Raw genomic sequence first — 46,822 nt, forward strand, 5'->3', positions numbered from 1 at the left:
CAAGCGGTTTTGTGCAACTTTTTCCAAGAAAAAAGTTGCCCGCCGTAAAGGCGGAAGGGGCCAGTAGCGCCGCTACATCCCTTGGATCAGCCACACAAGCCCAAAGCCCCAACCCCCCAGAGAACCCAGAGAGCCCAAAACCAAAACCCTGCCCCCACTAATCCGTGAAGAGCCCCAAAAAAGGCTGGCGGTATGACTCACCCACATACGTCCCTTGCGCTGCGGAGTCCCCTCGCTACGGCGCGCCCTGAGGTCGCAATCGACGGCGTCTGAGCTACCGCGCACTTAGAAGCCAAAGCCAAAGCCAGAGCCAAAGCCGCCGAGTCAGTGTGGGTGCACGGTCAGGGCGACCAGTCGCATCACGATGGGGCGGACCATCAGTACACAGACGAACGCGACCGGCATCGCCAATTGATAAGCCTTCAGCACATTGCTCAAATAGTCCGGATTCACCCCCGCATTCGCTGCGGTGATGACGAAACACATCAACAACGCCATGATCGACGACATGTAGAACGCGAACACGTAAGGCGTGGCCGCCGGGCGAAGTCTGCGCCGAGGGCGGGGCTGGGACAGGTTGCTCATGCAAACTCCTGGATGAAGGGTGAGATCGCAGGTTAGCAACGTTGGGAACGCGTCCTGTAGACCTGCTACGCTAAGTTCTTTATAAATTAATTCTTACGAATCATCAGGCGCGCCATGGACCTGCTAAACGCCATCCGCAGCTTCGTCAAGGTTGTCGAGGCCGGCAGCATCGCCGGCGGTGCGCGTGTTCTGGGCGTGACTCCGGCAGCTGTCAGCCAGAATCTGGCGCGCCTGGAAAGCCACCTGCAGGTTCGCCTGCTCAGCCGCACCACGCGCAGTATGGCTCTGACCCCCGCTGGAAACCTGTACTACGAGCGGGTCCGCCAGGTCGAACGTGAACTGACTTTGGCTGAGCAAGCGGTGACCACGCCCGACAGTGAACCGCAAGGTCGCCTGTGCATTGCCTCGACGTCCGCCTTCGGGCGGCATGTGCTGGCGCCGCTGATACCTGAGTTCAACGCTCGCTATCCGCTGCTTTCGATAGAATTGGTAATGACTGACCGTCGGGTGAATCACGCTCGCGAAGATGTCGATGTCAGCCTGCGCATCGCCCCGCAGTTGGAGGACCAGCTGCTCGCGCGACAGATAGCCCGCATTCCATTCATCTGCTGTGCATCTCCCGGCTACCTGGCCAAGGCCGGGCTGCCCGCTACACCTGAGGCCTTGCGTGGTCATCGTTGTCTGGTGTTTCGCTATCCGGTCGACGGCCGCTATCTGCGCTGGGGCTTCGTCCGTGACGGTCTGCGCTTCGAGGCCGAGTTCGGTGCCGTGCTGATTAGTGACGACATCGATGCCCTAGCCCAAATGGCGCTCAATGATGGCGGGATTACTCGACTGGCAGAGTTCATCGTTCGACCGTATCTCGACTCGGGCGCACTGGTGCCGTTGTTCGAGTACAGCGACAGTGGTCAGGCCTATGCCCAGACAGAGCCGATGGACGTCTATCTGTGCCTGGCCGACCGATTCGCCATCACCCCCAAGGTGCGTGCATTCATGGAATACCTGCGCGAATCGCTCGGCGACAGCTGGCAAGTCCAGACGTGAAAAAACCGCCACGAGGGCGGTTTTCCATACAGCGGGTGGCGATCAGAAGCGGTAGGTGAGGGAAGCACCGATACCGTGAGCGCTGTTTTCGTACTTGGCCTGGTAGCTGCCTTTGGTGGCGCTGACCTGGTTGACCTTGGTGTCTTCTTCCCACAGATAAGAGTAAGCCACGTCGATGGTCATGTCGTCGTTCGGGCTCCAACCGGCACCCAGGCTGAAGACCTTGCGGTCGCCGGTCGGAATGCGTGGAGAACGGTCGGTGTTGTTGGTCGGGGACTGGTCCACGGTGAAGCCGGTGCGCAGTACCCACTCCTTGTTGACGCGGTAGGAGGCACCGATGGCGTGGGCCCAGGTATCGTGCCAGTTCTGTTCCTCGGTGATGGTCTCGAACGCCGAACCTTGCAGCGGTGCTGGGACATCGTTCTGCACGGTGATGTTTTCCAGACGGCTCCAGCGGGTCCAGGTGCTACCGGCATACAGGGTCCAGTGATCATCCAGTTCGTGGGTCACGGAAAGATCGACGGATTCAGGCGTCTTGATCTTCAGGGTGGCGTCGAACTTGCTGCCGTCGTAGGGACCGATCAGCGGGGTGCTGACGCGGGTCTTGCCTTCGAGCTTGTAATCGACCATCGAGTGATAGGTCAGGCCGATGCGAGTACGGTCGGTTGCCTGGACCAGGATACCGATGTTGTAGCCAACGGCGGTGTCGTCACCCTTGATTTTCACTTCGCCGTCGTTGCTGCCAGGGCTGAAGGGGGTGATCAGACTCGAACCCAACTCACCCTCGATGCGGTTGATGGTCGGGCCAAAGCCGATCGACACCTTGTCGTTGAAGGCATAGCTGACGGTCGGCTGGAAGGTGACGACCTGGACATGGCTCTTTTTACCCCAGTAGCGGGCGGCGTCGTCACTGCCGTAGTCGGTTACCAGGCCGAACGGTACGTAGACACCGAAGCCGACGCTCCAGTGATCGTCGAGCGGTTTGACGTAGTAGCCCATGGGCACGCCAACGGTTGGCACCATATCACCATCGGTTTCCCCCCCGAGGTTGCTGCCTGGCCCGGAAATATCGGTTTTTGCGATGACGGCTGCGCCGCCCACGGTGAACTGTTCGCGCTTCAGGCGGGACATGCCCGCAGGGTTGCCGAACACGGTGCTGGCATCTTCGGCAGAAGAAGAACGACCCGCGAAACCCGTACCCATGGCGCTGATGCTTTGCTCGTTGAGCGCAAAGCCACTGGCGAGCAGTTGGCTGGAAGCGACGGCAACGGCTACGCCGAGGGAGGTTTTGAGCATTGCTTTTTTCATTATTAGAACTCCTTGAGGTCTCCGGGGCGAAAAGCTACCAACAAATCACGCGCCGCGCTATAGGCTCAAACGCAGGAGATAGAGCGCTTTTGTAGGACAATCCGACCAAAATTCCTTTTTATCTCATCACAATGTAGGACCAGTCTTACGAGGCCTGTGGGATCTTTTGCGAGACGCAGGTCTGCCAGGCGACCGTGAAGTCGCGCAGGCGGCCTTGCGGATGGAACACCTGGCGCCAGATTCGTGCCAGCCCGAGTAAGTCGTCGGCCGCCGGCAATGGCGCAGCGTGCTCCTCGATGAGCATCCAGGCGATGGCGGTGGAGTAACGCAGATTGACGGCCAGTTCCAGGTAAGGGCCGCCGAGGAAGGCGTGCTGACTGGCCAGGCCGCGGACGAGGCTGGCAAGGTCTGGGTCGCGGGCCAGGTACTGGTCCCATAGGGCCTGGTGACGTTGCTCGCCGATCCGGTACAGGCCGTGCCCGCGCCGATCATGCAGTACCGAGCCCAGGGCCGACTGGCTGGCGGCAACGCCCAGCAACAAAGCTTCAGCGCTGGCGCAATGACGGTTGAGGTAGACCAGGGTTGGCCGGATCACATACTGACACAATTCCTTCGCGGCAATACTCATGATGCCCTCGAGCAGTAATGAGCCGACGGGCGCTGGAGCTTGGCAGCTAGTGAATGGTCAGGCCCGCCGGAAGCGGCTCGCACCGCTCGAGTTGAAGTGTAGTGTGATAATGCGGGTGTAAAAGGCTGTTTTTAAATCGATTGCGGCCCGTCGCCCCGCGCCATATGCCTTGTGGCAATTACGCCAAGAACCAATGGCTGTACGGGAGACGGCTGCATTCAGCGGCTGAATACCAAGGTATTCGCCACTCACGCGGTCAGTGACTGACGTGTACGGGCGATGACCGCCTGCAATGGCTCCGATCGGCTGTACTGTTCTGGGTACAGGCGCTCGGTGTGGCAGGCGACGCCGTGCTCGTCCACCAGGGTGAAACTGAAGCTGCCCTTGCGGGGAGCCACGATGAGGCATTTCAACGGCGAAAAGGCCTGGGAGAGGGTGCCAATGGCAGCCTGAATTTGATGATGAGTGTGCATGTTGTTGGATGTTCCTGCTTTAAACACGGGGATTAAGATCCGTGCATGATAGAAACGTTCCAGTGACGCCTTTATTAAGGGACGAACGAACCTGACCGGAACAGGGCAGCCAGAGAGGGCGCAATCAAATAGGGGCGCTTGGGCTGACTGGTAGGTACTTCAGAAGGCAGGCAATGCTCCGGGGCCAAGGTTCTAGGCTGCCGGGCTGGATCCTGATCAATCTGTCACGTGATTCGTGCTTGGGCAGCGGAAGGCTGGCGAGTGAATCATCGATTGGCCGGTCCTGGTTTCAGCGGCGGGCATCTCTGTGACGCGCACAGAAGAATGGGCAGCAAGGACTCGAATGGCCGGAATTGACTTTCAGCTGGGTACTAACGGAGCGCACCTTAGCGCAGATGCAGGTATTTGGCAAGCACTTTCACTTGTGCTTCGGGGAGCCGAACATTATGGCGTCAATCACCATGGCTGTGAAGGGGGTGAACGATCCGGGAACCGCCACGATGTGCTGATTCAGTGCATCATCGTCCGCCAACCAAGCCGGTTGTGCACATTTGCAGTGCGGGTTGTAACGGGTCGGCAACAAGGCCACAGACGCTCGCCAATGACTTGACTAGCGCCTTAAGTCAATGAAAAAAAACACTATTTTTTGCTGGTGAAAAAATCGTCAGTTTGACTGAGGCCCCCGTTTTACGGGGGTTTGAGAGCCCTTTAGAGGCGTTGTCCACCGACTTATCCACAGGAACTGTGGATTGTCCAAAGCGCTTGCTCTAGAACGGGCGTGCCAGCAATCTGCAGGACCATCCGACAATTGTCGGGCATCGACTGACTGTCCGGTCCGACGATCGGAAGCGTCAAGAAAAGATCATTTAAAATTTTTTCCATCCAATGGGAATCTGCGCGCCTGAAGACCGAAAAAAGAGTAGAGTGGCGCGCTTTTCGAATTGCCATGCTGCCTGGTCATGAAGTTTCGCGGTAAATCACTCGTCCCACCCGCTGCACCGTCGTCGGCGGCGCCTGCCAAACGTTTTTCCCTCAAAGTGGCCTTATGGTTGCTCGACAGTCCGCGCCTGGGGGACAAACCCCAGGTCAAGCATCTGGCCGGGCGCCTGCTCAAGCAGCCGGCGCGCCAGGGCGTGGTTGTGGCGCAGAGTCGCCTGGGACAGATGCTCTGTCGCGATTGCGGAAATTCCCGTGATCGGCGTATTGGCCACGAACTGCTGCGCCAGGCAGCCCGCGCCGGGGACCGGCGGGCCCAGTTGGAGTATGCGCGGGTGTGCCAGTCCAGCGAGCCGGAGCAGGCGCGGTACTGGCTGGAGCTGGCCGCGGGGCAGGGCTCGCAGGAGGCGCGTGGTTTGCTCAGGCTGTGGTTTCCTGAGGGGTGATGCGGCACAGGCAGCCCGTCCGTCAGGCTGATAAGCTGCACTGCATTTGTATCAGCATCGATCGGGGTAACCATGGCAGTGGATCTGACCAGCATCCTGCTGGGCATCGTAATGGCGGCGGTGCCATGCGTGGGCTGGGTCATCCAGCAACAGCGTCGCTATAGCCGCCGCGAGGGGGAGCACGCGTTGCTGGAGGAGCGCCTGCACAGCGCGCAGCTTGCCCAGGAAGGCCTGCAAGCCCAGCTCGAGGCCAATCGCGACGAGATCAGCGACCTCAGCGAAGCCAACACCGTCAAGCAGGCCCAGTTGGCCGCTCAAGGCCGCGAACTGGAGCTTTTGCAGATCGAGCGCGACAACGCCCGCGATGCCGCCCATGCCTGGAACCTCGAGCGTGCCAACCGCGAGGCCGAGTTGCGTCGGCTCGAGGTCCAGGCTGCCGGGCTGCAAGCCGAGCTGCGCGAGCAGCAGGAAAGTCACCAACAGCGCCTGGACGATCTGCAGGAGGCCCGCGATACGCTGCGTGCCCAGTTCGCCGACCTGGCCACGAAGATCTTCGACGAGCGCGAGCAACGCTTCGCCCAGACCAGCCAGCAGCACCTGGGGCAATTGCTCGACCCGCTGAAGGAGCGCATCCAGGCTTTCGAGAAGCGTGTGGAGGAGAGCTACCAGCAAGAAGCGCGCGAGCGTTTCTCCCTGGGCAAGGAGCTGGAACGTCTGCAGCAGCTCAATCTGCGCTTGTCCGACGAGGCCACCAACCTGACCCAAGCGCTCAAGGGGCAGAAAACCCAGGGTAACTGGGGCGAGCTGATTCTCGAGCGGGTACTGGAGCACGCGGGGCTTGAAAAAGGTCGTGAATACCAGACCCAGGTCAGCCTCAAAAGCGCCGATGGCGAACGCTTCCAGCCCGATGTGTTGATCATGCTGCCTGGCGACAAGCAGGTCGTGGTGGACGCTAAGGTCAGTCTCACCGCCTACCAACAGTTCGTCAGCAACAACGACGAAAACGCGCTAAAGCAACACGTGCAATCGTTGCGCAGCCATGTCAAAGGCTTGTCGAGCAAGGACTACAGCCGTCTCGAAGGTCTTCACAGCCTGGATTTCGTCCTGCTCTTCGTGCCTATCGAAGCGGCATTCTCGGCAGCCTTGCAGGCCGAGCCCAACCTGTTCCAGGAGGCCTTCGACCGACAGATCGTCATCGTCAGCCCGACCACGCTGCTGGCGACCCTGCGGGTCATCGACAGCCTCTGGAAACAGGAGCGTCAGGGCCAGAACGCGCGGGAGATCGCCGAGCGCGCAGGATGGCTCTACGACAAGTTCGTGCTGTTCATCCAGGATCTGGACGAGCTGGGCAGTCGTCTGCAGCAGGTGGACAAAGCCTATGCTTCGGCGCGCAACAAGCTCTGCGAGGGGCGTGGCAACCTCGTCAGCCGCAGCGAGCAGCTCAAGCTGCTCGGCGCGCGGGCGAGCAAGAGTCTGCCGGCCGACCTGCTGGAGCGGGCACTGTCCGACGAGGCGCTGGCCGGCGAGGCGGTTACTGAGCCAGGCTCAGATGACGGTTGAGCAGGGCGCGCAAGGCCGCCGGCTTGACCGGCTTTGCCAGGTAGTCGAGCCCGGCGGCATGGACCGAGGCAATGGTCTCGTTGCGCCCATCGGCGCTGATCACCACACCCGGAACCGGCTCGCCGAGGCGCGTGCGTAGCCAGCCCATCAGCTCGGTGCCGGTCTCGCCGTCGTCGAGGTGGTAGTCCACCAGCGCCAAATGCGGGCGCATGCCCTTGGTCAGCAACGCCTCGCATTCTTCCCGGTTGCGTGCCGTCCAGACCTGGCAGCCCCAGCGGCTGAGCAGGCTGTGCATGCCGATCAGAATGCTTTCTTCGTTATCCACGCAGAGCACCTGCAGCCCAGCCAGTGGTTGAGCGCTCTGTTCTACCGCGAGGGCCGGCGCCGGAGCGGCCTGATGGGCGATCGGCACGCTGACTCGGAACACCGTGCCGCGGCCTGGCCACGAGCGGACCTCCAGCGGATGACCCAGCACCCGGCACAGGCCGTCGGCGATCGCCAGGCCCAGGCCCAGGCCTTTTTCAGCGCGGGTCTGATGGCTGTCCAGGCGTTTGAACTCCTGGAAGATCACCTGCAGCTTGTCGTCGGCGATCCCCGGTCCGCGATCCCACACCTCCAGCCACAAACGCTGGCCCTGGCGGCGCACACCCAGCAGGATCGGTCCCTTGCCGTAACGGAGGGCATTGGTCAGGAAGTTCTGCAGCACCCGGCGCAGCAGCTTCATATCGCTGTCGATACGCAGGCGGCTGCCACGCAGACGGAACTCCAGTCCCTTCTCCGCCGCCAGCAGCTTGAACTCCGCCCCCAGGGTGTCGAACAGCTCGTTGAGGGCGAAGGGTTTGGCGTCGGGCGTGACCTTGCCGTTTTCCAGGCGAGAGATGTCGAGAAGGTCGCTGATCAGTTCCTCGGCCGAGCGCAACGAGCTGTCCATATGTTGCACCAGTTGCTGCGCCTCCTCATTCATGGCGCCCTCAGCCTGCTGAGACAGTGCGGCGGAGAACAGCCTCGCTGCATTGAGCGGTTGCATCAGGTCATGGCTGACCGCGGCCAGGAAGCGGCTCTTGGACTGGCTGACCGCCTCGGCCTGGCTCTTGGCTTCGCTCAGCGCCTGGTTCAACTGCGACAGCTCGTGGGTGCGCTCGGCCACCCTTTGCTCAAGGCTTTCATTGGCTTCGCGCAGCGCCTGTTCGGCTTCGCGGAACGGCGTGATGTCGGTGAAGCTCATGACGAAACCGCCACCGGGCATCGGGTTGCCGATCAGCTCGATCACCCGTCCGTTGGGGAACAGCCGCTCGGAGGAATGCGCCCGACCTTGGCGCATCCAGTGCAGGCGGCGAGCTACGTGGACCTGTGCTTCGCCAGGCCCGCACAGGCCGCGTTCGGCGTTATAGCGGATGATGTCGGCAATCGGTCGGCCGACGCTGATCAGCCCGTCGGGGTAGTTGAACAGTTCCAGGTAGCGACGGTTCCAGGCCACCAGGTGCAGATTCTGGTCGACCACGCTGATGCCCTGGTTGATGTTCTCGATGGCGCCTTGCAGCAAGGCGCGGTTGAATTGCAGCACCTCGCTGGCTTCGTCGGCGATACGCACGACATCTTCGAGCTGCATGTCGCGGCCTTCGATGGCTGCCTTGACTACCGCGCGCGTGGAGGACGTGCCGAGCACGCCGGCGAGCAGGCGCTCGGTATGTTCGATCCAGTCGCCGTCGGCGTTCTGGTTGGGGTTGAAGCCCTTGCCTTGGCGGTAGGCGAAGCGGATGAAGCTTTGCCGTGCGCGTTCTTCACCGACGAAGCGCGCGGCCAGGTTGAGCAGGTCGTCGATCTGCACCGCCAGCAACGGCTTGCTGCTCAGGCGGGCAGGCTGCTGGCCGATGAAACGCCCGGCCTGCCAGTGCTCGGAAACCCGCGTGCGCGACAGGATCGAGACCCAGGCGAACAGTGTGAAGTTGCCTGCCAGCGAGAGCACCACGCCCTGGGTGAGCGGCGTGATGGGCAGGTTCAGCGGGTTGCCGTGCAGCCAGGCAAGGCCCGGGAACAGTTCCAGCGACCAGCCCAGGCTTTGGGCGGTGATCGGCAGCACCAGGGTGTAGAACCACAGGAATATCCCTGCCGCCAGGCCGGCGAACACGCCGCGGCGGTTGGCCTGCTTCCAGTACAGCGCGCCGAGCATGGCCGGGGTCAGCTGGGTGACGGCGGCGAAGGCGATCTGGCCGATGGTCGCCAGGCTCGCGGTGGAGCCGAGCAGGCGGTAGCTGACATAGGCCAGCAGCAGGATGACCACGATGGTCACCCGGCGCACCGACAGCATCCAATGGCGAAACGCTTCGAACGGGCGCTCGGCGTTATTGCGGCGCAACAGCCACGGCAGCAGCATGTCGTTGGAAACCATGGTCGACAGCGCCACGGCCTCGACGATGACCATGCCGGTAGCCGCCGAGGCGCCGCCGATGAACGCCAGCAGGGCCAGGCTCGGATGCGCCTCGGCCAGCGGCAGGCTGATGACGAACGAGTCGGAAATCACCGCGCCCGGCAGCAACATCTGCCCGGCCAGGGCGATCGGCACCACGAACAGCGCCGCCAAAGCCAGGTAGGCCGGGAACACCCAGCGCGCCAGGCGCATGTCCTGTGGCTCGATGTTCTCCACCACGGTAACGTGGAATTGCCGTGGCAGACAGATGATCGCCATCATCGCCACGGCGGTCTGCACCACCATCGACGGCCAATTGATGGTCTCCTGCCAATAGCTGTCGAGCTGCACCGCCTGGCGCGCCTGGCCCAGCAGGTCGTCGAAGCCATCGTACAAGTTGAAGACCACGAACACGCCCACGGCGAGAAAGGCCAGTAGTTTGATCAGCGATTCGAAGGCGATCGCCAGGACCATGCCGCGGTGGTGCTCGGTGACGTCCAAACTGCGGGTGCCGAAGACAATGGCGAACAGCGCCAGCACCAGCGACACCACCAGCGCGGTGTCCTGCACGCGGGTGCCGGTGGCGTCGGCGTTGGCGCCGATCAGCAGATTGACGCCGAGCACGATGCCCTTGAGCTGCAATGCGATGTACGGCAGCACGCCGACCAGACAGATCAGCGCCACCACCACCGCCAGGCTCTGCGACTTGCCGTAGCGTGCGGCGATGAAGTCGGCGATCGAGGTGATGTTCTGCTGTTTGCTGATCAGCACCATCTTCTGCAGCACCCACGGCGCGAAGATCATCAGCAGCACAGGGCCCAGGTAGATGGGCAAGAACGCCCAGAGCTGTTCGGCGGCCTGGCCGACCGCGCCGAAGAACGTCCAGCTGGTGCAGTACACCGCCAGCGACAGGCTGTACACCCAGGCACGCAGGCGCGGCGGCAATGGTGTGCTGCGACGGTCGCCGTAGAAGGCGATGGCGAACATGATGGCCATATAGGCCAGGGCGACCACGGCGATCAGCCCGCTGGACAACGACATGGAAACTCCGGAGCAAGAAAGATAACGCGGTCCCGATCAGTCAGTCTGGCATGCAGGCGACGGTTCGTCAGCGCCGACATTGGTTGTAGGCCCTGACCATCAGCGCTGGCGACGGAGGATTGACAGCAGCCCCCCCACCGGGAATCCTTTCAACCGGTCAGACCTATAGATGTTTGCATGAAAAACCGAGAGCGTCCCATGCCCCAATTGTCCGGTGATGCCCGACTACCCCGTTACCAACTGCTGCGTGACCACCTGATCGCTCAGATCGCCAATCACCGCTGGCGCCCAGGCGAGGCGATCGCCACCGAGGCGGCACTGGCCAGTGAATTCGACATGTCCGTCGGCACCGTACGCAAGGCGGTCGACGCCCTGGTGGCCGAAGGCGTGCTGGAGCGCCAGCAGGGCCGTGGCACCTTCATCCGCCGCCCGCAGTTCCAGTCCTCGCTGTTTCGTTTCTTCCGGTTCGAGGGTGCCCATGGCGAACGGCTGATGCCTGACAGCCGTATCCTCTCTGTCGACCCGCTGCCAGCCCCGGCTGTCGCTGCCCAGGCACTGGGCCTGCAGGAAGGCGAGCAAGCGATCCGAATCCTGCGTGTGCGTCTGCTGGGCGCCCAGCCGGTGCTGGCAGAAGAGATCTGGCTGTCGCGAGCACTGTTCCAGCCGTTGTTGCAGGTCGAACTGAATACGATGGGGCCTTTGCTGTATCCCATCTACGAAAGCCTGTGCGGCCAGGTGGTGGCTTCGGCTGAAGAGGTGCTCACCGCCGAAGCGGCCGCCGAGGAGCATGCCCGCCTCTTGCAACTGCCGGTGCAAACCCCGGTGGTGGTGATCGAGCGCCTGGCCCGCGACTATGCCGGCAACCCGCTCGAGTGGCGCCGGTCGCGAGGGCATGCCCAGCACTTCCGTTACCGCATCGACATTCGTTGATGGTCGATGGCGCCCCTGGATCGGGGCGCCGCTTTCTGATTACCCCTGATCGTTCGCTGATTGACAGCGCCACACGGCTGGCTATATGTTCATATATTCATATATATGACTACATGTTTATAAAAATCCGCGACGCCTCGCCGCCGCCATAACAATCGACCAGGGTGATCACTCCATGACCAGCCCCCATCTGCCCCGCATCAGTGGTATCGATACCCACGCCCATATCTTCCGGCAGGACCTGCCGATGGTTCCGAATCGTCGATACAGCCCGGATTATGACGCGCTGATCGAGCAGTACCTCGCTCATCTCGATCGTCATGGGCTGTCCCACGGCGTGCTCATCCAGCCCAGCTTCCTGGGTACCGACAACCACTACATGCTCCAGGCCTTGCGCCGCTATCCCCAGCGCTTGCGTGGCGTAGCGGTGGTGGACGCCAGCATCAGCGACCAGCAACTCGATGACCTGGCGGAAGCGGGCGTGGTCGGGATCCGTCTGAACCTGATCGGCAAGCGCCTGGCCGACTATGCCGGTCCTGAGTGGACGAGCTTGTTCAAGCGTTTGGCCCAACGCGGTTGGCAAGTGGAGATTCAACGAGGCTTCGCTGACCTGGCGTTGATCGTGCCGTCGATCCTGGCCTGTGGCGTGGACGTGGTGATCGACCATTTTGGCTTGCCAGCCGACGGTATCGACTTGAACAACGACAGCCACCGGATCTTCCTGCACCTGCTCGCCGAACCGAAGCTGTGGCTGAAATTGTCAGCCGCTTACCGCAGCCAGTCCGACCTGGCCAAGGCCAAGGTGCTGTTGGCGCAGATGCGTGAGGCCGCCGGAGGGGTCGAGCGTTTCCTGTGGGGCAGCGACTGGCCCAATACCCAGTTCGAGCAGCAGACCGGCTATGCCGAGCAGTACGCCTTGTTCGAGGCCTTGCTGCCCGATGCCGGCGAGCGCACCCAGGTGTTATGCCACAACCCGGTAAAGCTGTTCGGCTTCGACCGTTGCCGCTGATAATTCGATAACAACAACAGGACACTTCAACATGATGAGCATGCTCGTCGTCGCCGCCATCGTCGCGGCCGTCGCCCTCGGCTACAAGACCAAGATCAACATCGGTCTGTTCGCCATCGCTTTCGCCTACCTGATCGGCTGCTTCGGCATGGGCCTGAGCCCGTCCGAGATCATCGGCATGTGGCCGCTGAAGATCTTCTTCGTGATCTTCTCGGTCTGCCTGTTCTACAGTTTCGCCACGGTCAACGGCACCTTGGAAAAGCTCGCCGAACACCTGATCTACCGATGCCGGGCGATGCCGCAGTTGTTGCCCTTCGCGGTATTCTTCGCCGCTACCCTCATCGCTGCCATGGGCGCCGGTTACTACACCGTGCTGGCATTCATGGCGCCGATCACCCTGTTGCTCTGCGAGCGCACCGGCATGAGCTTGATCGTCGGTGGCATGGCGGTGAACTACGGTGCATTGAGCGGCGCGAACTTCATGTCCAGCCAGAGCGGTATCATCTTCCGCGGCTTGATGACCAATGCCGGTATCAGTGACAACCAGGCGTTCATCAACGCAGCCGGTATCTTCGCCAGCACCCTGATCATTCCGTTGCTGGTGATCTCGGCGTTCGTCTTCCTCGCCGGCCATGGTCGTGCCTTGAAAGCATCGGCTTTCAACGCCACGGCACCAGAGCCGCTCAACGCTCAGCAGAAGACCACGTTGTGGCTGACCCTGGCGATGATGGCGATCGTGCTGGCAGCGCCTGTGGCAAGCATCATCCTGCCTGACAACGCTACCGTCAGCTTCATCAATGCCAAGATGGACATCGGCCTGATCGCCAGCATCTTCTCGGTGATCGCGCTGCTGCTGAAGCTCGGTGACGAGCGCAAGGCCATGGCTACCGTGCCTTGGGGGACGCTGATCATGATCTGCGGCGTGGGTATGCTGATTTCCGTGGCGATCAAGGCGGGTACCATCGCCATTCTCGCGTCCTGGATCGGCAGCAGCATTCCGCCGATTCTGGTGCCGGTGGTATTCGGCGTGGTGGCGGCGTTCATGTCGATCTTCTCCAGCACTTTGGGCGTCGTGACCCCGGCGCTGTTCCCGCTGGTGATGCCGATTGCCCAGAGCATGGGCATCGAGCCGATGATCCTGTTCATCGCCATCGTGGCTGGCGCGCAGGCTACCTCGATTTCGCCGTTCTCCTCGGGCGGCAGCCTGATCCTGGGCTCGTGCAGCAACGACAAGAGCCGTGGTTCGCTGTTCCCACAACTGTTGTTCAAGGCGGCGCCGATCGGTTTCGTAGCGGCACTGGGCTTCAATCTGGTCCTGACGTTCGTGCTCTGAGGCTGTTTGGCAACACCGAAACCGCAGCCCTGGTTTAATCTCGATCATGGGGCCGCAAAGCGGCCCCATATTGCTTAACTGTCTGGTATTAATCTTGGCTGCGGTGATGTGTGCCCCGACGTTTACAGGCGGAAGCGGCTGATCATCTGTTGCAACTGGCTGCCCAAGCGTGCCAGCTCGACGCTGGATGCCGACGTCTGCTGGCTGGCCTCGGCAGTCTGCTCGGAAATGTCCCGTACCGTCACCACGCTGCGGCTGATTTCCTCGGCGACCGCACTTTGCTGTTCCGAGGCCGCGGCGATCTGCTGGTTCATCGACTGGATCGCCGACACTCGCTGGGTAATGCCCTCCAGTGCCACGCCCGCCTCGCGGACCAGGGCGACGCTGCTCTCGGTCAGGCTCTGGCTTTCTTCCATCAACTCGCTGACCGACAGGGTGCCTTGCTCCAGGCTGCCGATCGCCGATTCAATCTCTAGTGTCGAGGCCTGGGTGCGCTGGGCCAGCCCACGGACTTCGTCGGCCACCACGGCGAAACCACGGCCTGCTTCGCCCGCACGCGCCGCCTCGATGGCGGCGTTGAGCGCCAGCAGGTTGGTTTGCTCGGCCACCGCCTTGATCACGTCCATGACCTTGCCGATACGCTGGCTTTCACTGCGCAAGGCGCCCATGGCCTGGCCGGTGGCGTCCACCTGGTTGGCCAGGCGGCCCATCTGGGCCACGGCACGGTTGACCACGCTGTCGCCTTCGCGGGCCTCCTCGTCGGTGGCGCTGGCCGCCTGGGAGGCTTCGCCGGCGTTACGCGCCACCTCGTGCACGGTCGCGGCCATTTCCTGCATGGCGGTCGCCACCTGGTCGGTTTCCACCTTCTGGCTGTTGGCGCCGGCGCTGGTCTGCTCGGTGATCGCCGAGAGCTCTTCGGTGGCGCTGGCAATCTGCGAAATGCCATCGCGGACCTGGGCGATCAGCTGGCGCAGGTTGCCCGTCATGCCTTGCAGCGCGTTCTGCAACTGGCCGACCTCGTCGCGGCGACGGGTGCTCGGCTGTTCACTGAGGTTACCGCTGGCCACCTGTTCCAAGGCACTCAACACTTGGCGCAACGGCTGGCTGATCTGGCGGCCGATGATGATCGCGGCCAGGGCCCCGAGCAGCAGAGCGAAGAGGGTGGTGACGATCTGCAGGGTCCTGGCGAACTGACTGTCCTGCTCCACTGATCGCGCCTGCGAGTCGAGCAGCTGACCGATCAAATCGGTGAGGGTATCGATGTCGTGGCCCATGGCGGCACGGTAGTCACCCAGCTTGCTGACTTGGCCGCGGAATGCCTCGACCGCCTCGGCATAGGCATGCACCTGCTGCTCGAGACGCTGGAACTCACCGGCGAAGCTGCCATTGAAGTGCGCCACCAGCCCCGGTAAGTCGTTCACCGTGGTAGCGATCTGCGTGTTCATCAGCTTTTCGGTGTCGGCATTGGAATTACCGGTGTAGCCGCGCACGTGGTAGCGCAGCAGGATCAGGTTCTCGCGGATCTGGTTGATCGCCTCGATACGGGCGAAGCGTTGCTCGGCGTCGGGCAACGAGCGAACCTGCTTGCGGATCGATTCGATGCTGGCGAAGGCGTTGGTGGCCAACACACCCATCTTCTTTTGTGCCGCGCGCATGGTCTGGTAGGCCTGCAAGCTCAGCGCCTGGTTACTGGCATAGGCCTTCAGCGTTTGATCGGCCTGGCTCAGCAGGGCCAGGTTTTCGGGCTTGGCCAGGGTCTGGCGCAGCTTTCCCAAGGGCCGCTCGAAAGCTTCCGTCGCCGCCTGCAGGGCCTTGCCTTCAGACTCGCTGCCGTTGGCCATGGCATGGCGCAAGCGCGCCTCGCGCAGATCGCCGAGGGCATCATTGAGTCCGGAGACGTCGCTGACCACCTCGCTGCGGCGCACCAGGCTGCCCATGCCGTTCCAGCTGATCAACGACTGGATCAGCGTGAGGGCCAGTACCAGGCCGAAGCCGAGGAAGAGTTTGTTGGCGATCTTCAGATCGCCGAACCAGGTAAACATGCTGCTGAGCTCCTTTCTTAGCGGGGGAGGAGACCGAGGGTCTGTTCCTTCTGATTAGATGCATTCATCTATATGAATTATCGGCAGATGTAACAGAATCTGAACTTTTACTTCAATAAAAATAGTGGCTCTATGCCATCAATTGCTGCCTCACGGTTTCCCATGCAGATTTGTGGCCTGGAAGGCCAGAAGTGCCTCCAATGAAAAAGCCCCCAGGGAACGAGGACGATGAGTCAACACTCGCAATTCACCTTGCTCGGCAAGCGACGCTTCCTGCCGTTCTTCATCACTCAGGCGCTGGGCGCCTTCAACGACAACCTGTTCAAGCAGTCACTGATCCTCGCCATTCTGTTCAAGCTCGGCTTCAGCGAAGGCGCCAGCGCTATGTGGGTGAACCTGTGTGCGCTGCTGTTCATCTTGCCGTTCTTCCTGTTCTCGGCACTGGGCGGCCAGTTCGGCGAGAAGTTCGCCAAGGACGCCTTGATCCGTTTCATCAAGCTGGCCGAGATCGTCATCATGGCTATCGGAGCCCTGGGTTTCGTCACCCACCACCTGACGCTGATGCTGGTGGCGCTGTTCGGCATGGGCACCCACTCGGCGCTGTTTGGCCCGGTGAAGTACTCGATCCTGCCCCAGGCCCTGCGCGAGCAGGAGCTGGTTGGTGGCAACGGCTTGGTGGAGATGGGCACCTTCCTGGCGATTCTTGCCGGGACCATCGGCGCCGGGGTAATGATGTCGGCCGAAAGCTACGCCACGGTGGTGGCCGGCGGGGTGGTCGGCACTGCGGTACTGGGCTACCTGGCCAGCCGCTGGATCCCCCGCGCCGCCGCGGCGTCACCGCAGATGGTGCTGGACTGGAACATCTTCAAGCAGTCCTGGGCGATCCTGCGCATGGGGTTAGGGCAGACCCCTGCAGTGTCGCGTTCGATCGTCGGCAACTCGTGGTTCTGGTTCGTCGGCGCCATCTATCTCACGCAGATCCCGGCCTACGCCAAGGACTGGCTGCACGGCGACAGCACCGCGGTGACCCTGGTGCTCACGCTGTTCTCGGTCGGCATCGCCCTGGGCTCGTTGCTGTGCGAGCGTCTGAGCGGTCGCAAGGTAGAAATCGGTCTGGTGCCTTTCGGCTCGTTCGGCCTGACTGTGTTCGGCCTGCTCTGGTGGTGGCACTCCGGTGACGTGCCGGCCGCAGCCACGCCACATGACTGGCTGGCGCTGCTGGGCATGCCGCAAGCCTGGTGGATCCTGGTATCGATCGTCGGCCTGGGAGTGTTCGGCGGTTTCTACATCGTGCCGCTGTACGCGCTGATCCAGGCGCGCACGGCCGAGGACGAGCGGGCCCGGGTGATCGCGGCCAACAACATCCTCAACGCTTTGTTCATGGTGGTGTCGGCGCTGCTGACCATGGTCCTGCTGGGCTTGGCCGACCTGAGCATTCCCCAGCTGTTCCTGGTAGTGTCGTTGCTCAATGTGCTGGTCAATGCCTACATATTCAGGATCGTGCCCGAGTTCACCATGCGCTTCCTGATCTGGTTGCTCAGCCACTCGATGTACCGTGTGCAGCACCGCGACCTCGAACGCATCCCAGACGAAGGCGCGGCATTGCTGGTGTGCAACCATGTCTCGTTCGTCGATGCGTTGCTGCTGGGAGGGGCGATCCGTCGGCCCATCCGCTTCGTCATGTACTACAAGATCTACAACCTTCCGGTACTCAATTTCGTCTTCCGCACGGCGGGGGCCATCCCGATTGCCGGGCGCAACGAAGACTTGGCTACCTACGAGCGTGCGTTTGCACGCATCGCTGAGTACCTGGCGGCGGGGGAGTTGGTGTGCATCTTCCCTGAAGGCAAGTTGACCGGCGATGGCGAGATCGATGTGTTCAAGGGCGGGGTCAGTCGGATCCTCGAGGAAACCCCGGTGCCGGTGATTCCTCTGGCATTACAGGGGCTGTGGGGGAGCTTTTTCAGCCGTGACCCGGCCAAGGGCTTCTTCAAGCGCCTGTGGTCGCGGGTGACCATCGTGGCGGGCGCCGCCATCCCGGTGGAGGCGGCGCAGCCCGAGGCATTGCGGGAGCAGGTGAGCCGCTTGCGTGGTGGTGTGCGTTAGGTAGGGGGTTCAGGTTCTTCGCGGCTGGCTTGGCATTGAGATTGGAGGGAGATCCATTTTGTGTAGCGCCGCTACATCCCTCGGACCAACCATCCAATCTCAAAGCCCCAAAGCCCCAGGCAATCCGAATCAACCTCATGGCAGGTGGAAGACTTAGCTGGCGCTGACCTTGAGCCCGATCAGTCCGGCCACGATCAGCGCCACGCTGACCAGCCGCACCAGGGCCATGGACTCGCCGAACAGGATGATGCCGGCAATCACCGTGCCGACCGCACCGACACCGGTCCAGATGGCATACGCGGTGCCCAGCGGCAGCTCTTTCATGGCAAGTCCGAGCAAGCCGAGGCTGATAGCCATGGCGGCGACGGTGAGGGCAGTGGGGAGCGGTTTACTGAAGCCGTCGGTGTATTTCAGGCCGACCGCCCAACCGACCTCGAACAGGCCGGCGAAGAACAGGATGATCCAGGACATGGTGAGTCTCCATCGTTGTCAATGATGGGGCCGTCCCCGAGATGGTCACGCGGTGCGTCGTGAGGTCGTCCTCACAGTGGGCAATATAGTGCACATTTGCCCGTCCTTGGGCAAGTCTGCATCAATGCCTGGCCGGCTCTGCGCTGTCGACCTCATCCGCAGGCGCTCGCATCCGTCTGAACCAGGTCGACAGCAGCGCCCCGGAAATATTGTGCCAAACACTGAACAGCGCGCTGGGCACCGCCGCCAGTGGCGAAAAGTGCGCCGCCGCCAAGGCTGCCCCCAGCCCGGAATTCTGCATGCCCACCTCCAAGGCCAGCGATTTACGCTGGGCCAGCGGTAGCTTGCAGAGCTTGCCGGTCAGGTACCCAAGCAGGTAACCGAAGCTGTTGTGCAGTACCACCACGGCCATGATCAAAAGGCCCGATTCGGCGATCTTCGCCTGGCTGGCGGCAACCACCGCGCAGACGATCATCACGATGCTCACCACCGACACCAGCGGCAGCACCTGCACCGCCAGTTGCACTCGGGCGCCGAGCAAGCGCTGGGCGACCACGCCGAGCACGATCGGCAGCATCACCAGCTGCAGGATCGACCAGAACATGTCCATGAAGGACACCGGCAGCCAAGCCGAGGCCAGGAACCAGATCAAGGCTGGGGTCAGCAGCGGTGCCAGCAGGGTAGTCACCCCGGCGATCGCCACCGCCAGTGCCAGGTCACCCTTGGATAGCCACACCATCACGTTCGATGCCGTGCCGCTCGGGCAGCAGCCGACCAGGATCACGCCCACGGCGATTTCCGCCGGCAGGTGAAACAGCTGGCACAGCACCCAGGCTATGGCGGGCATGATCAGAAAGTGCGCGACCACGCCCAGCAGCACGCGCCACGGCTGGCGGGCGAGGGCGGCGAAATCGTCGAGTTTGAGGGTCAGGCCCATGCCGAACATCACCAGGCCCAGCAGCGGTACGATGGCGACCTTCAGGGCGATGAACCACTGCGGTTGCAGGAAGGCCAGGCAGGCGAACACCAGTACCCAGAGGGCGAAGGTGTTGCCGACGAAGCGGCTGAAGGCGGCGAGGGCACGCATGGAAAACCTCCGGTTTCAGCTTCAAGTGGCAAGCTTCAAGCTGCAAGTGAAGACAGTGCGGTGCCGCATCGGACACCGTACTAATGCTTTTGATTGTTCTTGTAGCTTGCAGCTCGAAGCTTCCAGCTGCTTTTAGACCCCCTGCGGAATCTCTTCCCCACCCAGGGCTTCGAACAGCACCGGCAGAAACTCGGCAAAGGTCATCATCATCAGTTGGAAGCTGGCATCGAACTGCTGTGCTGCCTCATCGCCGCCATCTTGCTCGGCCTGCTCCTGCAGCAACTCTTCGAACTTCAGGCGCTTGATCACCATCTTGTCGTCGAGCACGAACGACAGCTTGTCCTGCCAGGCCAGGGCCAGCTGGGTGACCACCTTGCCGGTGCTCAGGTGCAGTTGGATTTCCTCGCTGGTCAGGTCCTGGCGTTTGCAACGCACGATGCCGCCGTCTTCGGCGGTGTCGCGCAGTTCGCACTCGTCCAGCACGTAGAATCCTTCGGCTGCCTGTTGCGACTTGACCCAGTCGGTCATGGTCACGCTCGGTGCGATCTTCACCGTGGCCGGGCGTACCGGCAGCGAGCCGATGACTTCGCGCAGGGTCGAGAGCAGGTCTTCGGCGCGCTTGGCGCTGGCCGAGTTGACCAGGATCATGCCCAGGCGCGGGGCAATGGCGGCGAAGATCATCGAGCGGCGGATGAAAGCGCGCGGCAGGAAGGCCTGGATGATCTCGTCCTTGATCTGGTCGCGTTCCTTCTTGTAGACCTTGCGCATCTGCTCGGTCTCGATCTCTTCGACCTTCTCCTTTACCGCATCGTTGACCACACTGCTCGGCAGGATGCGTTCTTCCTTGCGCGCGGCAATCAGCAGGAACTCACCGCTGACGTGCACCAGGGGAGCATCTTCGCCCTTGCCGAATGGCGCGACGAATCCGTAGGTGGTCAGCTCCTGGCTGGCGCAGGGGCGGGCAGGCTTGGTGGCCAGGGCGGCCTCCAGGGCTTGCGCCTCGAACGGTACTTCCTGGGTCAGACGGTAGGACAGCAGGTTCTTGAACCACATGAGGGGGAATCTCTCCTTAATGCATAAGGCGGGCATTATTCTCCGAGCGGCGTCCCGAGGCCAACCCTGTCAGAGGGCCATTAGCCCTATATAAGGAAAGAAATGCGCGGTAGCGCTAGGTCGTTGAAAGGGCTGAAAAATTTTTTTGAAAAAGTTTTAAAAAGTGCTTGCCAGGGTGCGGGGTCGTCCGTAGAATGCGCGCCACACCGAGACGAAAGGGTGATTAGCTCAGCCGGGAGAGCATCTGCCTTACAAGCAGAGGGTCGGCGGTTCGATCCCGTCATCACCCACCACTCGATGTATAGCGCAGCGGTAGTTCAGTCGGTTAGAATACCGGCCTGTCACGCCGGGGGTCGCGGGTTCGAGTCCCGTCCGCTGCGCCATATTCCAGCTTCCAGGGCCCACTGAACACCCGGAAGCCACAAAGAAAGCGACCTTAAGGTCGCTTTTTTTGTTTCTGTCTTTGCGCAGATTACGCCGGATCGCCGGGATACGGGGGCATAGGCCCCTGTCGCCTCAGCGGTGCCGCTCCTCCTCGCGCAGCGTCAGCACCTCGACCCCCTCTTCGGTCACTGCCACCGTATGCTCCCACTGTGCCGACAGGGCATGGTCACGGGTCACCACCGTCCAACCATCTTTCAGCGTCCGCGTACCGCGCCCACCCTGGTTGATCATCGGTTCGATGGTGAACACCATTCCGGGTTTGAGCTTCATCCCCATGCCGCGGTGGCCGAAATGCAGCACTTCCGGACCTTCGTGCATCTGCCTGCCGATACCGTGGCCGCAGTACTCGCGTACCACGCTGTAGCCTGCAGCTTCGGCATGAGTCTGGATGGCATGGCCGATATCACCCAGTGTCGCCCCAGGGCGTACTTGGGCGATGCCTTTCCACAGGGCTTCATAGGTCGTGTCGACCAGCCGCGCGGCCTCGTCGCTGATCCTGCCGATGCGATACATCTTCGACGAATCGGCGATGTAGCCTGCATGCTCGAGGGTGATGTCGACATTGATGATCGAGCCCTCCCGCAACACCTCGTCGGCTTTGGGAATGCCATGGCAGACCACGTGATCCACCGAGGTGTTGAGCGAGTAGGGAAAGCCATATTGGCCCTTGCTCGCTGGACGGGCCTTGAGGGTGTGGACGATGAAGGCGTCGGCGCGGTCGTTGATCTGCAGGGTGGTCACGCCGGGACGAATGAAACCGTCCAGGTCGGCGAACACCTGGGCCAGCAATTGGCCGGCGCGGCGCATCAGGTCGAGTTGCTCGGGGGTCTTGAGGATCACCTGGGACATGAGCGGAGGGCAGTATCTCGTGCTGGAATGTGCCCCAGCATAGCGCTATGGCGCTGCCGGTTGCCACCGAGTGGTGCGTTATCCGTGCCGTCCCTTTCGCGGGCAAACCCGCTCCCACAGGATCCATGCCGTCCTTCAAGCCTGGGGTAAACCTGTGGGAGCGGGCTTGCCCGCGAAAGGGCCGATACAGCTGGCCCATAAATTGCTGATCTCCTCATCCAGGGCCGTCAACGTCGATTGGCCCCCACACATCCACGACAAAGGCGCCGTGTTGCTCCGCTTGCCAAGCAAGCCGGGGCAGCCGGCGCCTTTTCGCGTTTCTGAAGGGAGACACGTCGATGACCACCAGTGAAGTGCGCAGCGTATGCCCCTACTGCGGCGTTGGTTGCGGCATCGTCATGACCGTGGCCGACGGCAAAGTCAGCAAGGTCGCCGGCGACAAGCAGCATCCGAGCAACTTCGGTCGCCTCTGCACCAAAGGCCTCACCGCCCACCTGCCTCTGACCCGTGGCCGCATGGAAGATGCCTACGTGCGCCAACAGCCTCATCAGGAACCGCTTCGTACCGCGTTGGATCAGGCCATCGGTGAGGCTGCCCAGCGCCTGCGCGGCATCATCGACAACCATGGGCCCGACGCCGTGGCACTGTACGTGTCCGGGCAGATGTCGCTGGAGGCGCAATACCTCGCTAACAAGCTGGCCAAGGGGTTCATCGGCACCCGTCATATCGAGTCCAACTCGCGTTTGTGCATGGCCAGCGCCGGCACCGGCTACAAACTCTCACTGGGCGCCGATGGGCCGCCAGGCAGTTATCAGGACTTCGAGCATGCCGAGGTGTTCCTGGTGATCGGTGCCAACATGGCTGACTGCCATCCGGTTCTCTTTTTACGCCTGCTCGACCGGGTCAAGGCCGGGGCCAAGTTGATCGTGGTAGACCCCCGGCGCACCGCCACCGCCGACAAGGCCGACCTGTTCCTGCAACTGCGCCCTGGCAGCGACCTGGCGTTGCTCAACGGCTTGCTTCACCTGCTGCACCACAACGGCCACACTGATCCCGCGTTCATTGCCCGGTACACCGAAGGCTGGGAAGCACTACCGGCGTTTCTCGAGGACTACACCCCCGAACGCGTCGCCGCTATCACCGGTCTGGCCGAAGCCGACCTGCGTCAGGCAGCCGAGTGGATCGGCAATGCCGGGCAGTGGATGAGCTGCTGGACCATGGGTCTGAACCAGAGCATCCATGGCACCTGGCACAGCAATGCGTTGTGCAACCTGCACCTGGCCACTGGCGCCATCTGCCGTCCGGGCAGCGGCCCGTTCTCGCTGACCGGCCAGCCCAACGCCATGGGTGGACGCGAGATGGGCTACATGGGCCCCGGCCTGCCGGGTCAGCGTTCGGCCCTGGTCGAGGGAGACCGTGCTTTCGTCGAACAGCAATGGGGCCTCACCGCCGGGACCCTGCGCGCCGAGGGGGGCGAAGGCACGGTCGCCTTGTTCGAGCAGATGAAGGCGGGCGAGGTGAAGGCCTGCTGGATCATCTGCAGTAACCCGGTCGCTAGCGTCGCCAATCGGCAACAGGTGATCGACGGTCTGCGCGCAGCCGAACTGGTCATCGCCCAGGACGCCTTTCTCGACACCGAGACCAACCGCTACGCCGATATCCTGCTGCCCGGCGCGCTTTGGGCCGAAGGCGAGGGGGTGATGATCAACAGCGAACGCAACCTGACCCTGATGCCGCGTGCCGTCATGCCCCCAGGGCAGAGCCTGCCCGACTGGCAAATCATCGCCCGCGTCGCCTGCGCCATGGGCTATGCCCACGCCTTCGACTACCCCGATGCCGAGGCCGTCTTCGACGAAATCCGGCGTTTCTGGAACCCCGCCAGCGGCTACGACCTGCGCGGTATCGACTATGCCGAGCTGCGCCAGAACCCGCGGCAATGGCCGTGCGCCCCAGGCCGTACCGACCGGCGCAACCCGCTACGCTATCTCAACGACGGCGCCAGCCAGCACCTGCTACTCGATACCCAGGGCAACAGGCCGGCGCTGGCCTTTCCGACAGTCAGCGGCAAGGCGCGATTCTTTGCCCGGCCCTGGCTGCCTGCTCCCGAACTGCCAGATGACGACTATCCACTGGTACTCAATACCGGCCGCGTCCAGCACCAATGGCACACCCTGACCAAGACCGGCAAGGTGCCGGCGCTGAACAAGCTCGAGCCCGGCCCTTTCGTCGAGATTCACCCCGAGGACGCCGAGCGTCTGGGGCTGCGCGACCAGGACCAGGTAGCCGTCCGTTCTCGTCGCGGCCAAACCGTGTTGCCGGCACGGATCAGCACCCGTGTGATGCCGGGCAACTGTTTCGTGCCGTTTCATTGGAACGATGTGTTCGGTGAGCGACTGGCAATCAACGCCGTGACCTGCGACGCGGTCGACCCGCAGTCCCTGCAGCCGGCCTTCAAACACTGCGCCGTGGCCCTGGAGCGGGTCGCCGGCGAGCGCATCGATGCCCTTGAGCTGAGCGCCACACCTCATCTGCCGGAGCCTGCCCGCATGCCGACCGCTACCTTGTCCCGCCTGCTTGGCCTGGACGCACTGCCTGCCCCTGTGCTGACCGAGGACGAGCGCCACTACCTGCAAGGCTTTTTGCTCGGGTTGGATCAGGCCGGTGCCGAAGGTGTGCCTCGCTTGCCGGTCAATGCACCGTTGGCGGCTTCCAGGCGACTGTTCGTCGATGGTTTGCTGGCGGGACTGTTCGCACAGTCGACGGCGGCGCCCGAGACGCTGATCGGCCCAGCGCATCACCGACTGCTTTGGGCTTCGCAAACCGGCAACAGCGAGGCTTTGGCCGAGCGTTGCGCCGAGCGGCTGCGCAGCGCCGGTCTCGCCGTACAGCTCGGGTGCATGGATGGGGTCAGTCCGCGACAGTTGCAAGGCGCCGCCAGCGTGGTGCTGATCGCCAGTACCTTCGGCGATGGCGATGCGCCTGATAGCGCCGGGGCTTTTTGGCAGGCGTTGCAAGGCGAGGAAGGTGCCCATTGCGCCGACCTGCCTTACGCCGTGCTGGCCCTGGGCGATTCCAGCTACGACCAGTTCTGCGCTTTTGGCCGCAAGCTCGACCAGCGTCTGGCTGAGTTGGGCGGGCGTCGTTTGTTGCCACGTGTCGACTGTGAACCTGACTACGACGAGGCGTTCACCACTTGGCTGGAAGCCCTGCTGCCAGCCTTGGACAACGGTGCCGCGGTTGCCCCAGGCTCGAGACCGGCGCCGACTGCGCCCTATGGCAAGCAACGGCCGTACCTCGCACGCCTGCTGGAAAACCGCGTACTCAATGGCCCAGGCGCGAGCAAGGAGACCCGCCAGCTGGTGTTCGACCTGGCCGGTAGCGGCTTCACCTACCAGGCCGGCGATGCTCTGGGGGTATGGCCACGTAACTGTCCGGCGCTGGTCGAGGAGTTGCTCGGCCTGATGCGCTTGGACGGTGGGACTCCGGTCGAGCTCAAGGGACAGCCGACGATGCCCCTGGCCCAGGCGCTGGAAGCCCACCTGGAAATCGCCAAGATCACCCCGCAGCAGTTGCAGGTCTTCAGCCACAACGCCGCCGATCTGCAGCGGCTGTTGCACCCTGACTGCAAGGCCGAGTTGCAGGAGTGGCTGTGGGGCAGGCAGTTGGTCGATGTCCTGCATTCCTTCCCCCAGGATCTGCCATTGACTACCTGGCTCGAATTGCTCAAGCCGTTGCAGCCGCGGCTGTACTCGATCAGCTCCAGCCCCCTGGCCCATCCCGGGCAGGTGCACCTGACCGTGTCGACCGTGCGCCATGGCCGGCGCAAGGGAGTCTGTTCGACGTTTCTGGCCGACCGCGCCGAGGCGTTGGAAGTGGCGATCTTCCCTCAGGTGTCGAAGCATTTTCGCCTGCCTGAGGACGATGATGTGGCCGTCATCATGGTAGGGCCCGGCACCGGTATCGCGCCGTTTCGCGCGTTCCTCGAAGAACGTGAGGCGCGGGGAGCCAAGGGCGGCAACTGGCTGTTCTTCGGCGAGCAATACGCCGCCACCGATTTCTATTACCAAGACCAGTTACAGGCCTGGCAGGCTGCGGGGCACCTGCGCCTGGACACGGCGTTCTCGCGGGACCAGGCCGAGAAGATCTACGTACAACAGCGCCTGCGCGAGCAAGGTGCGCAGCTGTGGCAATGGCTGCAGGCCGGAGCGTACTTCTATGTCTGTGGCGATGCCCAGCGCATGGCCAAGGACGTCGATGCAGCCTTGCGCGAGATCGTCGCCGAGCATGGCGGCATGGATCTGGCGGCGGCTGCTGCCTATGTCGAGGAGCTGGGCAGGGCCAAGCGTTATCGGCGTGATGTGTATTGAAGTGCCCCAGGATGGGGAGGGGTGCACTGTGGATGTGCATTGGTTGTGCTGGCCTCTTCGCGGGTAAACCCGCTCCTACAGGAACCTCGCACGGCCAGCCCCCTGTAGGAGCGGGTTTACCCGCGAAGAGGCCGGCACAGACATATACTTGGCACACTCCCTGCTTTAACCCAGATACAACAGAGCCCACTGGTCAACGGCGACCATTCCGGGCACCACTCCGTGATGAATACAGGCAAAGGCGCCTGGAGCTTCGGCTCCAGGCGCCTTTTTTTTGATCGAGGATCGGCTATGAAGGCAACAGCTAACGGCGGACAACGAGAGCGACTGGTCATCGTCGGCAACGGCATGGTCGGACACCACTGCGTCGAGCAACTGGTCGAACGCGGCGCCCTGGCGCGCTTCGAGGTGCGTGTCTTCGGCGAGGAGCGCCAGCGTGCCTACGACCGTGTGCACCTGTCGGAGTACTTCGCCGGTAGCTGTGCCGAAACCCTGGCCCTGTGCGAACCTGGCTTCTACGGCGCCAGCGAGGTGCACCTGCACCTGGGCGAAGCGGTACTGGAGATCGACCGCGAACGCCAGGAGGTGATCACCGCAGAGGGGCGCTATGGCTATGATCAGCTGATCCTGGCGACCGGCTCCTATCCCTTCGTGCCGCCAATCGAAGGCTCCAGTGGCCACGCCCGGCTGGTCTACCGCACCCTCGACGACCTCGACGCGATCCGCGCCGCAGCCAGCGACGCTCGCCGTGGCGTGGTGGTCGGCGGCGGCCTGCTTGGCCTGGAAGCGGCCAATGCCTTGAAGTCCCTCGGTCTGGAAGCCCATGTGGTGGAATTCGCTCCCCGGCTGATGCCGGTGCAACTCGACGGCGAGGGTGGCGCTGCACTGAAGGCCCAGATCGAAGCCCTGGGCGTAGGTGTGCACCTGTCACGTGCCACCCAGTCGATCAGCGCCGGTGAAACCTACCGCTACCGCATGAACTTCGACGGTGGCGAGCACCTGGAAACCGACCTGATCGTATTTTCCGCCGGCATCCGCCCGCAGGATGCTCTTGGCCGCGCCTGCGGCCTGGACATCGCCGCCCGTGGTGGCGTGGTCATCGACAACCACTGCCGCTCCAGCGACCCACGGATCTTCGCCATCGGTGAATGTGCCTCCTGGAACGGCAGCGTGTTCGGCCTGGTCGCTCCCGGCTACAGCATGGCGCGTAACCTTGCCGCGCTGCTGATGGGCGAGGTGGCCGGTGAATTCAGCGGCGCCGACATGTCCACCAAGCTCAAGCTGTTGGGCGTGGACGTTGGCTCCATCGGCGATGCCCACGGTGCCACGCCGGGTGCGCGCAGCTATCGCTTCATCGACGAAGCCAACAGCGCCTATCGCCGCCTGGTGGTGGATGCCAGCGGCAAGAAGGTCCTCGGTGCGGTGTTGGTCGGCGACAACAGCTACTACGACACCTTGCTGCAGTACGCCCAGAACGGTATCGCCCTGCCGGCCGACCCGGCCGCGCTGATCCTGCCGCAGGGTGGTGGGGCGCCTGCCCTGGGCGCCGATGCATTGCCTGATAGCGCGACCATCTGCTCGTGCCACAACGTCAGCAAAGGCGCGGTGTGCGCGGCCATCGACAGCGGCTGCAGCGATCTTGCCGCCGTCAAGGGCTGCACCAAGGCGGCCACCGGCTGCGGCGGTTGCGCGGCTTTGCTCAAGCAGGTCTTCGAGCACGAACTCACTGCCCGCGGCGTGACCGTGGACAAGAGCCTGTGCGAACACTTCGCCTACACCCGCCAGGAGCTCTACGGCCTGGTGCGCGTAGAGGGCATCCGCACTTTCCAAGACTTGCTCGCCCGCCACGGCAAGGGCCATGTCGGTTGCGACATCTGCAAGCCAGCGGTGGGCAACATACTGGCCTCGTGCTGGAACCAGCCGATCATGGATCCGGCATTGGTACCGCTGCAGGACACCAACGACACCTTCATGGCCAACATGCAGAAGAACGGTACCTACTCGGTGGTGCCGCGTATTCCCGGTGGCGAGATCACCCCGGACAAGCTGATCGTGATCGGCCAGGTGGCGAAGAAATACGACCTCTACACCAAGATCACCGGCGGCCAGCGCATCGACCTGTTCGGCGCCCAATTGCACGAGCTGCCGCTGATCTGGGGCGAGCTGATCGAGGCCGGGTTCGAAACCGGCCATGCCTATGGCAAATCGACCCGTACGGTGAAATCGTGCGTCGGTAGCACCTGGTGCCGTTATGGCGTGCAGGACAGCGTCGGCATGGCCCTGCGCCTGGAAGATCGCTACAAAGGCCTGCGCAGTCCACACAAGCTGAAATTCGCAGTGTCCGGTTGCACCCGCGAGTGCGCCGAGGCGCAGAGCAAGGACATCGGCGTGATCGCCACCGACAAGGGCTGGAACCTGTACGTCTGTGGCAATGGCGGCATGCGCCCACGGCATGCCGAGCTGTTCGCCACCGACCTGGACGACGAAACCCTGGTGCGGCTGATTGACCGTGTGTTGATGTTCTACATCCGCACCGCGGACAAGTTGCAGCGTACTTCGGTCTGGCGCGAGAGCCTCGATGGCGGCCTGGACTACCTCAAGCAGGTGATTCTCGAGGACAGCCTCGGCCTGGCCGCCGAGCTGGAGGCGCAGATGCAGCATGTGGTCGACCAGTATGAATGCGAATGGGCCAACGCCCTGAAAGATCCGGAGAAGCTCAAGCGCTTCCGCACCTTCGTCAACGACCGGCGTGCCGATCCGGATGTGCATTTCGTCCGCGAGCGTGAACAACGGCGTCCCGCTACCGCGCTGCACCTGATTCCCACTGTCGAGGAGGCTGTCTGATGACCCTGTCCAATGCTGCTGTGCAACCCCAACCGAACTGGCAGGCGGTGTGCCAGGCCGACGACCTGGTCGCCGATTCCGGCGTGGTGGTATGGCTCGAGGGTGCCCAGGTGGCGGTATTCTATCTGCCTGGTCAGGAGCAGGCGGTGTATGCGGTGGACAACCGCGATCCACGCTCCGGAGCCAATGTGATCGGCCGTGGATTGGTGGGCAGCCTGCAGGGGGAGTTGGTGGTGGCGGCGCCGCTGTACAAGCAGCATTTCAGCCTGGCGAGTGGCCGCTGCCTGGAGGATGAGGGGCAGCGGTTGCGGGTGTGGCCCGTGCGGCTCAATGGAGGGGCGGTGGAGGTGGCGGTGGGCTGATCCTGATGGGTTGTCCGTAGCGGCCCTTTCGCGGCGGCGAACCGCCGCGAACAGGCCGGTTCAAGCTATCTAGATCACCAACCCCTGCGGCTTACGCCCGGCAAACACCTCCACCAACCCATCGACCACCATTTCACCCATGCGCGTGCGGGTCTGCACCGTGGCACTGGCCCGATGCGGTTGCAGCACCACGTCGTCCCGTTCGAACAACGCCTCTGGCGCGTGCGGTTCGTCGGCGAACACGTCCAATGCCGCCCCGGCGATCTCACCTGCCTGCAGCGCCGCGATCAACGCCGGTTCATCCACCAGCTTGCCGCGTGCGATGTTGATCAGGTAGCCCTCCGGACCCAATGCACGCAGCACTTGGGCGCCGATCAACGCCTCGCCCTTGTCGGCGGCTGCCGCCAGGATCAGCGCATCGCTGTCCTTCGCCAACTGCAGCAGGTCGGGTTCGAACCCATAGGGCACGTCCAGCGCCTGCAGATCGGTGTAGCGGATCGGGCAACCGAACGCGGCAGCCCGCTGCGCCACCGCGCGGCCGACTCGGCCCATGCCGACGATACCGATGCGCATGCCCGAGACCTGGCGCGCCAGCGGCAGCGGTGCCAGCGGCGTTGCACTGGTCGCCCAGTGCCCGGCGCGGACGAAGCGATCGCCGCTGCAGATGCCACGGCACACCCCGATCAGCAGGCCAATGGCCAGGTCCGCGACATCCTCGGTCAGCGCGCCGATGGTGGCGGTCACCTGGATGCCGCGGTCGCGGGCGTAGGCCAGGTCCACTGCATCGGTACCCACGCCGTTCACCGCCACCACCTGCAAGTTGGGCAGGCGTGCCATCAGCGCCTGGCTGATGCCGGTGTGCCCGCCGGTGACCACGCCACGGATGTGGGCGCCATGGGCGGCGATGCAGGCATCTTTGTCGGCCTGCTCGAAGTAGCGGTGCACGGTGAACAGTGATTCCAGGCGCTCGCGGACGGCTGGGATAAGGATGGGGCTCAGTTGCAGGATTTGCGGTTTCATCAAGCAGTTCCTTTCAAGGCAAGGGAGGTCAGCCGCGCCCGACGAAGGGCATGTTGCTGGCCATCACGGTCATGTTCAGTACGTTGGCGTCGAGCGGCAGTGCCGCGATGTAGCGCACGGCATCGGCCACGTGGCGCACGTCGAGCATCGGCTCGGCGGCGATCTCGCCATTGGCCTGGCGCACGCCACGGGTCATGCGTTCGGACAGCTCGGTCAGGGCATTGCCGATGTCCACCTGGCTGCAGACGATGTTGTAGGGCCGGCCATCGAGGGCCAGTGCCTTGGTCAGGCCGAGCACGGCATGCTTGCTGGCCGTGTAGGGGGCGGTGAACGGACGTGGCGTGTGCGCCGAGATCGAACCGTTGTTGATGATTCGTCCACCCTGAGGCTGTTGGCGTCGCATCAGGCCAAAGGCGCCGCGGGCGCAGAGGAACACGCCATCGACGTTGGTGGCGATGACGTTGCGCCAGTTCTCCAGCGGCAGTTCGTCGACCGGCACGGCCGGAGCGTTGATGCCGGCGTTGTTGAACACCACGTCGAGGCGGCCATGCACTTCCTCGATAGTGGCGAACAGCTGGGCCACGCTGTGCTCGTCGCGCACATCGGTGGGCACGGCCAGGGCCTGGCCACCGGCGGCCCGGGCCTGCTCGGCAAGCGCTTGCAAGGGTTCGGCGCGACGCCCGGCGAGGACCAGGCAGAAGCCGTCCTCGAGCAGTGCGAGGGCGACAGCGCGACCGATGCCGCTGCCGGCGCCGGTGACCAAGGCGACTCTCTTGTTCTGGGTAGGGCTCATGGGAACTCCAGGGATTCAGGCGGCGTGGGTGCGGGAAACGCTGGCGCGCGCACCGACCTGCAGGTGCAGTTCGCCAATGCCGTCGATGCCGGCGTGGATCACATCGCCGGGATTCAAGGGCGCCACGCCGGGCGGACTGCCGGTCATGATCAGGTCACCGGGGCGCAGTGGCAGTAGCCGCGACAGTCGGCTGATCACCTCGGCCAGCGGCCAGGTCTGTTGGGACAGATGGGCGCGCTGGCGTTCCTGGCCGTTGACCTGCAGCCAAAGGCTGGCATCGAGCGGCCAGGTGCACTGGCTGGCAGGCACTATCGCGGTCATCGGTGCCGAAGCCTCGAATACCTTGGCGCCTTCCCATGGCAGCCCTTCGGCCTTGGCCTGCCGCTGGCGGTCGCGGCGGGTCAGGTCCAGGCCCGCGGCAAAGCCGTAGACGTGGGCCAGGGCCTGTTCGGAGGCGATGTCGGCACCGCCTTCACCGATCGCCACCACTAACTCGATCTCGTGGCAGAACTCGTCGGTTTGCGGCGGGAACGGCAGCTCGCCGGTGGCCTGGACGATGTTGCAGGCCGGCTTCATGAAAAACATCGGCTCGCTCGGCGCGGGGCCGAAAGACTCGGGCCAGGGGTAGTTGCGGCCCAGGCAGAACACCCGACCGACGGGAAAGCGCGTGGCACTGCCATGGATCGGCAGGCTGACCGTGGGCGGCGGATTGAACAGATACGACATGGGGACTTCCTCTGTGCTGGAGTGGGCAGCGTAAACAGCGGCGGGCGAGCAAAGTTGGACAAAAACGGGGTTGGATTGGACTAATCCGGGGAGCTGCGTTGGTCTTTGCCGGCTTCTTCGCGGCTAAAGCCGCTCCTACAGGACTGCGATCCATCTGTAGGAGCGGCTTTAGCCGCGAAGAGGCCGGCAAAGCCCCTGCAATGCTCGACTCAGGCCGCCGCCTTCAGCTCGATCCGGTACAACTTGCCCAGCAACAACGAGTAGGAAAGGGTGCCCATCAACGCGACGCCGCCGATGAACCAGAACGCCATGGCGAACGAGCCGCTGGCCTGTACGATGGCGCCGATCACGATCGGCGTGACGATGCCGCCGATGTTGGCCGCCAGGCTGGTGATGCCACCGGTGAGCCCGATCAACTCCTTGGGCGCCACCTCCGACACCGCCGCCCATGACGACGAAGCGATGCCCTGGGCGAAGAACGCCAACGTCAGGACGGCGATGCACAGCACGTTGGAGTCGGTGAAATTGACCAGCACGATCGACATGCCCAGCATCGACCCCACCACCAGCGGCAGCTTGCGGGCGAACGACAGCGAGTAGCCGCGGCGGATCAGCAGGTCGGAAACGATACCCGCCAGGAGGATACCCACGGTCGCGCCAATGAACGGCATCACCGCGAAGATGCCGACCTTGATCAGGGTCAGTTGGCGTTCTTCGATCAGGTAAGTGGGGAACCAGGTCAGGAAGAAGTAAAGCGCCGAGGTGCTGGCGAACTTGCCCAGGCAGATCGCCCACACCTGGCGATAGCGGAACAGCTCGGCGACTTGACGCCAGTCGAAGCGGGTGCGTTGCTGGCTGCTTTTCACCAGACCGCCGCCGTTCTCGATGTAGGCCAGCTCTTCCTTGCTGACCTTCTTGCAACTCAGCGGATCGCGGTACAGCCACAGCCACAGCACGCCGAACACGATGCCGATCGCACCGGTGCTGTAGAACACGTGGCGCCAGTCATAGGTGGTGGCCAGCCACAGCAGCGCGCCGGTGAACAGCGCGGTGCCCAGGTACTGGCCGCAGACGTAGATACTGCTGGCCATGCCGCGCTCGCGGGCGGGGAACCATACCGTCACCGCGCGGCTGTTGGCCGGAAAGGCCGGAGCTTCCATGGCGCCGACCGCCAGGCGCAGGCCGAACAGCGAAGCGAAGCCACTGGCCAGGCCCTGGGCAACGGTGACCGCCGACCAACTGATCAGCGACACGCCATAGGTCAGGCGCGAGCCGAACCGGTCGGCGATGAAACCGGCAGGCACCAAGGCCAAGGCGTAGGTCCAGGCGAAAGCGGAAAAGATCAGGCCCATTTCGACCTTGTCCAGGCCCAGATCCTTGGACATGAACGGTGCAGCGATAGAAATGTTGACCCGGTCGACGTAGTTGATGATGGTCGCCAGCAGCAGCAGTGACAGCATGAACCAGCGGCGGCGAGTGGGCAGGCGTTGCGATGGAGCCGCGTCCAGGGCGAACGACGTCGCCGTGGTACGCGAGGTTGGCGTGCTCGACATGAGTCGACCTCGTTTGTTGTTGTTGGGTGAGGTGGGCTGCAGTCCCTTTTCTAAGGTGGTCGTACAACTATCGAAATGCAACGCGTGGTTTAGATCGTTTTCTGCAGAGAGGCGCAGCCTAGACTGCGTTGTCCAACAAATATGCGGGCGGGGGTTCGGCGCGCCTGATTTGCTGAAAAGCTTGGTTTAGAGGGGTTTAAGAGATCTCGAGGGGTATGGTTTTTTGAACGGGTGGCTACGTTTTCGAGCTTAGACATCGTACAACTTGTTGCCAGTTAGACCGGATGCCGGTCAGAATTATCGGGTGCCTGTGCGGGCCCTTTCGCGGGTAAACCCGCTCCTACACGAGCGGCGCAGGCCCTGTAGGAGCGGGTTTACCCGCGAAAGGGCCCGCACAGGCACCCCATCGTCTTACCGACCGGAGAAAGCCCAATGCCCCCCAAGCACGAGGTCCCGACCTACCTCATGCAGCAGCGCAGCGAGCTGATGGACTTCCACATCCGCGACCAGCATGGCCGCTGCGCCGAGACTGCGCCGCATCGCCACGAGTACTTCCAGATCCAGATCAATTTCGGCGGTGACACCGTGCAGCACATCGGCAGCGTGCAGCGCCCGTTTCGCCGCAATACCCTGGCGTTCATCCTGCCGCATCGGGTCCACGTGATCCCGCACCCGGCCGACAGCGATTTCATGGTGATCAACTTCTCCCAGACCTTCCTCCTGCCGCACCTGGCCTGCGACCCGATGGATCTGGAGGACGTCTCGATCCTGCAGGCCCCCGAGCTGTCGCCGTTTCGCTTTCAGGAACACTTGGATTTCTGCCTCGATGACGCTGAATTCGCCCAGGTGCGGCAGATGCTCGAACGCATGCGCGAACTCGATGGCAACCGCCGATTCGGCAGCCGCGAGATGCTCAAGGGCTTGCTCTTGCAATTGATCGGTCAGGTCTGCGGCCTGTACGCCGAGCCCCTGCGCGCGTTGGCCGAGGGCAATGCCGCGCAACTGAGCCGGCGCGCCGCCCTGGGACGCATGAGCGACTACCTGCGCCGGCACATCGATGATCCCGACCTCAACCTGCAGAAGGTGGCGGCGGCGACCTATCTGTCGCCGACCTACCTGACCCACTGGTTGCGCAAGGAAATCGGCAAGACCTTCAGTGAACTGGTGTTGGAGCGGCGCATGCACACGGCGCGCAACTACCTGCTCAATGGCAGCCGGCCGGTGGGCGAGGTGGCGCGGCTCTGCGGCTTTGCCGATGAAGCTTATTTCTCCCGGCGTTTTCGCCAGATCCACGGCCTGCCGCCAGGGCAGTTCCGCCGCCAGCAACGTGACCCGGATACGCCGCAGGTGGCGATGCGGTAAGCTTGCCGCATGAATCTCGACACCCGCATCAAGTACCGTCATCTGCTGTGCTTCCTGGAGATTGCCCGGCAGGGCAGTCTGGCCAGGGCGGCTGATGTCCTGGCCATCAGCCAGCCGGCGATTTCCAAGACCCTCAAGGAGCTTGAGGATCTGCTCGAGACGCGCCTGTTCGAGCGCAGCCGGCAGGGTGTCGAACTGACCCCGGCCGGCACCCGTTTCATGCGGTACGCCGGCCCCAGCGTGCAAGCCTTGCGGGACGGCGTGAGCAGCCTGCGCGGCGAGGCGCGAGCGCCTTCGCAGGTGCGGATCGGCGTGCTGTCGACGGTCGAAGGCCTGCTCATGCCTGAGGTGCTGTGCCGCCTGCACCAGCGCCATGAGGCCTTGCTGATCAGTGTCGTCACCGGCGTCAGTGCACAGTTGCTCGGGCAGTTGCACCTGGGCGAACTAGAGCTGGTGGTCGGACGCATGACCGACAGTCCGCAGATCCAGGGGCTGTCTTTCGAGCACTTGTACAGCGAGTCGATGGCCCTGGTGGTACGTCCCGGCCATCCGTTGCTGAACGGTACTCCGGTCGAGCGCGCACGGCTGGGGCACTACCCGCTGGTGCTGCCGCCACCGGGCACCACCATTCGTCAGCATGCCGACAGCCTGTTCGTGCAATGTGGCATCCAGCCTTCGGCGCAGCGCCTGGAAACCCTGTCGCTGGCGCTCAGCCGCCGTTACCTGCTGGGTAGCGATGCGGTATGGGTGGCGCCGCGCGATGCGGTATTGATCGACCTGCGCAGCGGGGAACTGGCCGAGCTTGACCTGGGCGTGCGCGAGCAGGGTGGCTCGGTGGGCATCTGTCGCAATGCGGCGCTGGCACAGAGCCTGCCGGGGCAGTGGATGTGCGAGGTGCTGCGCGAGGTAGCCGGGCAGTATCGGGAGGGTCTGTATCCCTGAATGCGCTGCGCCACACCGTTTCGCCCCAAGGGAAATAAATCGGCGGATACACCAGGCAAAACCGGCACCCAGGGTCAATACTGGCCATTGGCTGCGAGCCGGCAGATGAATAAGCTTTTAACCACTGAACTTATGGACTACAACCCGCTCTTATGCCGGTAGCCATTGGTCATGGCCGCCTGCTAAGCTCGCGGCTTTACCCTGATTGCCCCTATGGCGCATGAACAAGGAAATAGCATGAAACAGCATCGTTTGGCGGCTGCGGTTGCCCTGGTAGGCCTGGTACTGGCTGGCTGTGATCAACAAGCCAGCACACCCGAGCTGAAAACTCCGGCACAGAAAGCCTCCTACGGTATCGGCCTGAACATGGGCAAGAGCCTGGCTCAGGAAGGCATGGAAGACCTTGATTCGAAAGCGGTGGCCCTTGGCATCGAAGACGCTGTCGGCAAGAAAGAACAGCGCATCAAGGACGACGAACTGGTCGAAGCCTTCACCTCGCTGCAGAAGCGTGCTGAAGAGCGCCTGGCCAAGGCCAGCGAAGAAGCTTCCGCCGCCGGCAAGAAGTTCCTCGAAGAAAACGCCAAGAAGCCAGGTGTCGTCACCACCGCTTCGGGCCTGCAGTATGAAGTGATCAAGAAGGCCGACGGCCCGCAGCCCAAGCCGACCGATGTGGTCACTGTCCACTACGAAGGCAAGCTGATCGATGGCAAGGTGTTCGACAGCTCGGTCGAGCGTGGCAGCCCGATCGACCTGCCGGTCAGCGGCGTGATCCCGGGCTGGGTCGAAGGCCTGCAGCTGATGCACGTCGGCGAGAAGTACAAGCTGTTCATCCCGGCTGAACTGGCCTATGGCGCCCAGAGCCCAAGCCCGCTGATCCCGGCCAACTCGGTGCTGGTGTTCGACCTCGAACTGCTCGGCATCAAGGATCCGGCCCAACTGCAGGGCGACGCTCCAGGCGAAGCACCTGCCGAAGCGCCGGCCAAGTAATACCCGGCTCTGCCGACAACGCCCCGCTCGACGGGGCGTTGTCGTTTCTGCTCGAAACGAACCTGCCTGGGCGTGGACGGTCCTAGGCTATGCGGCCTAAAACGTTTGCGCGTCTTGAAACCGCTGTGTAAAAAACGCCCGATCTGACCGGGGCCCTTGCCTCGTGGGCACCTGACGTCGGAAAATTCGCCCTGTTCACAAGGTTATCCACAATAAATGTGGATAACCTCTCGCTGTCGGAGGCTCCATGAGCGCACCCTGGAATTTCGCCCGTTTCCTGCCCCTGGCCGAGCGTCTGCTCAGCCGCGGCCGGCTGCCGGCTTTGCTGTTTGCCGTGGCCCGTAAGGGTCCGCGTCTCGGCCAGCTGCGTGAAGACGTGCGGCTGTTGCAGTCGCTGTGCCTGGCGTGGTGGCGGGGCGAGTACCGGGCGATCAGTCCGAAGGCGCTGGTGACCATCGTGGCCGGACTGCTGTATTTCGTCAGTCCTATCGACGCGATTCCCGATTGGTTGTTGGGGGTCGGCTTTCTCGATGACATTGCCGTGCTCGGTTGGGTGCTCAAGACCGTGGCCGACGAGTTGGCCCGCTTCAAGGCCTGGCGAGACAGCCAGGCGCCGGAACGCTTGCGCGTGGTGGAGCGTCTGCCAGACACCCCGGAAGCCTTGCGTCTGGAGCGCAATACCCATTGATTTCGCCCTGAAGCACACAGACTCCCGAGCTTGGTAATATAATTGGCATAAGGATTATGCCTACGGATTACATGCTGTAGTCCTACGTGAGGGGGTTGTAATGGGAATTCAGGTCATCAGCCGGGACGGTCAGCCGGAGTACGCCGTCGTTCCCTGGGAGCAGTATCAGGCCTTGCTCAAGGCGGCAGGGCAGGCGCCGGCGGTGGTCGCGGCCAGCGAGCCGGCTGCCCCGCGCGAGCCGGTCAGCTTGCCGGCGTTCAGTGAAGTGGCACAGTTGCGTCAGGCCAAGGGCATCGCGCCTGAGCAACTGGCACGCAATGTCGGTGTCAGTCCGGCCTATCTGGCAATGATCGAGTCCGGCGAACGCCAGCCCGATGCTGCCATCCGCCGAGCCTTGGCCTGGCATCTGGGCGTGGCCGGTTGGAGCGAGCCGTCATGAGCCAGGTCAGGATCAGCCGCCAGCATTGGCAGAGCCTGCTGGACGAGCTTGACCTGGCCCGTCGTCAACGCCATCTGCTCACCTACCGCGCACTGCTCGAGCGCCTGCAGTTGCCCACTCCGGCGATGCAGACGCTCACAGCCGCGCTGGAGTACCTGGCGGTGCTCGATGCCCGAGCCGAGCAGCCGCTGCGCAGCTCGTTGGTCATCAGCCAAGGAGCCAGCCGTCTGCCACGCACCGGCTTCTTCGAGTGCGTGGAGCGCCTGGGTCGTTTCTCCGGGCCGGTCGACGGGATGGAAGCGGCGTCCTGGCATGCGTCCGAGGTGGTCAGGGTGTTTGAGTACAATTATCCCGCGAAAGCCTGAGATTGCCTGCAGTGGTCTGTCTTGGCCAAGTCCGCGAAGGGGCCGCTGCGGGCAAGGCATATCTGTGAATCACCCCACAAGGCCGCCCAGCGGCATCCAGCACCTCCAGTTCATCCAGCCCGTCACATCGACCAAACAGCGCCATCATCTGTCCCAGCGTGACATCCAGCCCCACGCGCGGTTGAGCGGTCACCTGCGTATCGATTTCCCCCATCGGCAGCAGTGGGCTTTCGCGCATCGCCACTTCCTGCGGCCGCCCCAGCAGGTAGCCCTGCACCAGGTCGACGCCCATGTCGCTCAACACCGCCAACTCCTCGGGTAATTCGATACCTTCGGCAATCACCTGCGCCCTGGACGCCTGAGCGATCTGCAGGATCGAGCCGACGAACTCGCGCTTGAGCGGATCCAGATGAATGCCATCGATGAAATGGCGGTCGATCTTCACATACTCGGGACGTAGCTCCGACCACAGGCGCAAGCTTGAATAACCCGCGCCGAGGTCGTCCAGGGCAATCGAAAAACCCATGTCGCGGTAGTGGTGGAGAGCGGTGGACAGCAACTGAAAGTCGTCGGTTGGGGTCTGCTCGGTCAACTCGATCACCACCCGGCCTGGAGCTACGCCGACCTGTTCGAGCAACTTAAGGGTGCGCCCAGACGGGTAGTGCGGTTCTAGCAGCGACTCGGGGGAGATGTTGAGGAACAACTTGCCTTCGAGGTTCTGCTCGCTGAAGCGGCGGCAGGCGTTCTCCCGGCATACCGCTTCGAGCTCGGTCAGGTGGCCGGCTTGGCGGGCGATGGCGAAGAGATTCAGCGGCGAGTGGAGGGGGCTGTTTGACGGCCCGCGGCTGAGCGCTTCGTAGCCGATCACCCGCTGGCCGGCGAGGCTGACGATCGGTTGGAACAGGCTGTGGATGCGGCGATGAGCCAGAATGGCGCTTAAGGCACTGAGCTGTTCGGCGACGGTCATGACGAGTTCCTGAAAATGAGGGTCCAGGACAACGGCATGTCCGGCCCAGGTATTTCACGACAGAGCGATGACTGTTTGATGACGGACGGCCTCAAATTGCCATCATTCGGCGTAGATATCGCTAAACAATATTGAAATGACATTATTGCTGTGATGAAATCCGCTGCACTTTGCCCGCCCTAATCCGGCATTTTCGTTCAGGGAAGAACGACAGCCAGCAGCTTTTGCCTGATGGTCGCCCTGAGCGCTTGGACAATCTCAGGAGACCGGTTTGTCGCCTTCATCGCTTTCCCTGCATGGCCCGCACCTGCATGGCACCGCCCTGGCCGTGGCGATTGCCATCAGTGTAAGTGGCTGCGCCAGTGTCGAAGAGTTCTCGCGCACACACAGCCGCACCACCAACTGCTTGCTCGGCGGCACGCTAGGTGCCCTGACCGGGGCGGCGGCGGGAGTCCTGAGCAACAAGGGTGACGGTGCCATCATCGGGGGTGCGCTGCTGGGCGCAGCCGCAGGCTGCGGCGCCGCACTGGCCTACAAGGACCGCATTGACCGTCTGCAGCGGCTGGCCGAAGAAGAGCACCTCAAGGTCGACGTCGAGACCCTCAACACCTCGGCCGCCACCGCCAGCGCTGCGCCCCAGGAAGCCGGCTTCGTGGCCCAGGTGCAGGACCAGGGCATGTTTCCGGTCGGTAGCGCTCAACTCAGCGTCGAGGGCGAGCGCCAGGTGCGCAAGCTTGCCAGCGCATTCACCGGCCAGCGGCAGACGGCGATCCTGGTGGTCGGTCACACCGACGCCACGGGCAACGCCAGCTTCAACCAGCAGCTTTCCGAGCGTCGCGCCCGCGCCGTGGCGAGTATTCTCGCCGAGCAGGGCATCGCGCCCCAGCGCATGTACTTCCAGGGCGCCGGGGCATCGCGGCCGGTCGCCGACAATGCCGACCCGATGCAGCGCGGCAAGAACCGCCGGGTCGAGTTCGTCGAGGTCAACGACACCGCGACTCTGGTCAAGCGGGTCAACGCCGAACAGAACAACCCCAAGTATCTCGCCCATGGCACCGCGACCGTGGTCAAGGCGCCGACGGCTCGCAGCCAGCCAAAGCCCGCCAAGGCGTCCAAGCCAGCGGTCAGCGAAACCGTTGCCAGGAAGCGTTCGACTCAACCAGTCAAACCGGTATTCACGCCGCACAGCGGGCCTGTGGTCGATTTCGGCGGCACGGCGGTGAGCGCTAGCCAGTGGACACTTGGCCAGACCATCACGCCCAAGTCCGGTGGCTTTTCGCTGGTTTCCTCAGCCTATGCCAGCAGTATTCCGGTCAGCAGCTGCGAGGCCGACCAGCCACGCGAAAGCGGCAAGGTCATCAACCTGGCCAGCGGCCAGGCGCTGGATACCCACCTCACCACCGACTACCTGCCCGGCTACAACAACCGTGTCTGGGCGCAGACGGTCAATGGCCACCTGGTGACCATCTCGCCGGTGTCGATCCTGCGCGTGGATGCCGCCGTCGACCGCCAGCCGTTCATCCAGGTCGTCACCGACTACAGCCAGGGCAATCGCAAGGCGCTGGTGAAGGCCGATGCGGTGGCCAACACCTACGAAGGCGAGGACCGTGTGCTCTACCGGGTCTTCCTCAAGGATCCGCAGGCGCCGGTGTCGTGCATGGACGTGGTGTTCAGCAAGGGCAGCGCGCAAGCCACCGACGGCGCGTTGTTCTACCCACTGCGCAATGGCGAAACCTATATCGCCCGGTTCGTACCGGTTCGCACCTGACACAAGGGAACAGAGATGCAAGAGTTCAGTTTCAATGCCTTGATGGCCCTGGTATGGGCCAACAAGCTGATCAGCAGCGCCGTGCTGTCCACACTGTTGGCCATCATCGCGATCAAGATCTACTGGGAGCAGGTGGCGTATTTCGTCATGCGTGCCTGGCACGGCCTGCCGCTGATCGGCACGGTCGCGCGCCTGGCCCGTAAGAACACCAGCACCGACGATCACAAGTGGCTGCTCAGTGAAACCTCGCTGTGCAACGACTATTACCACTATTACCAGGACGTCGGTGAAAAGAACGCCGACTACTACAACAAGTGCGGCGCCTACCTGGATGCCATCGGCGAAAGCGATCGTCGTGAGCGCCCCTTGTGGGTGCTGGTGCTGGTGTTCCTGTTGATCCTGTTCGAGGCGGTGGGCTTCGCCTACGTGCTGGTACCGTTCATCAACCAGAACTTGTCCAGCAATGACCAGACCTACCTGGGTTGGATGGCCGCGTTCCTGCTGTCGATCATTTCCGCAGGCTTCGCCGAAGCTGCTGGCCGCGCCATCCACCACAACACCCTGGTGAGCAAGGCCCGGCACTGGTGGGAGAGCGATCCCGAACGCGGTAACCAGGCGCTGAAGCAGCAGAGAGTGATACGCATCGACGAGACCTACAGCGATGCTGATGCCAAGGACTACAACCGTATCCTCAACCGCCTGAACACCAACCACACGGTCACCCCGAAACGGGGTTGGATCATCGGTTGTGCCTTGGTGGTGTTGATCATGGCCTGCGCCGCCTTCGGCATCCGCGCCTACCAACTCAAGAGCATCGAGACCGAGATGGTCGGCAACCCCGACGTCTTCGCCCAGCAGAGCGCCGAGACCAGCGCCAGCCCGTTCGAACTGCCCGACGATTCGGCGGCCTTGAACCAGCAGGCCAGCGACAGCACACTGACCGACAAGATGGATGCGATCCGTAGCGCCTCGCTGATCACTTTCGTCGTGCTGTCGGTGATCTACATCGCCATCCAGGCGGTGAGCGTCTGGCTGGCATCGATCTTCGGTTTTGCCGGAATCAAGTCGAAGGAAGCCTGGGAATATACCCATAAATTCAACAACGCTGCGGAGCTTGAGCGCTGGATGGAAACCCAGCGTATCAGGATCAGTGCCCACGCCGACCACAAGTTGCGCATGCTGCAATTGAAACTGTCGCGCCGCCCGACCACCGACCCGGATGTGGCGGTGGCCATCAGTGGTGCGCAAAGTCGCGACTTCAACGCCTACGTGCGCCGCAAGCAGGCCGACACCACCCACCGTTCGAGGGCGTCCGAGGCGCCGCAGATAGCCAGACCTGCACCGCTCGCCGCCCAGTCGGTACAGGCACTCGCGACAGCGCCACAGCAGCAGTCTCTGCCTGAGCCTGCCCCGGCCCCGGTCCAACCGGTCGAGCAGCCTGTGGCAGCCGCCGTTGCCACGCCGCTGGATGCCCTGCGCAACAAGGACCTGACCATCTACAGCGAGGAACAATTGCGCAAGGTCTGCCAGACCAAGGGCTATGACGAGGTCGCGGTGCTCGCGCTACGCGCCGAGCAGCAGGTGCTCAAAGATTTCGAAGGCGTCTGAATGAAACTCAAGACACTGATCGCCCTGGTGTTCTGCCTGCCATCGGTGACGCAGGCAGTGGAGCGCAACGACATTCCTGATTGCTATGCCTACGCCAAGGTCGAGGCCTTCCGCCAGGCCGGCTCCGGCCGCGAGCTGACGGTGATCGTCGACCAGACCATCCCCATGCCAGAGAGCATCCAGAAAGCCGCCTGGGCACAGATCAATCGCTTCCTGGGCCCGGGTGACAAGCTGCGGCTGTACAGCTTCTCGGCTTTTGTGCCCGGACAGTACATGCAACTGCGCTTCGCCGGCGAATTGAGTACGCCGCTGGCGGGCAAGGTGCGTGACGATGTTGGCATGCAGTCGCTACGCACCTTCGACAAGTGCTTGGCGCAGCAGCAGGCGTTCATGCAGAAGAAGTTCGGCCAGGTGTTCGTGCAGACCCTGCGCGAGGCCACCGAAGACATTCCGCGCAGCGAGATCTTCCATTCACTGCGCGATATCGGCCAGGACCTCGCTACACGGCCTGCCGACGAGCGCGTAGTGTTGCTGCTGTCGGACATGCTGGAGAACAGTGACTTCGGCAGTTTCTATGCCAACAACCGGATCCGCGACCTCGACCCCCAGGTCGAGCTCAAGCGGGTAGGGGACCGCCAGCTGTTCGCTGACCTGCAAGGCGCACGCGTTTACGTGGCCGGGGCAGGGCTGGTGACCAAGGATGTCAAGCACGCCTACCGCTCGGGCAAGACCATGGAGCAGTTGCAGTACTTCTGGCGTGGCTACTTCGCCGGGTCCAATGCGTCGCTCGCGGCGTTTGGCATGCCGAGCCTGAACGTGGATTTGCAGTAGCGGCTCGCCGGCAGTGCTGAGGTGGCTTTCAGATCAAACGCCGCCCGCGCGGCGCTCGATCTCACAGGCACAAAAAAAGGGGCCAACACCTGCATGTTCGCCCCTTTCTCGTTACAGTGTCTGCCTCAGTGCTTGGCCACCTGGGAGCTGATGCTCAGGTAGTCGAGCAGGATGCGACCGGTTTCGGACAGGTAGGCGTCGTCTTCCGGCTTGGTGTCTTCATCCTCTGCAGGCAAGGCGTCCTCGTCCTCTTTCTTCAGTTCCTTGAGCGGTTCTTCGCCCTTGGCCTTGCGGCGTACGTTCTCCAGGGCCAGTTGCTTGGCTTCGATGTCGTCATGGCGGGCACGGCGTTCCTGCTCGTTGAGGCTGACCGTCTTCTCGTTCATCAGCTTCTGGGTCAGGGCCAGACGGTCGCGGATGTAGGTGAACTCCGCATCCTTGGCGCTGCGCGCCTCATGCTGCGCCTTCAGCTGAGCCAGGAACGGCTTGAACGGATCGGCCGCAGGCTTGACCACTGGGCGAATGGTGTCCCAGGGCATGGCTTCGGGCAGGGCGCTTTCACCGATTTCCTTGGTGTCGATGATCGACGGGTAATCGATGTCCGGCAGCACGCCCTGGTGCTGGGTGCTCTGCCCGGAAACCCGGTAGAACTTGGCCAGGGTCAGCTTCAGCTCGCCATGGTTGAGCGGCTGGATGGTCTGCACCGTGCCCTTGCCGAAGGTCTGACCGCCGATGATCAGTGCGCGATGGTAATCCTGCATGGCGCCGGCGAAGATCTCCGAAGCCGAGGCCGAGAGACGATTCACCAGCAGCGCCAGCGGGCCTTTGTAGAAGGCGCCGGGATTTTCGTCTTCGAGCACGTCGACGCGGCCATCGCTGTTGCGCACCAGCACCGTCGGGCCCTTTTCGATGAACAGGCTGGTCAGCTCGGTGGCTTCCTGCAGCGAACCGCCGCCGTTGTTGCGCAGGTCGATGACCACGCCGTCGACTTTTTCCTTCTGCAGCTCGGTGAGCAGTTTCTTCACGTCGCGCGTGGTGCTCTTGTACTCGGGATCACCGGCGCGGTACGCCTTGAAGTCGAGGTAGAAGGCCGGAATCTCGATGATGCCCAGCTTGTAGTCACGGCCGTCCTGCTTGAGCTTGAGCACCGACTTTTTCGCCGCCTGCTCCTCGAGCTTGACCGCTTCGCGGGTGATCGAAACGATCTTGCTGGTCTGGTCGTTCGGGGCGTTGCTGGCCGGGATGATCTCCAGGCGCACCACCGAGCCTTTCGGGCCACGGATCAGCTTGACCACTTCGTCCAGGCGCCAGCCGACCACGTCGACCATTTCCTTGTTGCCCTGGGCCACGCCGATGATCTTGTCGGCAGGTGCCACCTGCTTGGTCTTGGCCGCCGGGCCTGCCGGCACCAGGCGCACGATCTTGACCTGGTCGTTGTCGCTCTGCAGCACCGCGCCGATGCCCTCGAGCGACAGGCTCATGTTGATGTCGAAGTTCTCGGCGTTGTCCGGCGACAGATAGTTGGTGTGCGGGTCGTAAGACTGGGCGAAGGTGTTGATGTAGGCCTGGAAGATGTCTTCGGCCCGGGTCTGGTCGAGACGCGCCAGTTGATTCTTGTAGCGTTTGGTCAGGGTTTCCTGGATCTGCTTGGGATCCTTGCCGGCCAGCTTCTGGCGCAGCACTTCGTCCTTGACGCGTTTGCGCCACAGGTCGTCGAGCTCGGCCTGGTTCTTCATCCACGGTGCGTCCTTGCGATCGATCAGCAAGGTCTCGTGGGTGGTGAAGTCCATTTTGTCGACGCCTTTGGCCAGCTCGGCCAGGGCGAAGTCGAGCCGCGATTTGACGCGGTCGAGATAGCGCTTGTAGATGGTGAAGCCGGGATCCAGGTTACCGCTCTTGAGGAAGTCGTCGAACTGCGTCTTCCACTTGTCGAATTCGCGGATGTCGGCGGCGGTGAAGTAGCTGCGCGCAGGGTCGAGCAATTTGATGTAGCTGTCGTAGATGATGACGGAGCGAGCATCGTCCAGCGGCGGCTTGCTGTAGTGGTGGCGTTTTAGCAGCTCGACCACGTTGAGGCTGGCGACGATTTCATCGCGGTCCGGCTGCAGGCTGTCCCACTTATTGGCGGCCGATGCAGTGCCGCCGAGCGCGAGGCTGCCAAGGCCGATGACCAGGGCAAGGGCGGTGCTGGGAATGAATTGCTTCATGCTGATTCGACGTGGAGGCAATTGATCACGCATAGTAGGCCGTCTTTTCCGTTCGCCGGTTCCAAAGATCCGGTCGCATACTGCAAAAAGCCTGGGACATAGCTGTCCCAGGCTCAGTCATATGATTCAACTATGGAGGCACTGTGAAGGCATTGCAAGGCGTTGACGGACATGTGGCTTGGGTCGAAGCCGAACGACCGACCTGTGATGCGGGCCAAGTGCGTATTCGTGTGGCCGCTGCGGGCTTGAATCGCGCCGATCTGCTGCAAAAGGCCGGGCTTTACCCGCCGCCGCCAGGTGCCAGCCCGTACATGGGGCTGGAGTGCGCAGGGGTGGTCGAGGAAGTGGGAGCCGGAGCCGATTGGCGGGTCGGCGATCGCGTGTGCGCGCTGCTTGCCAGCGGGGCGATGGCCGAGGAAGTGGTGGTCGATGCCCGTCATGTACTGCCGGTTCCCGAAGGCCTGAGCCTGCACGAAGCTGCAGCGCTGCCGGAGGTGTACGCCACCGCGTGGCTGAACATCTTCCAGCTGGGCGGCCTGAAGGCCGGTGAGAAAGTCCTGGTGCATGCTGGCGCCAGTGGCGTGGGCAGTGCAGCGATCCAGCTGTGCAAGGCCTTCGGCAGCCCGGTATGGGTCAGCGTCGGCTCCAAGGACCGCCTGGACTACTGCCAGGCCTTGGGCGCTGCTGGAGGCGTGGTGCGCAACGAGAACCTCGACGACCTGGAAGGCTTCGGACCGTTCGATGTGATCCTCGACCCGGTGGGGGCCAGCTATGGCCAGCTCAACCTGCAGTTGCTGGCCCGCGATGGACGCTGGGTGATCATCGGCCTGATGGGGGGGCGCAAGGTCGAGCTGGACCTGGCCCAGGTGCTGGGCAAGCGCCTGCAGATCACGGGTTCGACCCTGCGCAACCGCGACGAGGGGTTCAAGGCCGAGTTGCTGCGTGATTTGCAGCAGCAGGTGTGGCCGCTGTTCACGGAAGGGCGGCTGTCGCCACAGCTGGTCGATACCTACCCGGTGGAATTCGCCCAGGCGGCTTATGCCGAGCTTGAGACCAATCGGGTTTCGGGCAAGCTGGTGATGGTGATCGACCCTAGCCTGGTGTAGGCAGGCCTGGCCCCTTCGCGGGACAAGCCCGCTCCCACAGTCATCATTCATCCAGACAGTGGGAGCGGGCTTGTCCCGCGAAGGGGCCGAACCGACGCAGCCGGTTTCAGCTCCAGTCCAAGATCGGCCAGCCAT

General features: G+C 63.0%; 36 protein-coding genes, 2 tRNA genes and 1 pseudogene. 22 read left to right on the forward strand and 17 right to left on the reverse strand.

Annotation, left to right across the window (positions count from 1 at the left end):
- Positions 1-324: 324 nt before the first annotated feature.
- Positions 325-585 carry a DUF2798 domain-containing protein gene (locus KY379_RS23005; protein ID WP_133331136.1) on the reverse strand — a complete coding sequence of 87 codons (261 nt, stop codon included), beginning with the start codon at positions 583-585 and terminating at the stop codon, positions 325-327.
- Between the two features lie 114 nt (positions 586-699).
- Here KY379_RS23005 and KY379_RS23010 point away from each other — a divergent pair, with 114 nt between their 5' ends.
- Positions 700-1,629, forward strand: coding sequence for a LysR family transcriptional regulator (locus KY379_RS23010; protein ID WP_261241524.1), 930 nt, complete (start codon positions 700-702; stop codon positions 1,627-1,629).
- A 42-nt stretch (positions 1,630-1,671) separates the two neighbouring features.
- On the opposite strand, the gene KY379_RS23015 is transcribed toward KY379_RS23010, so the two are convergent.
- The 3 genes from KY379_RS23015 to KY379_RS23025 all read right to left on the reverse strand — a co-directional run bounded on the left by KY379_RS23015 (position 1,672) and on the right by KY379_RS23025 (position 4,038).
- Positions 1,672-2,937, reverse strand: coding sequence for an OmpP1/FadL family transporter (locus KY379_RS23015; RefSeq protein ID WP_261241523.1), 1,266 nt, complete (start codon positions 2,935-2,937; stop codon positions 1,672-1,674).
- A 145-nt stretch (positions 2,938-3,082) separates the two neighbouring features.
- Positions 3,083-3,565 (reverse strand): hypothetical protein, encoded by a 483-nt coding sequence (locus KY379_RS23020; RefSeq protein WP_133331130.1) that lies wholly within the window; start codon positions 3,563-3,565, stop codon positions 3,083-3,085.
- Between the two features lie 248 nt (positions 3,566-3,813).
- Positions 3,814-4,038, reverse strand: coding sequence for a hypothetical protein (locus KY379_RS23025; protein ID WP_016715487.1), 225 nt, complete (start codon positions 4,036-4,038; stop codon positions 3,814-3,816).
- Between the two features lie 959 nt (positions 4,039-4,997).
- Here KY379_RS23025 and KY379_RS23030 point away from each other — a divergent pair.
- Both KY379_RS23030 and rmuC read left to right on the forward strand, forming a co-directional pair.
- Positions 4,998-5,420, forward strand: coding sequence for a tetratricopeptide repeat protein (locus KY379_RS23030; protein WP_133331128.1), 423 nt, complete (start codon positions 4,998-5,000; stop codon positions 5,418-5,420).
- A 186-nt stretch (positions 5,421-5,606) separates the two neighbouring features.
- Positions 5,607-6,980, forward strand: coding sequence for a DNA recombination protein RmuC (gene rmuC, locus KY379_RS23035; RefSeq protein ID WP_261241525.1), 1,374 nt, complete (start codon positions 5,607-5,609; stop codon positions 6,978-6,980).
- Here rmuC and KY379_RS23040 read toward each other — a convergent pair.
- A complete protein-coding gene (locus tag KY379_RS23040; protein ID WP_133331124.1) occupies positions 6,952-10,428 on the reverse strand; it encodes a PAS domain-containing hybrid sensor histidine kinase/response regulator in 3,477 nt (1,158 codons plus the stop codon). The genes rmuC and KY379_RS23040 overlap by 29 nt on opposite strands.
- Positions 10,429-10,626: 198 nt before the next feature.
- On the opposite strand from KY379_RS23040, the gene KY379_RS23045 reads away from it, so the two are divergent.
- The 3 genes from KY379_RS23045 to KY379_RS23055 all read left to right on the forward strand — a co-directional run bounded on the left by KY379_RS23045 (position 10,627) and on the right by KY379_RS23055 (position 13,700).
- Positions 10,627-11,358 carry a GntR family transcriptional regulator gene (locus tag KY379_RS23045; protein WP_133331122.1) on the forward strand — a complete coding sequence of 244 codons (732 nt, stop codon included), beginning with the start codon at positions 10,627-10,629 and terminating at the stop codon, positions 11,356-11,358.
- Positions 11,359-11,533: 175 nt separating this feature from the next.
- Positions 11,534-12,367: an amidohydrolase family protein gene (locus KY379_RS23050; RefSeq protein ID WP_261241522.1), complete on the forward strand. Its 834-nt coding sequence runs from the start codon at positions 11,534-11,536 to the stop codon at positions 12,365-12,367.
- A 31-nt stretch (positions 12,368-12,398) separates the two neighbouring features.
- Positions 12,399-13,700 carry an SLC13 family permease gene (locus KY379_RS23055; protein ID WP_133331118.1) on the forward strand — a complete coding sequence of 434 codons (1,302 nt, stop codon included), beginning with the start codon at positions 12,399-12,401 and terminating at the stop codon, positions 13,698-13,700.
- Positions 13,701-13,822: 122 nt separating this feature from the next.
- Here KY379_RS23055 and KY379_RS27505 read toward each other — a convergent pair whose 3' ends face one another.
- Both KY379_RS27505 and KY379_RS27510 read right to left on the reverse strand, forming a co-directional pair.
- On the reverse strand, positions 13,823-14,686 hold the full coding sequence (locus KY379_RS27505) for a methyl-accepting chemotaxis protein (protein ID WP_397466352.1): 864 nt from the start codon (positions 14,684-14,686) through the stop codon (positions 13,823-13,825).
- Positions 14,678-15,742 (reverse strand): annotated as a pseudogene (locus KY379_RS27510) (methyl-accepting chemotaxis protein); the annotation flags it as partial. The gene KY379_RS27505 and the pseudogene KY379_RS27510, both read right to left, overlap by 9 nt.
- A 228-nt stretch (positions 15,743-15,970) precedes the next feature.
- Between KY379_RS27510 and KY379_RS23065 the strand changes: the two are divergent.
- The gene (locus KY379_RS23065; protein WP_261241520.1) at positions 15,971-17,848 is read left to right on the forward strand and encodes a 1-acyl-sn-glycerol-3-phosphate acyltransferase; all 1,878 of its coding nucleotides are present in this window, start codon (positions 15,971-15,973) and stop codon (positions 17,846-17,848) included.
- 153 nt (positions 17,849-18,001) lie between these two features.
- On the opposite strand, the gene sugE is transcribed toward KY379_RS23065, so the two are convergent.
- The 3 genes from sugE to rdgC form a co-directional block, all read right to left on the reverse strand.
- On the reverse strand, positions 18,002-18,319 hold the full coding sequence (gene sugE / locus KY379_RS23070; RefSeq protein ID WP_136913400.1) for a quaternary ammonium compound efflux SMR transporter SugE: 318 nt from the start codon (positions 18,317-18,319) through the stop codon (positions 18,002-18,004).
- Positions 18,320-18,440: 121 nt separating this feature from the next.
- Entirely contained in the window at positions 18,441-19,406 is a 966-nt protein-coding gene (locus KY379_RS23075) for a bile acid:sodium symporter family protein (RefSeq protein WP_261241519.1), read from the reverse strand.
- A gap of 132 nt (positions 19,407-19,538) precedes the next feature.
- The gene (rdgC, locus tag KY379_RS23080) at positions 19,539-20,459 is read right to left on the reverse strand and encodes a recombination-associated protein RdgC (RefSeq protein ID WP_261241518.1); all 921 of its coding nucleotides are present in this window, start codon (positions 20,457-20,459) and stop codon (positions 19,539-19,541) included.
- Positions 20,460-20,676: 217 nt separating this feature from the next.
- Here rdgC and KY379_RS23085 point away from each other — a divergent pair.
- Together KY379_RS23085 and KY379_RS23090 are read left to right on the forward strand one after the other, a co-directional pair.
- Positions 20,677-20,752 (forward strand) — tRNA-Val (locus KY379_RS23085).
- 13 nt (positions 20,753-20,765) lie between these two features.
- A tRNA-Asp gene (locus KY379_RS23090) sits at positions 20,766-20,842 on the forward strand.
- Positions 20,843-20,975: 133 nt separating this feature from the next.
- Here KY379_RS23090 and map read toward each other — a convergent pair.
- Positions 20,976-21,752 carry a type I methionyl aminopeptidase gene (gene map, locus KY379_RS23095; RefSeq protein ID WP_133331106.1) on the reverse strand — a complete coding sequence of 259 codons (777 nt, stop codon included), beginning with the start codon at positions 21,750-21,752 and terminating at the stop codon, positions 20,976-20,978.
- A gap of 338 nt (positions 21,753-22,090) precedes the next feature.
- On the opposite strand from map, the gene KY379_RS23100 reads away from it, so the two are divergent.
- The 3 genes from KY379_RS23100 (at position 22,091) to nirD (ending at position 29,325) form a co-directional block, all read left to right on the forward strand.
- Complete coding sequence (locus tag KY379_RS23100; protein ID WP_261241517.1) at positions 22,091-26,119, forward strand: bifunctional nitrate reductase/sulfite reductase flavoprotein subunit alpha; 4,029 nt, start codon at positions 22,091-22,093, stop codon at positions 26,117-26,119.
- A 291-nt stretch (positions 26,120-26,410) separates the two neighbouring features.
- Positions 26,411-28,963: a nitrite reductase large subunit NirB gene (nirB, locus tag KY379_RS23105; RefSeq protein WP_133331100.1), complete on the forward strand. Its 2,553-nt coding sequence runs from the start codon at positions 26,411-26,413 to the stop codon at positions 28,961-28,963.
- Entirely contained in the window at positions 28,963-29,325 is a 363-nt protein-coding gene (nirD, locus tag KY379_RS23110) for a nitrite reductase small subunit NirD (protein ID WP_133331098.1), read from the forward strand. The genes nirB and nirD overlap by 1 nt, the downstream gene beginning before the upstream one ends.
- A 69-nt stretch (positions 29,326-29,394) precedes the next feature.
- Here nirD and KY379_RS23115 read toward each other — a convergent pair whose 3' ends face one another.
- The 4 genes from KY379_RS23115 to KY379_RS23130 all read right to left on the reverse strand — a co-directional run bounded on the left by KY379_RS23115 (position 29,395) and on the right by KY379_RS23130 (position 33,417).
- A complete protein-coding gene (locus KY379_RS23115) occupies positions 29,395-30,345 on the reverse strand; it encodes a 2-hydroxyacid dehydrogenase (protein WP_133331096.1) in 951 nt (316 codons plus the stop codon).
- A gap of 28 nt (positions 30,346-30,373) precedes the next feature.
- Complete coding sequence (locus KY379_RS23120; RefSeq protein ID WP_133331094.1) at positions 30,374-31,138, reverse strand: SDR family oxidoreductase; 765 nt, start codon at positions 31,136-31,138, stop codon at positions 30,374-30,376.
- A gap of 15 nt (positions 31,139-31,153) precedes the next feature.
- Positions 31,154-31,864: a fumarylacetoacetate hydrolase family protein gene (locus tag KY379_RS23125; RefSeq protein ID WP_261241516.1), complete on the reverse strand. Its 711-nt coding sequence runs from the start codon at positions 31,862-31,864 to the stop codon at positions 31,154-31,156.
- A 209-nt stretch (positions 31,865-32,073) separates the two neighbouring features.
- A complete protein-coding gene (locus KY379_RS23130) occupies positions 32,074-33,417 on the reverse strand; it encodes an MFS transporter (RefSeq protein WP_261241515.1) in 1,344 nt (447 codons plus the stop codon).
- A gap of 432 nt (positions 33,418-33,849) precedes the next feature.
- Here KY379_RS23130 and KY379_RS23135 point away from each other — a divergent pair, with 432 nt between their 5' ends.
- The 6 genes from KY379_RS23135 to KY379_RS23160 all read left to right on the forward strand — a co-directional run bounded on the left by KY379_RS23135 (position 33,850) and on the right by KY379_RS23160 (position 38,200).
- On the forward strand, positions 33,850-34,779 hold the full coding sequence (locus KY379_RS23135) for a helix-turn-helix transcriptional regulator (protein WP_133331088.1): 930 nt from the start codon (positions 33,850-33,852) through the stop codon (positions 34,777-34,779).
- A gap of 9 nt (positions 34,780-34,788) precedes the next feature.
- Entirely contained in the window at positions 34,789-35,721 is a 933-nt protein-coding gene (pcaQ, locus tag KY379_RS23140; RefSeq protein WP_261241514.1) for a pca operon transcription factor PcaQ, read from the forward strand.
- Between the two features lie 237 nt (positions 35,722-35,958).
- Positions 35,959-36,708, forward strand: coding sequence for an FKBP-type peptidyl-prolyl cis-trans isomerase (locus tag KY379_RS23145; RefSeq protein ID WP_133331084.1), 750 nt, complete (start codon positions 35,959-35,961; stop codon positions 36,706-36,708).
- Positions 36,709-36,955: 247 nt separating this feature from the next.
- Positions 36,956-37,396: a YkvA family protein gene (locus KY379_RS23150; protein ID WP_196174074.1), complete on the forward strand. Its 441-nt coding sequence runs from the start codon at positions 36,956-36,958 to the stop codon at positions 37,394-37,396.
- Between the two features lie 100 nt (positions 37,397-37,496).
- Positions 37,497-37,835 (forward strand): helix-turn-helix domain-containing protein, encoded by a 339-nt coding sequence (locus KY379_RS23155; protein WP_133331080.1) that lies wholly within the window; start codon positions 37,497-37,499, stop codon positions 37,833-37,835.
- Positions 37,832-38,200: a hypothetical protein gene (locus KY379_RS23160; protein ID WP_261241513.1), complete on the forward strand. Its 369-nt coding sequence runs from the start codon at positions 37,832-37,834 to the stop codon at positions 38,198-38,200. The genes KY379_RS23155 and KY379_RS23160 overlap by 4 nt, the downstream gene beginning before the upstream one ends.
- Here KY379_RS23160 and KY379_RS23165 read toward each other — a convergent pair.
- The gene (locus KY379_RS23165; protein WP_261241512.1) at positions 38,163-39,167 is read right to left on the reverse strand and encodes an EAL domain-containing protein; all 1,005 of its coding nucleotides are present in this window, start codon (positions 39,165-39,167) and stop codon (positions 38,163-38,165) included. The two genes, KY379_RS23160 and KY379_RS23165, sit on opposite strands and share 38 nt — an antisense overlap.
- Positions 39,168-39,438: 271 nt before the next feature.
- Here KY379_RS23165 and KY379_RS23170 point away from each other — a divergent pair, with 271 nt between their 5' ends.
- The 3 genes from KY379_RS23170 to KY379_RS23180 are packed head-to-tail and all read left to right on the forward strand — an operon-like array spanning position 39,439 to position 43,374.
- Complete coding sequence (locus tag KY379_RS23170) at positions 39,439-40,935, forward strand: OmpA family protein (protein ID WP_261241511.1); 1,497 nt, start codon at positions 39,439-39,441, stop codon at positions 40,933-40,935.
- 15 nt (positions 40,936-40,950) lie between these two features.
- On the forward strand, positions 40,951-42,543 hold the full coding sequence (locus KY379_RS23175; protein ID WP_261241510.1) for a hypothetical protein: 1,593 nt from the start codon (positions 40,951-40,953) through the stop codon (positions 42,541-42,543).
- Positions 42,544-43,374: a hypothetical protein gene (locus KY379_RS23180; RefSeq protein ID WP_261241509.1), complete on the forward strand. Its 831-nt coding sequence runs from the start codon at positions 42,544-42,546 to the stop codon at positions 43,372-43,374.
- Positions 43,375-43,499: 125 nt separating this feature from the next.
- Here KY379_RS23180 and KY379_RS23185 read toward each other — a convergent pair whose 3' ends face one another.
- Positions 43,500-45,581, reverse strand: a complete 2,082-nt coding sequence (locus KY379_RS23185) for a carboxy terminal-processing peptidase (protein ID WP_165976105.1) — start codon at positions 45,579-45,581, stop codon at positions 43,500-43,502.
- A 143-nt stretch (positions 45,582-45,724) separates the two neighbouring features.
- Between KY379_RS23185 and KY379_RS23190 the strand changes: the two genes are divergently transcribed.
- Positions 45,725-46,687 carry an NAD(P)H-quinone oxidoreductase gene (locus tag KY379_RS23190; RefSeq protein WP_261241508.1) on the forward strand — a complete coding sequence of 321 codons (963 nt, stop codon included), beginning with the start codon at positions 45,725-45,727 and terminating at the stop codon, positions 46,685-46,687.
- Positions 46,688-46,822: the final 135 nt, after the last annotated feature.

Origin of the sequence: Pseudomonas sp. HD6422, assembly GCF_025377065.1 — a bacterium.
Taxonomy (GTDB): Bacteria; Pseudomonadota; Gammaproteobacteria; order Pseudomonadales; family Pseudomonadaceae; genus Aquipseudomonas; species Aquipseudomonas putida_U.

Bases quoted from the DNA above. Each gene is read 5' to 3' on its own strand.
- KY379_RS23005 (WP_133331136.1), bottom strand. From the start codon at position 585: ATGAGCAACCTGTCCCAGCCCCGCCCTCGGCGCAGACTTCGCCCGGCG.
- KY379_RS23010 (WP_261241524.1), top strand. From the start codon at position 700: ATGGACCTGCTAAACGCCATCCGCAGCTTCGTCAAGGTTGTCGAGGCC.
- KY379_RS23015 (WP_261241523.1), bottom strand. From the start codon at position 2,937: ATGAAAAAAGCAATGCTCAAAACCTCCCTCGGCGTAGCCGTTGCCGTC.
- KY379_RS23020 (WP_133331130.1), bottom strand. From the start codon at position 3,565: ATGAGTATTGCCGCGAAGGAATTGTGTCAGTATGTGATCCGGCCAACC.
- KY379_RS23025 (WP_016715487.1), bottom strand. From the start codon at position 4,038: ATGCACACTCATCATCAAATTCAGGCTGCCATTGGCACCCTCTCCCAG.
- KY379_RS23030 (WP_133331128.1), top strand. From the start codon at position 4,998: ATGAAGTTTCGCGGTAAATCACTCGTCCCACCCGCTGCACCGTCGTCG.
- KY379_RS23040 (WP_133331124.1), bottom strand. From the start codon at position 10,428: ATGTCGTTGTCCAGCGGGCTGATCGCCGTGGTCGCCCTGGCCTATATG.
- KY379_RS23045 (WP_133331122.1), top strand. From the start codon at position 10,627: ATGCCCCAATTGTCCGGTGATGCCCGACTACCCCGTTACCAACTGCTG.
- KY379_RS23050 (WP_261241522.1), top strand. From the start codon at position 11,534: ATGACCAGCCCCCATCTGCCCCGCATCAGTGGTATCGATACCCACGCC.
- KY379_RS23055 (WP_133331118.1), top strand. From the start codon at position 12,399: ATGATGAGCATGCTCGTCGTCGCCGCCATCGTCGCGGCCGTCGCCCTC.
- KY379_RS27505 (WP_397466352.1), bottom strand. From the start codon at position 14,686: ATGACGGGCAACCTGCGCCAGCTGATCGCCCAGGTCCGCGATGGCATT.
- KY379_RS23065 (WP_261241520.1), top strand. From the start codon at position 15,971: ATGAGTCAACACTCGCAATTCACCTTGCTCGGCAAGCGACGCTTCCTG.
- sugE (WP_136913400.1), bottom strand. From the start codon at position 18,319: ATGTCCTGGATCATCCTGTTCTTCGCCGGCCTGTTCGAGGTCGGTTGG.
- KY379_RS23075 (WP_261241519.1), bottom strand. From the start codon at position 19,406: ATGCGTGCCCTCGCCGCCTTCAGCCGCTTCGTCGGCAACACCTTCGCC.
- rdgC (WP_261241518.1), bottom strand. From the start codon at position 20,459: ATGTGGTTCAAGAACCTGCTGTCCTACCGTCTGACCCAGGAAGTACCG.
- map (WP_133331106.1), bottom strand. From the start codon at position 21,752: ATGTCCCAGGTGATCCTCAAGACCCCCGAGCAACTCGACCTGATGCGC.
- KY379_RS23100 (WP_261241517.1), top strand. From the start codon at position 22,091: ATGACCACCAGTGAAGTGCGCAGCGTATGCCCCTACTGCGGCGTTGGT.
- nirB (WP_133331100.1), top strand. From the start codon at position 26,411: ATGAAGGCAACAGCTAACGGCGGACAACGAGAGCGACTGGTCATCGTC.
- nirD (WP_133331098.1), top strand. From the start codon at position 28,963: ATGACCCTGTCCAATGCTGCTGTGCAACCCCAACCGAACTGGCAGGCG.
- KY379_RS23115 (WP_133331096.1), bottom strand. From the start codon at position 30,345: ATGAAACCGCAAATCCTGCAACTGAGCCCCATCCTTATCCCAGCCGTC.
- KY379_RS23120 (WP_133331094.1), bottom strand. From the start codon at position 31,138: ATGAGCCCTACCCAGAACAAGAGAGTCGCCTTGGTCACCGGCGCCGGC.
- KY379_RS23125 (WP_261241516.1), bottom strand. From the start codon at position 31,864: ATGTCGTATCTGTTCAATCCGCCGCCCACGGTCAGCCTGCCGATCCAT.
- KY379_RS23130 (WP_261241515.1), bottom strand. From the start codon at position 33,417: ATGTCGAGCACGCCAACCTCGCGTACCACGGCGACGTCGTTCGCCCTG.
- KY379_RS23135 (WP_133331088.1), top strand. From the start codon at position 33,850: ATGCCCCCCAAGCACGAGGTCCCGACCTACCTCATGCAGCAGCGCAGC.
- pcaQ (WP_261241514.1), top strand. From the start codon at position 34,789: ATGAATCTCGACACCCGCATCAAGTACCGTCATCTGCTGTGCTTCCTG.
- KY379_RS23145 (WP_133331084.1), top strand. From the start codon at position 35,959: ATGAAACAGCATCGTTTGGCGGCTGCGGTTGCCCTGGTAGGCCTGGTA.
- KY379_RS23150 (WP_196174074.1), top strand. From the start codon at position 36,956: ATGAGCGCACCCTGGAATTTCGCCCGTTTCCTGCCCCTGGCCGAGCGT.
- KY379_RS23155 (WP_133331080.1), top strand. From the start codon at position 37,497: ATGGGAATTCAGGTCATCAGCCGGGACGGTCAGCCGGAGTACGCCGTC.
- KY379_RS23160 (WP_261241513.1), top strand. From the start codon at position 37,832: ATGAGCCAGGTCAGGATCAGCCGCCAGCATTGGCAGAGCCTGCTGGAC.
- KY379_RS23165 (WP_261241512.1), bottom strand. From the start codon at position 39,167: ATGACCGTCGCCGAACAGCTCAGTGCCTTAAGCGCCATTCTGGCTCAT.
- KY379_RS23175 (WP_261241510.1), top strand. From the start codon at position 40,951: ATGCAAGAGTTCAGTTTCAATGCCTTGATGGCCCTGGTATGGGCCAAC.
- KY379_RS23180 (WP_261241509.1), top strand. From the start codon at position 42,544: ATGAAACTCAAGACACTGATCGCCCTGGTGTTCTGCCTGCCATCGGTG.
- KY379_RS23185 (WP_165976105.1), bottom strand. From the start codon at position 45,581: ATGAAGCAATTCATTCCCAGCACCGCCCTTGCCCTGGTCATCGGCCTT.